At 67.1% G+C, this 57,390-nt stretch carries 46 protein-coding genes, 2 tRNA genes and 1 pseudogene (2 of these 49 running past the window's edge); 32 read left to right on the forward strand and 17 right to left on the reverse strand.

Annotation, left to right across the window (positions count from 1 at the left end):
* From cysC to HWX14_RS00235, 3 genes are all read right to left on the reverse strand, one after another.
* Positions 1-517: the 5' portion of an adenylyl-sulfate kinase gene (gene cysC, locus HWX14_RS00225; RefSeq protein ID WP_175881087.1), read on the reverse strand. Its footprint begins 23 nt before the window's first position; the window shows 517 of its 540 coding nt (coding positions 1-517); it begins with the start codon at positions 515-517; its stop codon lies off the left edge, out of view.
* Between the two features lie 352 nt (positions 518-869).
* Positions 870-944 (reverse strand) — tRNA-Val (locus tag HWX14_RS00230).
* Positions 945-1,042: 98 nt separating this feature from the next.
* Positions 1,043-1,945 carry a LysR family transcriptional regulator gene (locus HWX14_RS00235; protein WP_175881088.1) on the reverse strand — a complete coding sequence of 301 codons (903 nt, stop codon included), beginning with the start codon at positions 1,943-1,945 and terminating at the stop codon, positions 1,043-1,045.
* 173 nt (positions 1,946-2,118) lie between these two features.
* Here HWX14_RS00235 and HWX14_RS00240 point away from each other — a divergent pair, with 173 nt between their 5' ends.
* The 3 genes from HWX14_RS00240 to HWX14_RS00250 all read left to right on the forward strand — a co-directional run bounded on the left by HWX14_RS00240 (position 2,119) and on the right by HWX14_RS00250 (position 6,688).
* Positions 2,119-3,873: an acyl-CoA dehydrogenase family protein gene (locus tag HWX14_RS00240; RefSeq protein WP_175881089.1), complete on the forward strand. Its 1,755-nt coding sequence runs from the start codon at positions 2,119-2,121 to the stop codon at positions 3,871-3,873.
* Entirely contained in the window at positions 3,870-5,105 is a 1,236-nt protein-coding gene (locus tag HWX14_RS00245; protein ID WP_175881090.1) for a CoA transferase, read from the forward strand. Before HWX14_RS00240 ends, HWX14_RS00245 begins: the two co-directional genes overlap by 4 nt.
* Positions 5,106-5,275: 170 nt before the next feature.
* Positions 5,276-6,688 (forward strand): MFS transporter, encoded by a 1,413-nt coding sequence (locus tag HWX14_RS00250; RefSeq protein ID WP_175881091.1) that lies wholly within the window; start codon positions 5,276-5,278, stop codon positions 6,686-6,688.
* A 239-nt stretch (positions 6,689-6,927) separates the two neighbouring features.
* Here HWX14_RS00250 and HWX14_RS00255 read toward each other — a convergent pair whose 3' ends face one another.
* Both HWX14_RS00255 and argA read right to left on the reverse strand, forming a co-directional pair.
* Positions 6,928-7,203 carry an oxidative damage protection protein gene (locus HWX14_RS00255; protein WP_006478357.1) on the reverse strand — a complete coding sequence of 92 codons (276 nt, stop codon included), beginning with the start codon at positions 7,201-7,203 and terminating at the stop codon, positions 6,928-6,930.
* Between the two features lie 51 nt (positions 7,204-7,254).
* Positions 7,255-8,634, reverse strand: a complete 1,380-nt coding sequence (gene argA, locus HWX14_RS00260) for an amino-acid N-acetyltransferase (RefSeq protein ID WP_006497806.1) — start codon at positions 8,632-8,634, stop codon at positions 7,255-7,257.
* A gap of 23 nt (positions 8,635-8,657) precedes the next feature.
* Here argA and hrpA point away from each other — a divergent pair, with 23 nt between their 5' ends.
* The 5 genes from hrpA (at position 8,658) to HWX14_RS00285 (ending at position 16,810) form a co-directional block, all read left to right on the forward strand.
* Positions 8,658-12,866: an ATP-dependent RNA helicase HrpA gene (gene hrpA, locus HWX14_RS00265; RefSeq protein ID WP_175881092.1), complete on the forward strand. Its 4,209-nt coding sequence runs from the start codon at positions 8,658-8,660 to the stop codon at positions 12,864-12,866.
* Positions 12,867-13,057: 191 nt separating this feature from the next.
* Positions 13,058-14,047 carry a beta-propeller fold lactonase family protein gene (locus tag HWX14_RS00270; RefSeq protein ID WP_175881093.1) on the forward strand — a complete coding sequence of 330 codons (990 nt, stop codon included), beginning with the start codon at positions 13,058-13,060 and terminating at the stop codon, positions 14,045-14,047.
* Between the two features lie 16 nt (positions 14,048-14,063).
* Positions 14,064-15,038, forward strand: a complete 975-nt coding sequence (locus HWX14_RS00275) for a sterol desaturase family protein (protein ID WP_175881094.1) — start codon at positions 14,064-14,066, stop codon at positions 15,036-15,038.
* A 132-nt stretch (positions 15,039-15,170) separates the two neighbouring features.
* Positions 15,171-15,998, forward strand: a complete 828-nt coding sequence (locus HWX14_RS00280) for an EI24 domain-containing protein (RefSeq protein ID WP_175881095.1) — start codon at positions 15,171-15,173, stop codon at positions 15,996-15,998.
* A complete protein-coding gene (locus tag HWX14_RS00285; RefSeq protein ID WP_074802464.1) occupies positions 15,995-16,810 on the forward strand; it encodes a molybdopterin-binding protein in 816 nt (271 codons plus the stop codon). Before HWX14_RS00280 ends, HWX14_RS00285 begins: the two co-directional genes overlap by 4 nt.
* A 122-nt stretch (positions 16,811-16,932) precedes the next feature.
* Here HWX14_RS00285 and HWX14_RS00290 read toward each other — a convergent pair whose 3' ends face one another.
* Positions 16,933-17,397 carry a rhodanese-like domain-containing protein gene (locus HWX14_RS00290; protein WP_175881096.1) on the reverse strand — a complete coding sequence of 155 codons (465 nt, stop codon included), beginning with the start codon at positions 17,395-17,397 and terminating at the stop codon, positions 16,933-16,935.
* Positions 17,398-17,803: 406 nt separating this feature from the next.
* Here HWX14_RS00290 and glnA point away from each other — a divergent pair, with 406 nt between their 5' ends.
* The 4 genes from glnA (at position 17,804) to HWX14_RS00310 (ending at position 24,273) form a co-directional block, all read left to right on the forward strand.
* Positions 17,804-19,219, forward strand: coding sequence for a type I glutamate--ammonia ligase (gene glnA, locus HWX14_RS00295; protein ID WP_011549441.1), 1,416 nt, complete (start codon positions 17,804-17,806; stop codon positions 19,217-19,219).
* Between the two features lie 161 nt (positions 19,220-19,380).
* On the forward strand, positions 19,381-20,523 hold the full coding sequence (gene glnL / locus HWX14_RS00300) for a nitrogen regulation protein NR(II) (RefSeq protein ID WP_006478366.1): 1,143 nt from the start codon (positions 19,381-19,383) through the stop codon (positions 20,521-20,523).
* 37 nt (positions 20,524-20,560) lie between these two features.
* The gene (gene ntrC, locus HWX14_RS00305; RefSeq protein WP_175881097.1) at positions 20,561-22,072 is read left to right on the forward strand and encodes a nitrogen regulation protein NR(I); all 1,512 of its coding nucleotides are present in this window, start codon (positions 20,561-20,563) and stop codon (positions 22,070-22,072) included.
* Between the two features lie 92 nt (positions 22,073-22,164).
* A complete protein-coding gene (locus tag HWX14_RS00310; RefSeq protein ID WP_175881098.1) occupies positions 22,165-24,273 on the forward strand; it encodes a prolyl oligopeptidase family serine peptidase in 2,109 nt (702 codons plus the stop codon).
* Between the two features lie 21 nt (positions 24,274-24,294).
* Here HWX14_RS00310 and xth read toward each other — a convergent pair whose 3' ends face one another.
* The gene (xth, locus tag HWX14_RS00315; RefSeq protein WP_175881099.1) at positions 24,295-25,071 is read right to left on the reverse strand and encodes an exodeoxyribonuclease III; all 777 of its coding nucleotides are present in this window, start codon (positions 25,069-25,071) and stop codon (positions 24,295-24,297) included.
* Between the two features lie 183 nt (positions 25,072-25,254).
* Between xth and HWX14_RS00320 the strand changes: the two genes are divergently transcribed.
* A tRNA-Met gene (locus tag HWX14_RS00320) sits at positions 25,255-25,331 on the forward strand.
* Positions 25,332-25,438: 107 nt separating this feature from the next.
* On the opposite strand, the gene HWX14_RS00325 is transcribed toward HWX14_RS00320, so the two are convergent.
* Entirely contained in the window at positions 25,439-26,131 is a 693-nt protein-coding gene (locus HWX14_RS00325; protein WP_175881100.1) for an aspartate/glutamate racemase family protein, read from the reverse strand.
* A 175-nt stretch (positions 26,132-26,306) separates the two neighbouring features.
* Here HWX14_RS00325 and dinB point away from each other — a divergent pair, with 175 nt between their 5' ends.
* Positions 26,307-27,482, forward strand: a complete 1,176-nt coding sequence (gene dinB / locus HWX14_RS00330; protein WP_175881101.1) for a DNA polymerase IV — start codon at positions 26,307-26,309, stop codon at positions 27,480-27,482.
* A 67-nt stretch (positions 27,483-27,549) separates the two neighbouring features.
* Here dinB and HWX14_RS00335 read toward each other — a convergent pair whose 3' ends face one another.
* From HWX14_RS00335 to fixL, 4 genes are all read right to left on the reverse strand, one after another.
* A complete protein-coding gene (locus HWX14_RS00335) occupies positions 27,550-29,637 on the reverse strand; it encodes a M3 family metallopeptidase (RefSeq protein ID WP_175881102.1) in 2,088 nt (695 codons plus the stop codon).
* 339 nt (positions 29,638-29,976) lie between these two features.
* Positions 29,977-30,837: a bifunctional methylenetetrahydrofolate dehydrogenase/methenyltetrahydrofolate cyclohydrolase FolD gene (folD, locus tag HWX14_RS00340; RefSeq protein ID WP_175881103.1), complete on the reverse strand. Its 861-nt coding sequence runs from the start codon at positions 30,835-30,837 to the stop codon at positions 29,977-29,979.
* Positions 30,838-31,088: 251 nt separating this feature from the next.
* Positions 31,089-31,616: a LuxR C-terminal-related transcriptional regulator gene (locus HWX14_RS00345; protein WP_175881104.1), complete on the reverse strand. Its 528-nt coding sequence runs from the start codon at positions 31,614-31,616 to the stop codon at positions 31,089-31,091.
* Positions 31,613-34,129, reverse strand: a complete 2,517-nt coding sequence (gene fixL, locus HWX14_RS00350) for an oxygen sensor histidine kinase FixL (protein WP_175881105.1) — start codon at positions 34,127-34,129, stop codon at positions 31,613-31,615. The genes HWX14_RS00345 and fixL overlap by 4 nt, the downstream gene beginning before the upstream one ends.
* Between fixL and HWX14_RS36835 the strand changes: the two are divergent.
* From HWX14_RS36835 to lpdA, 4 genes and pseudogenes are all read left to right on the forward strand, one after another.
* Positions 34,049-34,266: pseudogene (locus HWX14_RS36835) on the forward strand (hypothetical protein); the annotation flags it as partial. The gene fixL and the pseudogene HWX14_RS36835 overlap by 81 nt on opposite strands.
* 136 nt (positions 34,267-34,402) lie before the next feature.
* Positions 34,403-37,099, forward strand: a complete 2,697-nt coding sequence (gene aceE / locus HWX14_RS00355; protein ID WP_175881106.1) for a pyruvate dehydrogenase (acetyl-transferring), homodimeric type — start codon at positions 34,403-34,405, stop codon at positions 37,097-37,099.
* Positions 37,100-37,167: 68 nt separating this feature from the next.
* The gene (aceF, locus tag HWX14_RS00360) at positions 37,168-38,820 is read left to right on the forward strand and encodes a dihydrolipoyllysine-residue acetyltransferase (protein ID WP_175881107.1); all 1,653 of its coding nucleotides are present in this window, start codon (positions 37,168-37,170) and stop codon (positions 38,818-38,820) included.
* A 284-nt stretch (positions 38,821-39,104) separates the two neighbouring features.
* A complete protein-coding gene (gene lpdA, locus HWX14_RS00365; protein WP_175881108.1) occupies positions 39,105-40,877 on the forward strand; it encodes a dihydrolipoyl dehydrogenase in 1,773 nt (590 codons plus the stop codon).
* A 194-nt stretch (positions 40,878-41,071) separates the two neighbouring features.
* On the opposite strand, the gene HWX14_RS00370 is transcribed toward lpdA, so the two are convergent.
* Positions 41,072-41,638 (reverse strand): phasin family protein, encoded by a 567-nt coding sequence (locus HWX14_RS00370; RefSeq protein ID WP_006478382.1) that lies wholly within the window; start codon positions 41,636-41,638, stop codon positions 41,072-41,074.
* A gap of 288 nt (positions 41,639-41,926) precedes the next feature.
* Between HWX14_RS00370 and HWX14_RS36705 the strand changes: the two genes are divergently transcribed.
* Together HWX14_RS36705 and pbpG are read left to right on the forward strand one after the other, a co-directional pair.
* Positions 41,927-42,061 carry a hypothetical protein gene (locus HWX14_RS36705; protein ID WP_279611796.1) on the forward strand — a complete coding sequence of 45 codons (135 nt, stop codon included), beginning with the start codon at positions 41,927-41,929 and terminating at the stop codon, positions 42,059-42,061.
* Between the two features lie 232 nt (positions 42,062-42,293).
* On the forward strand, positions 42,294-43,460 hold the full coding sequence (gene pbpG, locus HWX14_RS00375) for a D-alanyl-D-alanine endopeptidase (protein ID WP_175881109.1): 1,167 nt from the start codon (positions 42,294-42,296) through the stop codon (positions 43,458-43,460).
* Positions 43,461-43,582: 122 nt separating this feature from the next.
* Here the strand turns inward: pbpG and HWX14_RS00380 are convergent, their stop codons facing one another.
* Positions 43,583-44,392 (reverse strand): IclR family transcriptional regulator, encoded by an 810-nt coding sequence (locus HWX14_RS00380; protein ID WP_006478384.1) that lies wholly within the window; start codon positions 44,390-44,392, stop codon positions 43,583-43,585.
* 184 nt (positions 44,393-44,576) lie between these two features.
* On the opposite strand from HWX14_RS00380, the gene HWX14_RS00385 reads away from it, so the two are divergent.
* The 12 genes from HWX14_RS00385 (at position 44,577) to iscX (ending at position 53,695) form a co-directional block, all read left to right on the forward strand.
* Entirely contained in the window at positions 44,577-45,299 is a 723-nt protein-coding gene (locus tag HWX14_RS00385; RefSeq protein ID WP_175881110.1) for a (Fe-S)-binding protein, read from the forward strand.
* A 35-nt stretch (positions 45,300-45,334) separates the two neighbouring features.
* Positions 45,335-46,747, forward strand: a complete 1,413-nt coding sequence (locus HWX14_RS00390; protein ID WP_175881111.1) for a lactate utilization protein B — start codon at positions 45,335-45,337, stop codon at positions 46,745-46,747.
* Between the two features lie 128 nt (positions 46,748-46,875).
* On the forward strand, positions 46,876-47,103 hold the full coding sequence (locus HWX14_RS00395; protein WP_175881112.1) for a hypothetical protein: 228 nt from the start codon (positions 46,876-46,878) through the stop codon (positions 47,101-47,103).
* Between the two features lie 101 nt (positions 47,104-47,204).
* Entirely contained in the window at positions 47,205-47,687 is a 483-nt protein-coding gene (locus HWX14_RS00400; RefSeq protein WP_175881113.1) for a low molecular weight protein-tyrosine-phosphatase, read from the forward strand.
* Positions 47,688-47,801: 114 nt separating this feature from the next.
* On the forward strand, positions 47,802-48,341 hold the full coding sequence (iscR, locus tag HWX14_RS00405; protein ID WP_009691731.1) for a Fe-S cluster assembly transcriptional regulator IscR: 540 nt from the start codon (positions 47,802-47,804) through the stop codon (positions 48,339-48,341).
* Positions 48,342-48,402: 61 nt separating this feature from the next.
* Positions 48,403-49,626: an IscS subfamily cysteine desulfurase gene (locus HWX14_RS00410; protein WP_175881114.1), complete on the forward strand. Its 1,224-nt coding sequence runs from the start codon at positions 48,403-48,405 to the stop codon at positions 49,624-49,626.
* A 67-nt stretch (positions 49,627-49,693) separates the two neighbouring features.
* A complete protein-coding gene (gene iscU / locus HWX14_RS00415) occupies positions 49,694-50,101 on the forward strand; it encodes a Fe-S cluster assembly scaffold IscU (protein ID WP_006478389.1) in 408 nt (135 codons plus the stop codon).
* Between the two features lie 65 nt (positions 50,102-50,166).
* Positions 50,167-50,490, forward strand: a complete 324-nt coding sequence (gene iscA / locus HWX14_RS00420; RefSeq protein WP_011549461.1) for an iron-sulfur cluster assembly protein IscA — start codon at positions 50,167-50,169, stop codon at positions 50,488-50,490.
* A gap of 96 nt (positions 50,491-50,586) precedes the next feature.
* The gene (gene hscB / locus HWX14_RS00425) at positions 50,587-51,114 is read left to right on the forward strand and encodes a Fe-S protein assembly co-chaperone HscB (RefSeq protein WP_175881115.1); all 528 of its coding nucleotides are present in this window, start codon (positions 50,587-50,589) and stop codon (positions 51,112-51,114) included.
* Between the two features lie 54 nt (positions 51,115-51,168).
* A complete protein-coding gene (hscA, locus tag HWX14_RS00430) occupies positions 51,169-53,037 on the forward strand; it encodes a Fe-S protein assembly chaperone HscA (RefSeq protein ID WP_175881116.1) in 1,869 nt (622 codons plus the stop codon).
* An 87-nt stretch (positions 53,038-53,124) separates the two neighbouring features.
* Positions 53,125-53,466 (forward strand): ISC system 2Fe-2S type ferredoxin, encoded by a 342-nt coding sequence (gene fdx, locus HWX14_RS00435; protein ID WP_006478392.1) that lies wholly within the window; start codon positions 53,125-53,127, stop codon positions 53,464-53,466.
* Between the two features lie 19 nt (positions 53,467-53,485).
* Positions 53,486-53,695 carry a Fe-S cluster assembly protein IscX gene (gene iscX, locus HWX14_RS00440; RefSeq protein ID WP_011352557.1) on the forward strand — a complete coding sequence of 70 codons (210 nt, stop codon included), beginning with the start codon at positions 53,486-53,488 and terminating at the stop codon, positions 53,693-53,695.
* Positions 53,696-53,848: 153 nt separating this feature from the next.
* On the opposite strand, the gene HWX14_RS00445 is transcribed toward iscX, so the two are convergent.
* From HWX14_RS00445 to prfB, 3 genes are all read right to left on the reverse strand, one after another.
* On the reverse strand, positions 53,849-54,577 hold the full coding sequence (locus tag HWX14_RS00445) for a glycine zipper 2TM domain-containing protein (RefSeq protein ID WP_175881117.1): 729 nt from the start codon (positions 54,575-54,577) through the stop codon (positions 53,849-53,851).
* Between the two features lie 347 nt (positions 54,578-54,924).
* Complete coding sequence (lysS, locus tag HWX14_RS00450) at positions 54,925-56,451, reverse strand: lysine--tRNA ligase (RefSeq protein WP_175881118.1); 1,527 nt, start codon at positions 56,449-56,451, stop codon at positions 54,925-54,927.
* A 73-nt stretch (positions 56,452-56,524) separates the two neighbouring features.
* Positions 56,525-57,390, reverse strand: a protein-coding gene (prfB, locus tag HWX14_RS00455; RefSeq protein ID WP_175881119.1) for a peptide chain release factor 2 (it continues 239 nt past the right edge of the window). Within the gene, positions 56,525-57,390 belong to an annotated coding region that runs on past the window's edge; the region does not span the whole gene.

Consider the following 57,390-nt stretch of genomic DNA (forward strand, 5'->3'; position numbering starts at 1 on the left):
GGGCGAATTCGACGACACGCGCGACGCAGTCGACGACGGTCGCGGTGCCGGTCTCGATGACGAGATCGGCGGCGCTCGGCGCCTCGTATGGATCGGTGATGCCGGTAAACCGGATTGTCTGGCCGGTGATCGCTTTGGCGTACAGGCGCTTCGGATCGCGCGCGACGCAGGTTTCGAGGTCCGCTTTCACGTAGATTTCCGTGAAGCGCTTGTCGCCGATGATGTCACGTGCCAGTTGCCGGTCCGCGGCGTACGGGGAGATCAGCGCGACGATCGCCGTGATGCCCTGCGCGTTCAGGAGCTTCGCGATTTCGGCCGTGCGCCGGCAGTTCTCCGCGCGGTCTTCGCGCCTGAAGCCGAGATCGGACGAGACGCCCGATCGGAGTTCGTCGCCGTCGAGCATGCAGACGGGAATCTGGTGCTCGCGCAGGTGGGCAGCGACCTGGCGCGCGAGAGTCGACTTGCCGGCGCCGCTCAAGCCGGTGAACCACAAGGTATGTGCTGTGGACGGTGCCATGGTTTCGTCGGAACGGTACACCTGGATCGCGCGATGCCGATCCTGCTCGCGCGGTCGTGTTGACTGGAATGGGAGCCGGCATTGCGTCGGTCGGCCGTTGTTGTCGGCCGATTCTAGCCGTCCATTATCAAGCAGGTGTTGCGAATGCGTTACCGCGAATTACGAAGTTCGTCCCCGACGCTCGCCATGCGTGTTTGCGCGGTTTGGGGGGAAGAAGGGCAGCGGCAGTCGGTGCCGGGCGATCTCGCCATGGGTGCGGGACTGCGTCGAAACCGGGCGTCGTGACAAGGCGGAAGGCGGCGAGCCAAAACGAAAAGGGCCTGCGTCGTGAGACGCAGGCCCTTGAATTCTTTGGTGGGCGGTACTGGGATCGAACCAGTGACCCCTGCCGTGTGAAGGCAGTGCTCTACCGCTGAGCTAACCGCCCAAAGAAGAATCAAATTATGTCAGAGCTTTTGGGGTTCGTAAAGCCCTTTCTGCAAATTTTTTCCAGTAGCCGCAAGCGCCGGTTCGCGAGTCGCGTGCTCAGCCCGCGAGCGCGGGCAGCGCGTCGATCGACGCGCGCACGTAGCCGGCAAAGCGCAGCGCGACCGGTTCGGCGGTGCCGCTGCGTTTCAGCGCGAGCGTGTGCGATTCGAGCGACGCATCCTTCAGCGGCCGGAACGCGAGCCGGTCGCTCTTCACCTGCTGCAGCACGCGCGGCACCAGCGCGATGCCCATCCCGAACTCGATCATTGACAGGATCGTCTGCCACAGCCGCGCCTCGTGGCGAATCAGCGGGCTGAAGCCCGCGTTCACGCATTGCGCGATGATCAGGTCGTGGTAGTGCGGCGCCGCGTCGCGCGGAAACAGGATGAACGGCTCCGCGGCCAGCGCGGCGAGCGCGACCTGCCGGCGCCGCGCGAGCGGATGCGCGGCGGGCAGGCAGCAGACGAACGGTTCCGCGTAGACGGGCGTCGATTCGACCTCGGGCGGGCAGTGCCCCCAGTGCGCGTAGCCGAGATCGATCTGGCCGCGCTGGATCGCCTGCACCTGCGCCTGCGTGTTCATCTCGCTCAGCACGATCTCGACGCCCGGATAGTCGGCCTCGAAACGCCGCACCGCATCGGGCAGCCCGCGATACAGCATCGAATGCACGAAGCCGATCCGCAGCCGGCCCGCGAGGCCGGACGCCGAGCGCACCGTGAGCCGCTCGGCCTCGGCCGCCTGCAGCAGCAGCCGGCGCGCTTCGCCGAGCAGCACCGCGCCCGCGTTGGTCAGCGCGACCGTCTTGTTGGTGCGCGAGAAGAGCTGCACGCCGAGCGCTTCCTCGAACTTGCGGATGTCGAAACTCAGCGCCGGCTGCGAGATGAACAGGCGCTTCGCCGCGCGGCCGAAATGCAGTTCCTCGGCGACCGCCACGAAGTAGCGCAACTGCCTCAGTTCCATGGTGTCTCCTCCCGGCGTCGGCATCGATAAGCGATATCTATCGTACCGGATAAATCCTGTATTGGACGCTTATCGATCGCGCGCCTACGCTCTGCTGAACGCCTGGCATCGGCCGGCCACGCCGCCACGGCGCGCGGATCGGCCGGCAGCCGGGCCATCACGGAGACGCATGCATGAACGACACCGCTCGCACGCCGGACGCCGGCGTATCCAACAACATCCCCGACAGCCGGGGCATCAATTTCTTCACCGTCGATCCCGATCTCGGCGCGTTGCTGAAGCTGCATCTCGGCGACGCGCACTATGCCGAACTCGAGCCGCGGCTGCGCGCACTCGGCGCCCGCGTGTCGGGCGAACTCGACGAATGGGCGTCGCGCGCCGACAAGCATCCGCCCGTGCTCGAGCACCGCAACCGGCGCGGCGAAGCCGTGCAGCGGATCGACAAGGATCCCGCGTACGTCGCGCTCGAACGGGTCGCCTATTCGGAACTCGGGCTCGCGTCGCTGAGCCATCAGCCCGACGCGGTGGCGCCGCTCGTCAAGTACGCACTGACGTTCCTGTTCGTACAGGCCGAATTCGGACTGTGCTGCCCGGTCAGCATGACCGATTCGCTGACGCGCACGCTGCGCCGTTTCGGCGATCCCGCGCTCGTCGAGCGCTACCTGCCGATGCTCGCGTCGCGCGATTTCGACACGCTGTTCCAGGGCGCGATGTTCATGACCGAGCAGGCGGCCGGCTCCGACGTCGCGCGCATCGCGACGCGTGCGGCGCGCGAAACGGACGGGCAAGGCAACACGATCTGGCGGCTGACCGGCGACAAGTGGTTCTGTTCGAACGCGGACGCCGATCTCGCGATGGTGCTCGCGCGACCCGACGGTGCGCCGGACGGCATCAAGGGCCTCGCGCTGTTCCTGCTGCCGAAGACGCTGCCGGACGGCACGCGCAACGCGTACCGGATCGTGCGCCTGAAGGACAAGCTCGGCAGCCGTTCGATGGCCAGCGGCGAGATCGCGCTCGAAGGCGCGCAGGCCTACCTGATCGGCGAGATCGGCCGCGGCTTTCACCAGATGGCCGACATGATCAACATGTCGCGTCTGTCGAACGGCGTGCGCGCGGCGGGGCTGATGCGGCGCGCGCTGAACGAAGCGCTGCACGTGGCCGCGCATCGCGACGCGTTCGGCCGCAAGCTGATCGAGATGCCGCTGATGCAGCGTCAGCTGATGAAGATGCTGCTGCCGGCCGAGGCAGCGCGCGCGATGTTCATGCAGATCGCGTTGCTGCTGCCGCAGGCGGATGCGGGCGACGAGCAGGCCGCGCGCTGCGTGCGGATCCTGACGCCGCTGATCAAGTTCCGCGCCTGCCGCGACGCGCGCCGCGTGACGGGCGATGCGATGGAGGTGCGCGGCGGCACCGGCTATATCGAGGAATGGAGCGACGCGCGGCTCGTGCGCGACGCGCACCTCGGTTCGATCTGGGAAGGCACGAGCAACATCGTCGCGCTCGACGTCGCGCGCGCCGCGCAGCGCGAGCATGCGCTCGACGCGCTGCGCACGTTCCTCGGCGATCGTCTGGGCGCGACGCCGCTGCCCGACGCGAGCCGCACGGCGCTGCGGCGCATTCTCGCGCGGGCGTGCGATGCGCTCGTGCGGGTTGCGGAGGAAGGCGACGATGCACGCGTGCGGCAGGCCGCGTCCGCGCTGTATTACGCGAGCGCGGCCGTGCTGATGGCATGTGAAGGCGCGCAACTCGCGCCCGATTACCGGCGCCTCGCGCTCGCGCATCTGATCCTGCGCTACAAGCTGTTGCCGATCGATCCGCTTGCGTCGGCATCGCGCGACGATGAATCGGCGGCGTCCGACGCGCTGCTGCGCGGCACGCCGGTGCCGCTCGACATGGCGCTCGACCTGCTGCCGGAGGTCGAACGATGAGCTCGACGACAGCGACACAGGCAGCAACGGCGAACACGACGCGCGGCGCACTGCACGGCCTGAAGGTCGTCGATCTGAGCCGCGTGCTCGGCGGCCCGTACTGCACGCAGGCGCTCGCCGATCACGGCGCGACGGTGATCAAGATCGAGCCGCCGGACGGCGACGAGACGCGCGGCTGGGGGCCGCCGTTCCTCGGCGACACGGCCTGGTATTTCATGGGCGTGAACCGCAACAAGGAAGGGCTCGCGCTCGACCTGTCGCGCGACGAAGGCCGCGCGATCCTCTGGCGCCTGCTCGAAGACGCCGACGTGCTCGTCGAGAATTTCAAGCCGGGCACGCTCGCGCGCTGGGGAATGGACTACGCACGCGACCTGCAGCCGCGCTTCCCGCGCCTGATCCATTGCGCGGTGACGGGCTTCGGCGAAGACGGCCCGCTCGGCGGCCTGCCGGGCTACGACGCGGTGATTCAGGCGACGGCCGGGCTGATGAGCGTGAACGGCGAGCGCGACGGCGACGCGACGCGCATCGGCTTGCCGATCGTCGACATGGTCACGGGGCTGAACGCGCTCGCCGGCATCCTGCTCGCGCTCGCGGAGCGCGAGCAGAGCGGGCAGGGCCAGTCGATCGACATCGCGCTGTACGACTGCGGCGTGTCGCTGCTGCATCCGCACTTGCCGAATTTCTTCGGCTCTGCGCGCGTGCCCGAGCGCAGCGGCAACGCGCATCCGAACATCGCGCCGTACGACAGCTACCGCACGGCGACGGTGCCGATCTTCCTCGCGGTCGGCAACGACCGGCAGTTCGCGCGGCTCGTCGCGCATCTCGGCGCGCCGGCGCTCGCCGACGATCCGCGCTTCGTCGACAACCGCAGCCGCTGCGCGCACCGGCCCGAGCTGAAGGCCGAACTGGAAGCGCGGCTCGCCGCGCACGCATGCGAGCCGCTCGCTCGCGACCTGATGGCGGCCGGCGTGCCGTGCGGGCCGGTGCGCACGGTCGCCGACGTCGCGCACGATCCGCATGCGCTGCATCGCGCGCTGTTCGTCGAGATCGGCGCGTATCGCGGCACCGCGTCGCCGGTGAAGCTGTCGCGCACGCCGGCCACCTACCGGTCGGCGCCGCCCGCGCTCGGCCGCGATACGCGCGCGGTGCTCGACCGGCTCGGCGTCGATCCGGCGCTCCAGCAGCAACTGCTCGACGCCGGCGTGCTGAAGGTCGCGCCGGACGAGACGTGACGGGCCGAGTGCATCCACAGACGCGCGTCGTCCCGAACCGACCGATCGCAACATCAACGTCAACCTCGATCAACGCAGCGTAGCGCAACCCCGCCAGCCGGCGGCGCAAGGCCGGCCATCCGGCAACGCGCGCGACAGTCGCGCCGCCGATCACAAACATGGAGACATCGATGAGCCGTCCGCAATCCCCGCCCGCCGCGCAGCCGCGGCCCGGCCGCGCCGCCCTTGCGGCGTTCGTCGGCACCACGATCGAGTGGTACGACTTCTACATCTACGGCACCGCCGCCGCGCTCGTGTTCGGCAAGGTGTTCTTTTCGAGCACGATGGACCCCGGCGTCGCGACGCTGCTCGCGTTCGTCACGTTCTGGGCCGGCTTCGCCGCGCGGCCGCTCGGCGGGATCGTGTTCGGGCATCTCGGCGATCGCGTCGGCCGCAAGACCGCGCTCGTGATCACGCTGGTGATGATGGGGCTCGCGACGACCGGCATCGGCCTGCTGCCCGGCTATGCGTCGATCGGCGTATGGGCGCCGGCGGGCCTCGTCGTGCTGCGCGTGCTGCAGGGCATCGCGGTCGGCGGCGAGTGGGGCGGCGCGGTGCTGATCGCGAGCGAGAACGCGCCGAAGCATCGCAGCATCCTGTATGCGGCGTTCGCGCAGCAGGGCTCGCCCACCGGCAACCTGCTGGCCACGGCCGCGTTCTTCGCGCTGAGCGCGCTGCCGACGCCGTCGTTCCTGATGTGGGGCTGGCGCATTCCGTTCCTGCTGTCGGCCGTGCTCGTGATCATCGGGATGGTGATCCGGCTGCGGCTCGAGGAGTCGGCCGACATGCAGCGCGTGCTCGCGCGCAAGCGCACGGTGAAGCTGCCGCTGCGCGACGTCGTGCGCGACCACTGGGTCGTCGTGCTGCTCGCGGCCGGCACGCTGCCGGTGATCAACGTCACGTATTTCCGCAGCACGTTCGCGCTGTCGTGGGCGACCAAGGAGCTCGGTTACGCGCAGGGCACGTTTCTCGGCATCCTGTCGATCTCGCTCGTCGTGCAGTTCCTGATGCAGCCGGTCGGCGCGTGGTTCGTGTCGAAGGTCGACATGCGGCGCGCGATGTGCTGGATCCTGATTCCCGAGATCGTGCTGATGCCGGTGATGTTCCATGCGCTCGCGACGCGTTCGTACTGGGTCGCCGTCGCGGGGATGTGTATCTCGACGATTCCGTCGGCGATGTTCTACGGCGCGGTCGGCGGCGTGCTCGCGCGCGTGTTCCCGGCCAACATCCGCTATACGGGTCTGTCGCTCGCGTATCAGTTGAGCGCGCTCGTCGTCGGCGGCGGCACGCCCGTGCTCGCGCAGGCGATCCTCAATGCGACCGGCAGCATCGTCGGCGTCGCGATCGCGTCGGGGCTCTATGCGCTCGTGTCGCTTGCCTGCATGCTGGCGCTGCTCAATCGCACCGGGTATCGCGCCGACGAACTGTCGACGGCCGAGCGCAGCGATGCGGCCGAGTGGGGTGCCGAGAGTACGGGCGCGGGAAGCGCCGCAGGCGAAGCCGCGCAACCCGACGATCGCGGCACGTTGAAACCGGCGGGGTGAGCCGGGCGGGCTGGCGCGGCGCGGTGAGGTGGCGACGCGGTGGCGTGGCAACGTGGCGACGTGGCGATTCCGCGGCATCGGGCGCCGGGCAGATCGCGCGTCGCGTTGCGTCGGCTGTCGCCGGATCGGGCGGCCCAAAAGCAAACGGCACCGTGCGAGACACGGTGCCGTTTGCCTGGGCGTTTGCTTCACGTCGCGACGAGACCGGCACGGCCGGCCGTCGCGCGTCGCGTCGTCGCTCAGCCTTCCGTCGGCGGCACGTAGCCGGACGCCTGGTCCGCGCCGTCGCCGAAGAAGTACTTCTCCGTCTGCTTCATCAGGTACTGGCGCGCACGCGGGTCGGCCATGTTCAGGCGGTTTTCGTTGATCAGCATCGTCTGCTGCTTGAGCCAGCCTTGCCACGCTTCCTTCGACACGCTTTCATAAATGCGCTTGCCGAGTTCGCCCGGCAGCGGCGGGAAATCGAGGCCTTCGGCTTCCTTGCCGAGCTTCGCGCATTGAATCATTCGAGCCATCGTGTACTTCTCCTGTAATCGGTCTGGGGGGAAGGGCAGTCGTGCCTGCGCTCAGAGCTGCTTCATCAGCACGAGCGACTTGCGCTGCCAGTTATAGAGTTTGCGGCGGTCTTCCGGCAGGTCGTCGACGCTGACCTTGACGAAGCCGCGCTTGAGGAACCAGTGCTCGGTGCGCGTCGTGAGCACGAAGATGTGCGTGAGGCCGCGCGCACGGGCGCGCTGCTCGATGCGCTTGAGCAGGCGCTCGCCGTCGCCCGAGCCTTGCGCTTCCGGCGCGACCGTCAGGCACGCCATCTCGCCGATCTTTTCCTGCTGGTACGGGTACAGCGCCGCGCAGCCGAACAGCACGCCATCGTGCTCGATCACCGAGAAGTGGTCGATGTCGCGTTCGATCTGGTGGCGGCCGCGCCGCACCAGCGTGCCGTCGGATTCGAGCGGCTCGATCAGCGACAGGATGCCGCCGACGTCGTCCGGCGTCGCTTCGCGCAGGCTTTCGAGGTTCTCGTACGAGATCATCGTGCCGACACCGTCGTGCAGGAACAGTTCGAGCAGCATGCTGCCGTCGAGCGACTGCGGAATCAGGTGCGCACGCGTCACGCCGCCGCGGCACGCGCGGATCGAGTGCTTGAGGAAGAACGCGTCGTCGCCCTGGATGTTGCCGGAATCGAGCAGTTCGGCCGCCGCGTCGAGCGACATTTCCCGCACCAGCTCGCCTTCGTCGTCGACGATGCCGGGCCCGTCGGTCAGGAAGATGATCTTGTCGGCGCGCAGCGCGATCGCGGCCGCCGACGCCACGTCTTCCATCGACAGGTTGAACGCCTCGCCGGTCGGCGAGAAACCGAGCGGCGACAGCAGCACGAGCTTGCGGCTCGCGAGCGAATGACGGATCGATTCGGCGTCGATCTTGCGCACGATGCCCGTGTGCGCGAAATCGACCCCGTCGAGAATCCCCACCGGCCGCGCGGTCACGAAGTTGCCGGACACGACGCTGATGTGCGCGTGCGCCATCGGCGAGTTCGGCAGCCCCTGGCTGATCGCGGCCTCGATGTCGAGACGCACTTCGCCGGCCGCTTCCTTCGCCGATTCGAGCGCGCGCGCATCGGTGATGCGCAGCCCGTGCGAAAACTCGGATTCGACGCCGTGCAGGCTCAGCTGCTCCTCGACCTGCGGGCGCGAGCCGTGCACCAGCACGATCTGGATGCCCATCGCCTGCAACAGCGCGATGTCGGACACGAGCGCGTTCAGCAGCCCCTGCTGCACCACCTCGCCGCCGAACCCCACGACGAACGTGCTGTTGCGGAACTTGTGGATATAGGGCGCGACGGAGCGCATCCAGTCGACGAACTGCGCGTGGCTGGCGGCCGAATCGTCGGCGGCCGGCGGCGTCGCGGCGCCGGTCTGGGCGGGAGGGAGGTCGGTTTGGGAATTCATGGGCGGGATTATAATGCGCCCCCATGTCGAATGTTTCTAAAAGTCCCGCGCCGACGCGGGCCAATACGCCGTCGGCGAAGCACCCGGATGGTGCGGCCGATGCGCGCGAGCAGCAGGGTCAGCCGCCGCGCCAGCAGCAGGACGAGCCGGCGGGCAAGCCGGCACCCGCACCGCGCGGGCCGCGCAATGACGAACGGCGCGGCGACGCGCGCCAGCCGGCCGCGAAGGGCGCGCCGCAGGCAACGGGCGAGCGCGCCCCGCGCCGCGAGCGTGCGCCGCGCGCGGCCGTCCCGCCCAATCCCGTCCCGCCGATCACCTACCCCGAAAGCCTGCCCGTGTCGGGCAAGCGCGACGAAATCGCGCGTGCGATCGCCGCTCATCAGGTTGTCATCGTCTGCGGCGAAACCGGCTCGGGCAAGACCACGCAGCTGCCGAAGATCTGTCTCGATCTCGGCCGCGGCCTCGGCGCCGGCGGCACGGGCCTGATCGGCCATACGCAGCCGCGGCGCCTCGCCGCGTCGTCGACCGGCCGCCGGATCGCCGAGGAACTCGGCACGCCGTTCGGCGAGGTGGTCGGCTACAAGGTGCGCTTCACCGACAATCTCGCGCCGGGCGCGTCCGTCAAGCTGATGACGGACGGCATCCTGCTCGCCGAGACGCAGACCGATCCGCTGCTGAAGGCATATGACACGCTGATCATCGACGAGGCGCACGAGCGCAGCCTGAACATCGACTTCCTGCTCGGCTACCTGAAGGAAATCCTGCCGAGGCGGCCGGACCTGAAGCTGATCGTCACGTCCGCGACGATCGACGCCGACCGCTTCGCGCGCCATTTCGGCACCGACGAACATCCGGCGCCCGTGATCGAGGTGAGCGGGCGGCTGTATCCGGTCGAGATGCGTTACCGCCCGGTAGCCGAGGACCGCCCGGCGGTGAAGAACGCCGAAGGCACGGGCGGCCGCGACCGCGTGAAGACCGCGCGCGAAGCCGAGCGCGACCTGATGGACGCGATCGTCGACGCGGTCGACGAGCTGTGCCGCGAAGGCCCCGGCGACGTGCTGGTGTTCCTGCCCGGCGAGCGCGAAATCCGCGAGGCGGCCGAGGCGCTGCGCAAGCACCATCCGCCGCATACCGAGATCCTGCCGCTGTTCGCGCGGCTCTCGGCGGCCGACCAGGACAAGGTGTTCAAGGCGTCGAACGCGCGCCGGATCGTGCTCGCGACCAACGTGGCCGAAACCTCGCTGACGGTGCCGGGCATCCGCTACGTGGTCGATACCGGCCTCGCGCGCGTGAAGCGCTATTCGTACCGGAACAAGGTCGAGCAGCTGCAGGTCGAGTCGATCTCGCAGGCCGCCGCGAACCAGCGCGCGGGCCGCTGCGGCCGGGTGGCCGACGGCATCTGCATCCGCTTGTACGAGGAAAGCGACTACCAGGCGCGTGCGCGCTTCACCGATCCGGAAATCCTGCGCTCGTCGCTCGCGTCGGTGATCCTGCGGATGAAGTCGCTGCACCTGACCGCGATCGAATCGTTCCCGTTCCTCGAACCGCCGCCCGGCCGCGCGATCGCGGACGGCTACCAGTTGCTGAACGAACTCGGCGCGGTCGACGACGACAACGCGCTGACGCCGCTCGGCCGCGAACTCGCGCGGCTGCCGCTCGACCCGCGCGTCGGCCGGATGATTCTCGCCGCGCGCGACCAGCAGTCGCTGCGCGAGGTGCTGATCATCGCGAGCGCGCTGTCCGTGCAGGACCCGCGTGATCGCCCGATCGAGGCGCAGGAGCAGGCCGACCAGGCGCATCGCCGGTTCGCCGACGAGCGTTCCGAATTCCTGCAGTGGCTGAAGATCTGGGCATGGTTCGAAGAGGCCGTCGCGCACAAGAAGTCGAATCGCCAGTTGATCGACGCGTGCCGGCAGAACTTCCTGTCGCACCTGCGGCTGCGCGAGTGGCGCGACGTCCATTCGCAGTTGCTGACGGTCGTGCGCGAGCACGGCTGGCGGCTCAACGAAGTCGAGGCCACCTACGAGCAGATCCATCTGGCCCTGTTGACGGGCCTGCTCGGCAACCTCGGGATGAAGGCCGACGACGATCCGCATTACCTCGGCGCGCGCGGGATCAAGTTCTACCTGTGGCCGGGCTCCGCGCTCGCGAAGAAGGCCGGCCGCTGGGTGATGGCGGCCGAACTCGTCGAGACGAGCCGGCTGTACGCGCGCTGCCTCGCGAAGATCGAGCCCGAGTGGGTCGAGAAGATCGGCGCGCACCTGCTGAAGAAATCGCTGTCGGAGCCGCATTGGGAAAAGCGTCCGGCGCAGGTCAGCGCGTTCGAGCGCGCGACGCTGTACGGGCTGCCGATCTATCACCGGCGGCGCGTCGCGTTCGGCAAGCAGGACCCGGCGCGCGCACGCGAGCTGTTCATCCGCGGCGCGCTGGTCGAAGGCGAATTCGACACGAAGCTGCCGTTCTTCGCGCACAACCGCAAGCTGCTCGCCGACATCGAGCAGCTCGAGCACAAGTCGCGCCGCCAGGACGTGCTTGTCGACGACGAGCTGATCTACGCGTACTACGACCAGGCGATTCCGGAAGGCATCCACACGGGCGTCGCGTTCGAGCGCTGGTATCGCGACGAGGTGAAGAAGGGCGGCCAGGCGGACGACAAGCAGCGGCTGCTGTACCTGTCGCGCGACGACCTGATGCGCCACGAGGCGGCCGGCGTGACGACCGACCTGTTCCCGAAGCGCGCGACGATGGCCGGCGTCGAGATGGCGCTGACCTACCACTTCGAGCCCGGCACGCCGCGCGACGGCGTGACGCTCGCGGTGCCGCTCTACGCGCTGAACCAGGTCGACGCGCGCCGCTGCGAATGGCTCGTGCCGGGGATGCTGAAGGAGAAGGTGCAACTGCTGCTCAAGTCGCTGCCGCAGAAGCTGCGCCGGCACTGCGTGCCGCTGCCCGAGTACGCGGCCGGTTTCGTCGAGCGGATGGGCCGCGAGCGCTTCGGCGCGGGCGGGCTCGTCGAGGCGCTGATCGCCGACGTGCGCGGCGAGACGCAGGTCGCGATGAAGACGGCCGACTTCAAGCTCGAAACGCTGCCCGCGCACCTGTTCATGAATTTCAAGGTGATCGACGAGCACGGCCGCCAGCTCGCGATGGGGCGCAATCTCGCGCAGCTTCGCCAGGAGCTGGGCGCGCAGGCGCAGCAGCAGTTCCAGAAGATCGCGGCGGCGTCGACGATCGCGACCGGCGGCGCCGATGCCGGCGCGGGCGACGCAGGCGACACGCCGGCGCCGGCCGCCACGCCGGGTTCGGCGGCGAAGGGCGGCAAGCCGGGCAAGGGCGCGGCGCCGCAGACGGCGGCCCCGGCGGAAGGCGGCGCGACCGCGCTGTACGAGAACCTGACGACGTGGAATTTCGGCAAGCTGCCCGAGCTGCTGGAAATCCGCCGGCGCGGCCAGACGCTGTACGGGTATCCGGCGCTCGTCGATCGCGGCACGCACTGCGACGTCGAGGTGTTCGATTCGCCGGAGGAGGCCGCGCGCATCCACCGGGCCGGCTTGCGGCGCCTCTTCGCGCTGCAGCTGAAGGAGCCGATCAAGTTCCTGGAAAAGAACCTGCCGGGCCTGCGCGAGATGGCGATGCAGTACATGTCGCTCGGCACGCAGGACGAGCTGCGCGACCAGCTGATCGACACGGCGCTCGATCGCGCGTGCCTGCAGGACCCGCTGCCCGACGACGACGCGAGCTTCCACGCGCGCCGCGACGAGGGCCGCAGCCGCCTGAACCTGCTCGCGCAGGAAATCGCGCGGCTCGTCGGGCAGATCCTGGCCGAATACGCGGGCCTCGTGAAGAAGCTCGCGCAGGCGAAGCCGTTCGCGCAGGCGCATGCGGACCTGCAGCAGCAACTGGCCGCGCTGGTCGGCAAGCGCTTCGTGATCGACACGCCTTACGCGCAGCTTGCGCATTTCCCGCGCTACCTGAAGGGCATCGCGCTGCGGATCGACAAGCTGAAGGCCGACCCGGCGCGCGACGCGAAGCAGTCGTCCGACCTGCTGCCGCTCGCCCAGCAGTACCAGCGCGCGGTGTCGCAGCGCGGCGGCGTCGCCGATGCGCGGCTCGCGGAATTCCGCTGGCTGCTCGAGGAACTGCGGATTTCGCTGTTCGCGCAGGAACTGCGCACGCCGATGCCGGTCTCTGTCAAGCGGTTGCACAAGGTGTGGGAGTCGATGCAGCGCTAGCGCGACATCGGTTCGCCGGGCCGGCACCGGCGGCCGGCCCGGACTTGTACCGCGACGCCTGCCGCGGCGGCTTGCCCGGCCGCCGCGAGGCGCGGCGAGGTGGCGCAAAAGCGGCGCAATACCGGCGTGGGTCAACCGGAGGGGCCCGCCGAACGTTCTACAATGACTGCTGTTCCACGACGTGAGTCTTCATGCGCACTTTCCTTTCCTTCGGCCGCACGCTTGCGCTGGCCGCCGCCGTGCTGGCGCCCGCCGCACACGCGAACAACGTGATCGTCCTCAATTCGGCCGAAGCGACGCTTTCCCTGATCGACCAGCAGTCCCGCGAAGTCGTTTCCACGGTGCCGACCGGCAAGGAACCGCACCATTTGATGGCGACGCCCGACAACGCGTCGCTGATCGTCGCAAATTCGGTCTCGAACAGCCTGATGTTCCTCGATCCGAAGACGGGCAAGCTGCAACGCACCGTCGAAGGGATCGACGATCCGTACCAGCTCGGCTTCTCGCCCGACCGTAAATGGTTCGCGGCGGCTGGCCTGCGGCTCGACCGCGTCGACATCTACGGCTATGACGGCCGCGACCTGAAGCTCGTGAAGCGCGTGCCGCTCGCGGTGATGCCGAGCCACCTCGCGTTCACGAAGGACAGCAAGACGCTGCTCGTGTCGCTGCAGGTGTCGGGCGAGATCGCGGCGATCGACCTGCCGACGCAGACGGTCAAGTGGAAGATGAAGGTCGGCAAGGTGCCGGCCGGCCTATGGCTCACGCCGGACGACAAATTCCTGCTCGTCGGGATGACCGGCGCGGATTACGTCGCGGTCGTCGACTGGCGCAACCAGAAGGTCGTCAAGCAGATCTACACGGGCAAGGGCGCGCACAACTTCCGCTCGCTCGCCGACGGCAAGCACGTCGCGGTCACGAACCGCGTCGCGAACACGATCAGCATCCTCGACGAGAACACGCTCACCAACGTCGGCGATATCACCGGCCTCTTGCCGGGCCCCGACGACATGGAGCTGTCCGCCGACAAGAAGACGCTGTGGGTGACGTTCCGTTTCGCGAAGAAGGTCGGGATCATCGATCTGGCGTCGCGCAAGCTGGTGCAGACGATCGCCGTCGGCCGCTCGCCGCACGGCATCTACTTCTACGACCGCGCGCCGTGGAGAGCGGCGAACGGCGCGTGACGGGCGGAGGCGAACGATGCTGCACCTGATCGATGCGTTCGTGTCGGACATCCAGACCTGGCTGTACGTCGACGTCGTGCAGCCGCTCCTCTTCAAGTTCAACCTGATGGACTATGACGAGGACACCTACGACGCGCTGTACTGGGTGATCGTCGGCGCGCTGCAGATGGTGCTGATGTTCGCGCTGCTGCGCCCGCTCGAGGCGCTGCTGCCGGTCGAGCGCTGGAAGAACCGCCGCGCGGTGCGGGTCGACGTGATCTACACGGCGATCTCGAAGCTCGGCATCTACACGCTGTTCTTCTTCTTCGCGCTGCAGCCGGTATTCGACAACTTCCAGGCGTGGCTGCGCCTGCATGGCGTCGCGAACGTGAACCTCGACTATCTGTGGCCGGGCGTGACCTCGCAGCCGATCGTCGCGTTCGCGATCTACCTCGTCGTGCTCGACTTCGCCGGCTACTGGTATCACCGCTGGCAGCACAAGTTCGGCATCTGGTGGGAGCTGCACGCCGTGCATCACAGCCAGCGGCAGATGTCGCTGTGGTGCGACGACCGCAACCACCTGCTCGACGACGTGCTCCAGTCGTGCTTCTTCGCGGCGATCGCGCTCGTGATCGGCGTGACGCCGTCGCAGTTCGTCGTGCTCACCGCGGTCACGAACTTCCTGCAGAGCATCCAGCATACGAATGCACGGCTGTCGTACGGCCGCATCGGCGAGCGCCTGCTCGTCAGCCCGATCTTCCACCGCCGCCACCATGCGGTCGGCTACGGCCACGAAGGCACCAAGTACGGCTGCAACTTCGGCGTGCTGTTCCCGTGGTGGGACATGATGTTCGGCACCGCGTCGTGGACCCGCACGGTCGAGCCGACCGGCATCCGCGAGCAGGTCGAGGGCGTGTCCTACGGCGACGGCTTCTGGTCGCAGCACGGCCTGGCGTTCGTGCGGATCTTCCGGCGCCTGTTCCCCGCGAAGCGCGGCGCGGCGTCGGCCTGATCCCCGTCCCGATCGGGCCTTTCTCCCGGTGAACGACTTTCCCACGCGGCCCGCATGCGCTTTGGCGCACGCGGGCCGCGTGGTTTATCCTTTCCCCGTTTTTCTCCGTCAATCCAGATTCCATAGGCTCGCATGAACGACTTGCTGCGTTCCTTCGTCCGGGCGCTCGCCAGCGCGCTGCACCCGCGCATGCTGTGGCTCACCCTGATGCCGTTCGTCGTGTCGGCGCTGCTGTGGGGCGCCGTGCTGTGGTTCTCGTGGCAGACGCTGCTGGACCTCGCGCGCGGCGCGCTCGACGGCTTCGTGCTGACGGCCATGCTGTATCGCGCGTTCGACGCGATCGGCATGTCGCAGCTGCATGCGGTCGTCGCGCCGTTCGTGGTCGTGTCGCTCGCGATCCCGCTGATCGTGCTGACCGTGCTGCTGCTGATCGCGACGATCTCGATGCCGGTCGTGATCAAGCACCTGTCGAATCGGCAGTTCGCGGCGCTCGAGCCGAAGCGGGGCGGCACCTTCTTCGGCAGCGTCTTCAATTCGCTCGGCGCGGCGCTCGTCGGCGTCGTGCTGCTCGTCGTCACGATCCCGCTGTGGCTGATTCCGCCGTTCTTCGCGCTGCTGCCGCCGGTGATCTGGGGCTGGCTCACGTACCGCGTGATGACCTACGACGCGCTCGCGCTGCACGCGAGCCGCGACGAGCGCCGCGCGCTCGTGCGCCGGCACCGCTGGCCGCTGATCGGCATCGGCGTCGCGACCGGGCTGCTCGGCACCGTGCCGACCTTCGTGTGGGTCTCGTCGGTCTGGATGATGGTGCTGTTCCCGTTCGTCGCGGCCGCCATGATCTGGGTTTACGCTTTCATCCTCGTCTTCTCGGCGCTGTGGTTCGGGCATTACTGCCTGCGCGCGCTGGAAGACCTGCGCGCCAGTGCGCGCGCCACCGCAATCGACATGGGGCAGGCATGAGCATCGGCATCATCATCATCGGCGACGAAATCCTTTCGGGCCGCCGGCAGGACAAGCATCTGGCGAAGGTCATCGAGCTGCTCGGCGCGCGCGGCCTCGCGCTCGACTGGGCCGAATACGTCGGCGACGATCCGGCGCGCATCACCGCGACGCTCGCGCGCGCGATCGCGTCGGGCGACATCGTGTTCTCGACGGGCGGGATCGGCGCGACGCCGGACGACCACACGCGCCAGTGCGCGGCCGCCGCGCTCGGCGTGCCGCTCGAGCTGCATCCGGAGGCGAAGGCGTTGATTTCGGAACGGATCCGCGAAACGCACACCGATCCGGCCACGCCGGTCGACTTCGAGTCGCCGGAGAACCAGCACCGCTTCAACATGGGCGTGTTCCCGGCCGGCGCGACGATCATCCCGAACGGCTACAACCGGATTCCCGGCTTCTCGGTCGGCGATCTGCACTTCGTGCCGGGCTTCCCGGTGATGGCGTGGCCGATGATCGAATGGGTGCTCGATACGAAGTACGCGCATCTGCATCACGCGACGCCGCATGCCGAGCGCTCGCTGTACGTGTTCGAGCTGCCGGAATCGACGCTCACGCCGCTGATGGAGAAGATCGAGCGCGATTTCCCGGGCGTGCGGGTGTTCAGCCTGCCGAGTGTCGGCGATGCGGAGCGCGGCGGCATCTACGCGCGCCGTCACATCGATCTCGGCGTGAAGGGCGAGCCGGAAGCGGTCGCGGCCGCGTTCGTGAAGCTGCGCGAAGGCGTGCACCTGCTCGGCGGCGACGTCGTCGAGCCCGATACGCCGCGCGCCTGAGCGGCGGCCTGCAACGACACGGCCGTACCAAAAGCAACGGGCCGCGCAATGCGGCCCGTCATCGGCATGTCATCGCCCGGCTCGACGATGAGGTTGTCGCAGCCGGGAAGCGCGGCCCGCCGTCAGGCGCCGATCCACGGCAGTTTGCGGAAGCACCAGCCGTCGACCGTCTTGCGGTGGCCTTCGGCGTCCTTCGCGCCCTCGAAGCCTTCGAGCAGGTCGAACGCCTTCGTGTAGCCGGCCTGCGCGGACGCGACCGCCGCGAGCTTCGAGCGCGCGGCGCTGCGGCACAGGAACAGGATCGGCGTATCGGCCGGGAGGGCCGCCTTCAGTTCGTTGACGAATTCGGCGTTCGGCACGCCGCCCGGGTAGCGCGTCCATTCGAGGTGCAGGTACTGGCCGTCGCCGACGAGCGGGCGGCCGATCCAGTCGAGCTCGGCGCGCGTGCGTACGTCGACGAGACGCGCGGACGGGTCGAGCTGCAGCAGTTCGAATGCCTCGACCGGCAGCAGCGCGCCGGCGTAGTTGAGCGCGCCTTGTGTGCGGCGTTCGTCGGCCTTCGCGTAAAGCTGGTCCAGCGTACTCATGGCAGGGAGTCTCCGTATCGGTCAAACGATCATTCTAGCGCGACGTCGCGGCCCGAATGTCCGCATGCGGTACGGTGCACGCGTCGTACACGCGTTCACCAAAAGAGTGCAGAATGGTCGGCATGCACCAGAATGGCCGCGTTGCGCGGGTGGGCCCGGCCGATTGCACCATCGCGGTGCGATGCCGCCATCGCCGGTGCGGCGCCCGGCCCCGGAATCGCGCAGCGAAGCCCCGCTGCGGCGCGGGCCGGCGTGATTCGCGTCGGTTTTGCGATGGTTGGCACGGAAGCTGCTATATAGAATTCGGTCGAATCGGGGCGCGCTGCGCCAAAGCAAGACCCCGATCAGCTCGATAAACGAGGCGGTTTCCCAGTCCGCCGGAATTGTTCAATCAGGAGAAGAGGTTATGAGTAAAACCGTCGCCGACGTCATGCAGCTCGTGAAGGACGAGGACGTCAAGTTTGTCGATTTCCGCTTCACGGATACGCGCGGCAAGGAACAGCACGTGTCGGTGCCGGTTTCGGCGTTTGACGAAGACAAGTTCGAAAGCGGTCATGCATTCGACGGTTCGTCGATCGCGGGCTGGAAGGGCATCGAGGCGTCGGACATGCTGCTCATGCCGGACCCGACCGCTGCGTTCGTCGACCCGTTCTACGAAGAGTCGACCCTCGTGCTGACCTGCGACGTGGTCGAGCCGGCCGACGGCAAGGGCTACGAGCGCGACCCGCGTTCGCTCGCGAAGCGCGCGGAAGCGTACCTGAAGAGCACGGGCATCGGCGACACCGCCTACTTCGGTCCGGAACCGGAATTCTTCATTTTCGACTCGGTCCAGTGGAACACGGACATGTCGGGCTGCTTCGTGAAGATCAACTCGGAAGAAGCACCGTGGTCGGCAGGCAAGGAATTCGAAGGCGGCAACACCGGCCACCGTCCGGGCACGAAGGGTGGCTACTTCCCGGTCGCGCCGGTCGACACGTTCCAGGACATGCGTTCGGAAATGTGCCTGCTGCTCGAACAGCTCGGCATCCCGGTCGAAGTGCATCACCACGAAGTGGCGGGCCAGGGCCAGAACGAAATCGGCACGAAGTTCTCGACGCTGGTGCAGCGCGCCGACTGGACGCAATGGTCGAAGTACATCATCCATAACGTCGCGCACTCGTACGGCAAGACGGCGACGTTCATGCCGAAGCCGGTCGTCGGCGACAACGGTTCGGGCATGCACGTTCACCAGTCGATCTGGAAGGACGGCCAGAACCTGTTCGCGGGCAACGGCTACGCCGGCCTGTCGGAACTGGCGCTGTTCTACATCGGCGGCATCATCAAGCACGCTCGCGCGCTGAACGCGATCACGAATCCGACGACGAACTCGTACAAGCGTCTGGTCCCGCACTTCGAAGCACCGGTCAAGCTCGCTTACTCGGCACGCAACCGTTCGGCATCGATCCGCATTCCGCACGTGTCGAACCCGAAGGGCCGCCGTATCGAAACGCGCTTCCCGGATCCGATGGCGAACCCGTACCTGTTGTTCTCGGCGCTGATGATGGCTGGCCTCGACGGGATCCAGAACAAGATCCATCCGGGCGAAGCCGCCGACAAGAACCTGTACGACCTGCCGCCGGAAGAGGATGCAAAGATCCCGACCGTGTGCGCAGGCCTCGACCAGGCACTGGAAGCGCTCGACAAGGATCGCGAGTTCCTGACCCGTGGCGGCGTGTTCACGGACAGCATGCTCGACGCATACCTCGCGCTGAAGGAGCAGGAGCTGGCGAAGTTCCGCATGACGACGCACCCGATCGAGTTCGAGATGTACTACTCGCTCTAATCGGCGATGGCGCTTCGATTCAGCGCCGTCATGCCGGTTCGTTCCCGTCGCGCGGCTGGCGGCGGGAACGGCGGAGTCTGAAAGGGGACGGCGTCCGGCCGTCCCTTTTTTGTTCCGACGATTTTCATTTTCTGGCCCGGTGAGGCGCGACAAGCACGCAGATGGTTCTGAAGAATCTGATCAAGGCGAAAACGGGGCAGCCCGAACGACTGACGGACGACGAGCGGCTCGCGCGCTCGGGTCTGCTGGCGGGGCTCGAAGCGCTGCCGACGGTCGTGATCGTGCTCGACCGCAAGACGCTGCGGGTCGCGTTCGCGAACCCGTCCGCGGAGGCGATGCTCGACATCTCGCGGCGGCAGCTCGCGCAGCGGCCGTGGGGCGAGATTTTCCCGAACGCGAACGAACTCGCGTCGACGATCACCGCGATCGGCCAGGAACGCTTTCACGCGACGCACCTCGATACCGTGCTCGACCGGCCCGGCCGCGAACCGCTGCACGTGCATGCGATCGTCGGCTTCCTCGAGAGCGCGCCCGATTTCGTGCTCGTCGAGCTGTTCGAGAACGAACGGCAGTCGCGCACCGATCGGGAAGAGCGCATCCACGACCTGACCGCGGTCAACAAGCAACTGATCCGCAACCTCGCGCACGAGATCAAGAACCCGCTCGGCGGCATTCGCGGCGCGGCCCAGCTGCTCGAATTCGAACTGGGCGAGCGCGAGCGCGGCGAGTTGCGCGAATACACGCAGGTGATCATCAAGGAGTCCGACCGCCTGCAGACGCTCGTCGACCGGTTGCTGGAGCCGCACCGGCATCCGCACATCGTCGGCGACGTGAACATTCATGAAGTGTGCGAACGCGTGCGCGCGGTGATGCTCGCGGAATTCCCGCGCGGGCTCACGATCGAGCGCGATTACGACGTGAGCGTGCCGGACCTGCGCGGCGACAAGGAGCAGTTGATCCAGGCGCTGCTGAACATCGTGCGCAACGCCGCGCAGGCGCTGCGCGAACGGATCGCGCAGGGCGACGCGAAGATCGAGCTGCGCACGCGCATCGCGCGCAAGATCACGATTGCGAAACGCCTGTACAAGCTGGCACTGGACTTGCACGTGGTCGACAACGGTCCCGGCATTCCGGAAGAGATCCGCGACCGGATCTTCTACCCGCTCGTGTCCGGACGCGACGACGGCAGCGGCCTCGGCCTCACGCTCGCGCAGACCTTCGTGCAGCAGCACGACGGGATGATCGAGGTCGAAAGCCGGCCCGGACGTACCGAATTTCAGATTCTGCTGCCGCTCGACCATTGAGCGGCGACAGTGCGATTCACCCATACCTGACCGACCTATGAAGCCGATCTGGATAGTAGACGACGACCAATCGATCCGCTGGGTGCTTGAAAAGGCACTCGCCCGGGACAGCTTCGCGACGAAGAGCTTCGCGAACGTGCGCGACGCGCTGGCCGCGCTCGACCACGAGACGCCGCAGGTGCTCGTGTCCGACATCCGGATGCCGGGCGGCTCGGGCCTCGAGTTGCTGCAGGCGATGCACGAGCGGCTGCCGGGCCTGCCCGTCATCATCATGACGGCGTTCTCCGATCTCGACAGCGCCGTCGCGGCGTTCCAGGGCGGCGCGTTCGAATATCTCGCGAAGCCGTTCGACGTCGACAAGGCGGTCGAGCTGATCCGTCGCGCGGTGGAGGAAAGCCTGCGCGGCGGCGCGCCGCAGGACGAGCGCGTGGCCGAGGCGCCCGAGATGCTCGGCCAGGCGCCCGCGATGCAGGACATGTTCCGCGCGATCGGCCGGCTGTCGCATTCGGCCGCGACCGTGCTGATCACCGGCGAGTCGGGCACCGGCAAGGAACTCGTCGCACGCGCGCTGCACCGTCACAGCCCGCGCGCGAACGGGCCGTTCATCGCGCTGAACACCGCGGCGATTCCGAAGGACCTGCTCGAATCCGAACTGTTCGGCCATGAGCGCGGCGCGTTCACCGGCGCGCAGACGACGCGGCAGGGCCGCTTCGAGCAGGCCGAGAACGGCACGCTGTTCCTCGACGAAATCGGCGACATGCCGTTCGACCTGCAGACGCGCCTGTTGCGCGTGCTGTCGGACGGGCAGTTCTATCGGGTCGGCGGGCACAACCCGCTGCGCGCGAACGTGCGCGTGATCGCCGCGACGCACCAGAATCTCGAGTCGCGCGTGCGGCAGGGGCTGTTCCGCGAGGACCTTTACCACCGGCTCAACGTGATCCGGCTGCGCCTGCCGCCGCTGCGCGAACGCAGCGAGGACATCGCGCTGCTCACGCGCCACTTCCTGCAGAAGAGCGCGCGCGATCTCGGCGTCGAGCCCAAGCGCGTGTCCGACGACGCGCTCGCGTATCTGACGTCGCTGCCGTTTCCGGGCAACGTGCGGCAGCTCGAGAATCTCGCGAACTGGCTGACCGTGATGGCGCCCGCGCAGACGGTCGAGATCAAGGACCTGCCGCCCGACCTCGTGCCGGCCGGTGCGCCGGTTGTCGCGACGGGCGACGGCGCGGACGTGCACGGCGGCGGCCACTCGACGGCGGCGCCTGCAGCGCTCGGTGCAGCGCCGACGGCCGCGCCCGTCGCGAGCGCGGCGAACGGCAGCGCGCCGGCCGGCTACCCGCTGTGGGAGCACGGGTTGCGCACCGAAGTCGCGCGGTTGTTGCGCGAGAACTCGGCCGACGTGATGGACGAGCTCGCGCGCCGCTTCGAGGCAGCCGTGATCCGCGAGGCGCTCGACTTCACGCGCGGCCGCAAGGTCGAGGCCGCGGAGCGGCTCGGCATCGGCCGCAACACGATCACGCGCAAGATCCAGGAACTCCATCTGGAGCCCTGACCGAGCACGATTCGCGGCATGCGCGGGCCCGCGCATGCCGCGATCGGACATAATCGCGGTTTGCACGCAGCTCGCCATTCCGCCGATCCTCCATGTCCGATTCCTTCCGCTGGCCCGCCGGGGCCGACCCGTTCCGTTTCCTCGAAGCGCTCGACAGCAAGCGCGCCCGCACGTGGGTCGACGAGCAGAATGCGCGCACCCGCGCCGCGCTGCGCGACGACGATCAATATCGCGCGCTGACCGCGCGTCTCGCGAAAGCCTATCTGCCGCGCGAACGCCCGGTGATTCCGACCCGCTGGCGCGACTGGGCGTACGACCTGTGGCAGGACGATCTCCATCCGAAGGGACTGTGGCGCCGCACGCGCTGGGCCGACTGGCGGGCCGGCCAGCCGGCCTGGGAAACGCTGCTCGACGTCGACGCGCTCGGCGCGCAAGAGGGCGAGTCGTGGGTGTTCGAGCAGGACGCGATCCTGTATCCGGACGGCGATCGCGCGCTGCTGTCGCTGTCGCCGGGCGGCGCCGACGCGGTCGTCGTGCGCGAATTCGATCTCGTCGAGCGCCGGTTCGTCGACGGCGGCTTCACGATCGACGCGCCGGGCCATCACACGGTCGGCTGGATCGATCGCGACACCGTGTACGTGAGCTGGGATCGCGGCGAAGCGCATGCGACCGCCGCCGGTTATCCGTATGAAGCGCGGCGCTGGGTGCGCGGCACCGCGCTCGCCGATGCGCCCGTCGTGTTCAGCGGCGAACCGGACGACATCAGCGCGGGCGCATGGTACGACCCGATCGACCGCCGCCACGTCGCGTGGCGCAGCGTCGACTTCTTCGATGCACACGCGTACCGGCTCACCGACGCGGGCGAGTGGGCGCGCTACGACGTGCCGACGCATGTCGAGGTCGGGTTCTGGGAAGGCTGGCTCGTGCTGGAGCCGCGCCTCGACTGGGCGTGCGACGGCGTGCGCCACGCCGGCGGCTCGCTGCTCGCGATTCGCGAAGAGGCGTTCCTCGCCGGCGCGCGCGAATTCACGACGCTGTTCGCGCCGCGGCCGACGACGTCCGCCTGTACGTGGACGCATACGCGCACGACGCTGATCGCAAGCTGGCTCGACGACGTGCACAACCGCACGATGCTGTGGCAGCCGAAGCAGGCCGACGATGGGTCGTGGACGTGGGACGCGCGGCCGTTCGACTGGCCGGGCGACGCGCAGATCGACGTCGAGCCCGTCGAATCGACGCTGAACGACGAGGTTTACGTCGACGTCGACACGTATCTCGATCCACCCGAATGCTGGCTGGCCGATCTTGCCGATCGCGCGGACGACGCGCCGTCGCGCCGCGTGCTGCTCGACCGGCCGCCGGTGCAGTTCGACGCGGCCGGGCTGGTCGTCCGCCGCGCGAGTGCGCGTTCGCGCGACGGCACGGTGGTGCCGTACACGCTGATCGGGCCGCGCGACGCGCTCGACGCACCGGAAGGCGGGGCGCGCGTCGCGCGGCCGTGCCTGCTGTCGGGCTATGGCGGCTTTGCGATTCCGAACCTGCCGGGCTACAGCGATGCGTTCGGCATCGGCTGGCTCGAACGCGGCGGCGTGATGGCGTTCGCGCACATCCGCGGCGGCGGCGAGTTCGGGCCGCGCTGGCACGTCGACGCGCAGCGCGAACACCGGCAGCGTTCGTTCGACGATTTCATCGCGGTCGCCGAGGATCTGGCCGCGACCGGCGTGACGAGCGCCGCGCAGCTCGGGATCGAGGGCGGCAGCAACGGCGGGCTGCTGGTCGCCGCGTGCATGATGCAGCGGCCGGAGCTGTTCGGCGCGGTGCTGTGCCGCGTGCCGCTGCTCGACATGCAGCGCTATCCGAAGCTGCACGCGGGCGCCGCGTGGCTCGACGAATACGGCGACCCGGACGATCCGCGCGAAGGTGCGGCGCTGGCCGCGTATTCGCCGTATCACCGCGTGCGCGAAGGCATCGTGTATCCGCCGTTGCTGCTGACGACGTCGACGCGCGACGACCGCGTGCATCCCGCGCATGCGCGCAAGATGGCCGCGCGCATGCAGGCGCTCGGTCACGAACGGGTGTGGTACTGGGAGAACACCGACGGCGGCCACGGCAGCGCCGACGATCTCGAACGCGCGGAAGCCGATGCGGCCGAATTCGGCTTTCTGTGGGCCCATCTCGGGCCGGCGCCCGCGCGGCGCTGATCGCGCGCGGGCCCTGGACGATCAGCCGACGATCGCGACGACGGGCGTGTGGTCGGACGGCTGTTCCCACGTGCGCGGCACGCGATCGACTTCGCACGATGCGCAGGTCGCCGCGAGCGCCGGCGACAGCAGGATGTGGTCGATGCGCAGCCCCGCGTTGCGGCGGAACGCCATCATCCGGTAGTCCCACCACGTGAAGGTTTTCTCGGGCTGCTCGAAGCGGCGGAACGCATCGACGAAGCCGAGTTCGATCAGTTGCGTGAAGTGCGCGCGCTCCTGCGGCGACACGAGGTTCTGGCCTTCCCATTTCGCGGGGTCGTGCACGTCGCGGTCTTCCGGCGCGATGTTGTAGTCGCCGAGCAGCGCGAGCTTCGGATAGCGCTGCAGCTCGGTGCGCAGCCACGCCTGCAGCGCGTCGAGCCACTGCATCTTGTAGACGAACTTGTCGGAGTCGAGCGCCTGGCCGTTCGGGAAGTACGCGGACACGATGCGCACGCCGTCGACCGTCGCGGCGATCACGCGCTGCTGCGGATCGTCGAAGCCGGGGATGTTGCGCACGACGTCCGATTCGTCGACGGCGAGCGTGTCGCGCACGAGGATCGCGACGCCGTTGTAGGTCTTCTGGCCGGTGAACCAGCTGCGGTAGCCGACCGCCTCGAGATCGGCGCGCGGGAATTTCTCGTCCGGCAGCTTCAGTTCCTGCAGGCACAGTACGTCGGCTCCGCTTTGCGCGAGCCAGTCGAGCACGTGCTGTTTGCGGACGTTGAGCGAGTTGACGTTCCAGGTGGCGATTTTCATGAACGGGAGGGTGCGTGCGGCGTGAATGCGAAGGCCGCCATCTTACCGCGAGCATGGGGTGCGAACGCACGCGTGATGCGGGGTCGCGCACGTGTCACGCATCGTCGCGTGGGGAGCGGAAGCAGAAATTGTGACAAAAGTATTGACGTGAGTACTTCCTCACCCTATAATTTATTTCTCTGACGCGGGGTGGAGCAGTCTGGCAGCTCGTCGGGCTCATAACCCGAAGGTCACAGGTTCAAATCCTGTCCCCGCAACCAAGCACACCAGACGATGTGCCGCGCAATTGACCGATGCGCACTTCGTCTACGAAAAACCCGGCTCCGTGCCGGGTTTTTTGTTTTCCGCACGCGGATCGTTGTCGCCGTTACCGCGCCGCCCACTCGACGGCCGCCTTCGCATGCAGCGCGGTCGTATCGAATACCGGTAGCGGCGAGTCGTCCGCGCCGATCAGCAGCGTGATTTCCGTGCAGCCGAGGATCACGGCCTGCGCGCCGCGCGTCGCCAGTTCGTCGATGATCGACACGTACGTCGCGCGCGATTCCGCCGAGATCACGCCGTGGCACAGCTCGTCGTAGATGATCCGGTGCACGTCGTCGCGCCCGCGTTCGTCCGGCACCAGCACGTCGAGCCCGAACTTCTCGCGCAGCCGCTGCGCATAGAACGGCAACTCCATCGTGTAGCGCGTGCCGAGGAGGGCGACGCGCTCGACGCCCGCGTCGCGCAGCGCGTTGCCGGTCGGGTCGGCGATGTGCAGGAACGGCAATGACACCGCGGCCTCGATCGCGTCGTGCACGCGATGCATCGTATTGGTCGTCAGCACGACGAGGTCGGCGCCGGCCGCTTCGAGCTGGCGTGCGGCGTCGGCCATCCGTTCGCCGAGCGCGGTCCAGTCGTGCGTGCGCTGCAGCGCTTCGATCTCGGCGAAGTCGACGGTGACCAGCACGCTCTTCGCGTTGTGATGGCCGCCGTGCAGCGCCTTCGAGTGCCGGTTGATCATCCGGTAGTACTCGGCCGACGATTCCCAGCTCATGCCGCCGATCAGTCCGATCGTCTTCATCCTTCACCTTCGCGTGTCGTGTATCGCGGCAGACGAGTATAGGCGTCGCCGCCCGTGCCCGGCCGGTACGATCCGCGCAAAGCGGGCCAGTACGGCGCAGCCGGCGGCAGGTGGCCGGCGCCGGGCGGCCGGCTGAGACCGCCCGCAGACATACGCGGCAGTTGAAACCGGCACTGTGTTTTTGTACAGTATCGGCACCGTGAGCCCGACCACCATCCCGCCTGCCGATCTGCCCGCGCCGCCGCCCGGCGACGCGCCGCCGCGCATGCGCAAGATCATTCACTGCGACTGCGACTGCTTCTACGCGTCGGTCGAGATGCGCGACGACCCGTCGCTGCGCAACCGGCCGCTCGCGGTCGGCGGCCGGCCCGACCAGCGCGGCGTGATCGCGACCTGCAACTACGAGGCGCGGCGCTACGGCGTGCATTCGGCGATGTCGTCGGCGCTGGCGATGCGCAAGTGTCCGGACCTGCTGATCCTGCCGTCCGCGATGGACAAGTATCGCGCGGCGTCGCGGCAGATCATGGCGATCTATCGCGACTACACGCCCGACGTCGAGCCGCTGTCGCTCGACGAGGCGTACCTCGACGTCACCGGGTCGGAACGTTGCCAGGGCAGTGCGACGCTGATTGCGCGCGAGATCCGCGAGCGCGTGCGCGACACGGTCGGCGTGACCGTGTCGGCGGGCGTCGCGCCGAACAAGTTCATCGCGAAGATCGCGTCCGACTGGAACAAGCCCGACGGGCTGTTCGTCGTGCGGCCGCACGAGATCGACGCATTCGTCGCGGCGCTGCCGGTGCGCAAGCTGCACGGCGTCGGCAAGGTGACGGCCACGCGGCTCGACCGGCTCGGCATCCAGACCTGCGCGCAGTTGCGCGACTGGGCGCTGATCGACCTGCACCGCGAGTTCGGCGCGTTCGGGCGGCGGCTGTACGAACTGTCGCGCGGGATCGACGAGCGGCCCGTGCAGGCCGACCAGGAGCGCAAGTCGGTCAGCGTCGAGACGACCTACGTGACCGACCTGACGACGCTCGAGCAATGCGCGGACGAAATCCGCCGCCTCGTCGCGCAACTCGACGCGCGAATCGAGCGTGCGGGCGCCGCGCGGTCGATCCGCAAGCTGTACGTGAAGATCCGCTTCGCCGATTTCCAGCGTACGACGGTCGAGTGCGTGGCCGACGCGACGAATGCCGAGACGGCCGTCACGCTGCTCGCGAAGGGGTTGTTGCGGCGCGCGCAGCCGGTGCGGCTGCTCGGCGTCGGCGTGCGCATCGACGAGGATACGGCCGAGCGCCACGGGCAATTCCTGCTGTTCGACGACGAAGTGGGCGACGACACGCCCGCCCCATGAAAAAAGGCACCGCCGAAGCGGTGCCTGTCGATGCTGCCTGAACAGCCGGAAGGGCCGGGTGGCGCGCTCAGTGCGCGGACGTGGCCATCCCGTTGTGGCGCAGCAGTGCGTCGATCTGCGGCTCGCGGCCGCGGAACGCCTTGAACGACTCCATCGCCGGACGGCTGCCGCCGACCTCGAGGATTTCGCGGCGATAGCGCGTGCCGGTTGCCGCGTCGAGCACGCTGCCGCTGGCGGCGGCCGCTTCCTCGAACGCCGCGTACGCGTCGGCCGACAGCACCTCGGCCCACTTGTAGCTGTAGTAGCCCGCCGCGTAGCCGCCCGCGAAGATATGGCTGAACGTGTTCGGCCAGCGCGAGAACGGCGCCTGCGGGATCACGTGATAGCGCTCGTTGATCTCGCGTGCGAACGCGGTCACGCCGGTGGCGCCGGCCGGGTCGAAGTCGACGTGCAGCAGCATGTCGAACATCGAGAACACGATCTGGCGCAGCGTGCCGAGCCCGCTCTGGAAATTCTTCGCGGCGATCATCTTGTCGAACAGCTCGCGCGGCAGCGCGGCGCCCGTATCGACGTGCGACGACATCGACGACAGCACGTCCCATTCCCAGCAGAAATTCTCCATGAACTGCGACGGCAACTCGACCGCGTCCCATTCGACGCCGTTGATGCCCGACACGCCGAGCTCGTCGACGCGCGTGAGCATGTGATGCAGCCCGTGGCCGAATTCATGGAACAGCGTGATGACCTCGTCGTGCGTGAAGCACGCGGGCTTGCCGCCGACCGGCGCGGAGAAGTTGCAGGTCAGGTACGCGACGGGCGTCTGCACGTCGCTGCCGCGCTTCGCGCGCGAACGCGCGTCGTCCATCCATGCGCCGCCGCGCTTGCCTTCGCGTGCGTACAGGTCGAGATAGAACTGCGCGACGAGCGAGCCGTCGCGGTTCTCGACGCGGAAGAAGCGCACGTCCTTGTGCCACACCGGCGCGTCGTCCGGCTTGATCTTCACGCCGAACAGCGTTTCGGTGACGGTGAACAGGCCCTTCAGCGCGGCCGGTTCCGGGAAGTACTGCTTGACCTCGTTTTCCGAGAACGCATAGCGCTGCTGGCGCAGCTTCTCGGCCGCGTACGCGACGTCCCACGGCGCGAGTTCGGCGAGGCCGAGCTCCTTCGCGGCGAACGTGCGCAGCTCGTCCCAGTCCTTGTCCGCATGCGGGCGGGCGCGCGTCGCGAGATCCTCGAGGAACGCGATCACCTGCTGCGGCGATTCGGCCATCTTCGGCGCGAGCGATACTTCGGCGAAGTTGCGGTAGCCGAGCATCTGCGCCTCTTCGCGGCGCAGCTTCAGCGCGTCGACGACGATCGCCGTGTTGTCCCATTCGGCCTTGCCGTCGCCGTACTGCGGCCCGAGTTCCGACGCGCGCGTCGCATAGGCGCGGTAGAGCGTCTCGCGCAGCGCGCGGTTGTCCGCGTACTGCAGCACCGGGAAGTACGACGGGAAATGCAGCGTGAATTTCCAGCCTGCCTTGTCGTCCTTCTGCGCGGCTTCGCGGGCGGCCTCGATCGCGTCGCCGGGCAGGCCGGCCAGCTCGGCTTCGTCGGTGACGAAGTACGCGTACGCGTTGGTCGCGTCGAGCACGTGATCGGAGAACGCCTTCGACAGCGCGGCTTGCTGTTCCTGCAGTTCGGCGAAGCGCGGCTTCTGGTCCTCGGGCAACTCGGCGCCCGACAGGCGGAAGTCGCGCAGCGCGTTGTCGAGGATCTTCTTGCGCTCGGCGGACAGCGTCGCGTATTCGGCGCTCGCGGCGATCGCCTTGTACTTTTCGTACAGCGCGAGATTCTGGCCGACACTCGACCAGAACTCGGTCACGCGCGGCAGGTTTTCACCGTAGGCGGCGCGCAGTTCGGGCGTGTCGGCGACCGCATTCAGGTGGCCGACGATGCCCCAGGCGCGGCCGAGCGGCTCCGTGGCCTGCTCGACCGTCTCGACGACGGCGGCCCAGGTCGACGGCGTGTCGCTCGCGCTCGCCGCTTCGACTGCGCGGCTGGCGGCATCGAGCAGCGTGTCGAGCGCGGGCGTCACGTGTTCCGGGCGGATCTCGCCGAAACGGGGCAGGCCGGAGAAGTCGAGGAGCGGGTTGGTGTTGGCGCTGGCGGACATTGAGACTCCCTGTCTGTTGCCGGATGAACCGGGGTGAAAAGGGTGAGGCGCGATGAAGCGGCGCCCGATACCGACATTATTGGGGCGCATCGTGCGCTTTCCAATCGTTAGTTTCTAATGACGCGATTGACGCGGGGTCGGATGGGGGCGGCCGGCGAGGCGCGACGGGCATCCGGCGGCCGGCGAGGCGCGACGGGCATCCGGCGACCGGCGCGGGCGACCGGCATGCGGGTGACCGGCGACGCGCGTCGGGCGTGCCGGCCGGCGCGATGCAGCCGTGCGATGCGGCTGGCGAGGCGCCGGCGCACGGCACCGCGCGCCGGCTGAGCGGATGGCGCGTCAGGCTGCGGCGGCAGCCGCGCGCTCGGCGGATTCGATCGTGTTGATCAGCAGCATCGTGATCGTCATCGGGCCGACGCCGCCCGGCACCGGCGTGATGTAGCCGGCGACTTCCTTCACGCCCGCGAAATCGACGTCGCCGCACAGCTTGCCCGCGTCGTCGCGGTTCATGCCGACGTCGATCACCGTCGCGCCCGGCTTCACCATGTCGGCGGTCAGGATGTTGCGCTTGCCGACCGCGGCGACCACGATGTCGGCCTCGCGCGTATGTGCGGCGAGGTCGCGCGTCTTGCTGTGGCAGATCGTCACGGTCGCGCCGGCGTCGAGCAGCATCATCGCCATCGGCTTGCCGACGATGTTCGAGCGGCCGATCACGACCGCGTTCGCGCCCTGCAGCGCGATGCCGTGCGCTTCGAACATCTTCATCACGCCGTACGGCGTGCACGGGCGGAACAGCGGCTTGCCGGTCATCAGCGCGCCCGCGTTCGCGACGTGAAAGCCGTCGACGTCCTTCTCCGGCGCGATCGCCTCGATCACCTTGTGGCTGTCGATATGCGCGGGCAGCGGCAGCTGGACGAGGATCCCGTGGATCTTCGGGTCACGGTTCAGCGCGTCGATGCGTGCGAGCAGGTCGGCTTCCGACAGCGTGGCCGGGTACGCCTCCTTCAGCGAGAAGAAACCGTTGTCCTCGCACGCCTTGATCTTGTTGCGCACGTAGACTTCGCTCGCCGGGTTCGCGCCGACGAGGATCACCGCGAGACCAGGCTGGTGGCCGCGTGCGGTCAGCGCGGCGGCGCGTTCGGCGGCCTGGGCGCGCAAGGTCTTCGAAAGGGCGTTGCCGTCGATGAGGAGGGCTGTCATGGTGGTGGGTCCTGCCGGGAAGTTGGAATGCGGGCGTACGACACGCGAAGCGCCGTAGCAAAGCACGTAATTATACCGGTCGCCTGCTGTCGTCCGACAGCGAATCAACGGAAAGCGTCATGGCCGCGGCGTGCGTGCGCCGGGAGGAACGGCCGCCGCCGCGCGAGTGGGCCGCATCGCGCGGGGCGGCAAATACCGGTGGCGGGCCGGACGGCCGGGGCGGGCCGCGCCGCCGCGGCCGGAGAACCCGCTCAGGCCTGCTTCTTCGACAGCGCGAGGCGCAGCAGGTCGGCCACCGTGTTGACGTTGAGCTTTTCCATGATGTTCGCGCGGTGCGCCTCGACCGTCTTGATGCTGATGCCGAGGTCGTCGGCGATCTGCTTGTTCAGGCGGCCCGCGATGATCCGCTCGAGCACCTGCTGCTCGCGCGCGGTCAGCTTCGACAGGCGTTCGCTCGCGGCGCGCTGCTCCTGGACGCTCTTGCTCTCGCTTCGGGCCTTGTCGAGCATCCGCTCGACGAGCTTGCGCAGCTCGGCTTCGTCGAACGGTTTCTCGATAAAGTCCATCGCTCCCTTTTTCATCGTCGACACGGCCATCGGCACGTCGCCGTGGCCGGTCTGCTGCGCCGGCTGGTACGCATCGAGGAACTGCTCGGCGCTCGAGAAGCATTGCACGCGATAGCCGTTCGCCTCCAGCAGCCAGCGCAGCGAGTCCCGTACGGCCTCGTCGTCGTCGACGACAAAGACGGTTTCCTGAGTGGTGGTGACAGGGCTATTCATAGTTCTCCCGTAACGGTATGTGATGCCGATGCCTCGCGCCCCCCTTGGCCGAGATCAGCGGGTTCCCCAATGGGCAGGCTGCAGTGGAACGTCGCGCCGGAAATGCGGCCATCCGGCTCGACGTTGTTGACCACCCACAGACGCCCCCGATGCGATTCGATGATCGAACGGCAGATGTTCAGCCCCATGCCCATGCCGTCGGACTTGGTGCTGTAAAACGGTTCGAACAGGCGCTCGGCGGTCGCTTCGTCGACGCCCGGGCCCTGGTCGATCACACGGATGTCGACGAAGCCCGCATCGAGGTCGGCGACGACGCGGATCACGCCGTCCACCGACGCCGGCTTCACGTCGGCCATCGCCTCGGCTGCGTTCTTCATCAGGTTCACGAGCACCTGCTCGATCAGCACGGGGTCGACATAAATAATAGGCATTCTTGCGAGGATTTCCGTGACGATCCGGATCCTGCGCTTCCTGGCCTCGATTTCGGCGAGCCCGACCGCGTCGGCGACGATGTCCGCGACCCGCGCCGGTTGGCGTTTCGGCTCGCTGCGCTTCACGAATTCGCGGATCCGCTTGACGATCATCCCCGCGCGCAGCGCCTGCTGCGCGGTCTTCTCCAGCGCCGGCTGCAGCGTCTCCGGCGTGCCGCGGCCGCTCTTCACGAGCGCGAGCGTGCCCGAGCAGTAGTTGTTGATCGCGGCGAGCGGCTGATTCAATTCGTGAGCAATCGACGACGCCATTTCACCCATCGTCATCAATCGGCTCGTGAACTGCAGCTTTTCTTCCTGCTGGTGCGCGAGTTCCTGCGCCTTCTTGCGGGTCGTGATGTCGGTCGCGATCTGCATCTGCGCGAGGTGGCCGTCCACCCACTGGATGTACTGGCGGCGCACCTCGAACCACTTCTGGATGCTCTCGACGTACACCTCCTGCGCGTCGGCCGTGCTGCTCGTCAGCGCCGCGGCCGGCAGGCCCGCGAACGCGTCGACCATGTCGATCGAGTCGGACGACGCCTGTGCGCGGTCGAAGCCGCCGCCCGACAGCTCCAGGTGGCCGTCCGGGCGAATGCCGAACAGGTGGCGGTAGTAGCGGTTCGCGAACAGCAGCTCGGCTTCGTCGGCGGCGAGCACCGACACCGCGGCGTCGAGGCTTTCGAGCACCGTCGTGAAGCGTTCGTGCGCGGCCGCGAGCTCTTCCCGCGCGCGCTTCGGCTCGGTGATGTCGGTCATCGACGACATCCAGCCGGTCTGGCGGCCCGAACTGTCGATCAGCGGCGACACGTACAGGCGTGCATGGAACAACGTGCCGTTCTTGCGCCGCACGCGCAGCTCGAAGCCCGAACTCGGCGCCTTGCCGCGCAGCGTCATGTCGAGCTGGCGCTGCATTTCCGGGTACGCGTCGCGCGGCCAGTACGGGAACGGCGCGACCTTGCCGACGAGGTCGGTCTCGTCCCAGCCGGTCATCCGGCAGAACGCGGGGTTCACGTGCGTGATGCGGCCGTGCATGTCGAGCACGCGCATGCCGATCAGCACCGAGTTCTCCATCGCGCGGCGGAAGAACGCTTCCGCGTACAGCGCCTGCTGCGCCTCGAAGCGCTGGCGCGTGTGCTTCCACAGGCTCCAGAGGCTCCACAGCACGAAGCACGACAGCCCGGCGACGAGCCACACGAGCGTGTTGTTGGTCAGGTTCGTGAGCTGCGGGAACGCATACACGCGCACCGTCAGCCCCTGGCCGGGCGGGTCGAGCGGCAGGTCGTAGTGGGAATCGCGCGGCAGGCGCGGGCGCGTCGACGTGGACGACAGTTCGCGATTGTTCGAGTCGGTGATCGAGATCTTGTACTTCGACGACAGTTCCTGCGGGATGTCGTGCTTCAGGATCCCTTCGACGGAGAACACCGCGGCGATCGAGCCGAGATATTCGCGGTCGCCGCGCATCACGGGCGTCTGCAGCGTGATGAAGCCGTTGCCGAAGTCGTCGTAGATCAGCGGAGAATAGGCCTGGCGGCGCGTGCTGCGCGCCTCGTCGTACGCGCCGCGCACGGCGTCCTGCAGCTGCGCGTCGCCGGGCTTCGCGAGCCGCTGGCCGAGCAGCGGCGGATGCACGGCCGGCCAGCGCTGCACGCCCGGCGCCGTGTACCAGTTCAGGTAGAGGATTTCCGGATGCGTCTGCATCACGTCCGCGACGGCCATCTGGAACGCGTTCTGGTCGAGGCGGCCGGACGCGAGGTCGCGCGACAGCGCCTGCAACTGTTCCTGCGCGCCCGTCATCGACAGGCGGATCTGCTGCTGGGCCCACGCGACGTTGCGAAAGAGGGTGTCTTCCTGCTGCTGCTGTTCGCGCCGGTTCAGGCTCCACAGGATCAGGCTCATCACCACGAGGAACACCAGGATCGACAGCAGCGGCGTCAGCAAATAGGAGTTGGACCACCACGGTCCGTGGTGCCAACGGGACGGCTGCGACTCCGCCGGCGGGCCCGGCGGTCGCGCCGAGCGTGCGAAAAGCCGATCGGTCAACATGGCAGGATTGTAGCGCAGCGCAATACATGGAAAACCGGTACCGGATATGTTGAACGGAAACGGTTTTGTTCCGACGAGACGGGCCGCGGAGCCCCGAAATATGGGTGCAGCGCAGCAATATTCCGCATTACGAGAAAAGATCTCACAATTCGAAAATTGTGTTGCGCGGGGCCGTCCACGCTCATTACAATCCGTCGGAGCTTGCCCGCAGCCGGTCGCGTCGCGTCGTCTGCATGAGAGCGATCCTCACATTCCAGGACCCAGGAGACGAGAATGTCCGCTGTACCGAACGAAGTGATGAAATATGTCGCCGCCGAACGTGACGACGACCCGCAAGAAACCGTCGAGTGGCTGGAGTCGCTCGATGGCGTGATCTCCTCCGTGGGCACCGGCCGTGCGCATTACCTGATCGAAAAGCAGATCGAATTCGCGCGCATGCACGGCGAGCACCTGCCGTTCTCCGCCAATACCCCGTACATCAACACGATTCCGCTCGAAGCCCAGGCGAAGATTCCGGGCGACCAGGACATCGAGCACCGCATCCGTTCGTACACGCGCTGGAACGCGCTGGCGATGGTGCTGCGCGCAGGCAAGGACACGAACGTCGGCGGCCACATCGCGTCGTTCGCATCGGCCGCGACGCTCTATGACGTCGGCTACAACCACTTCTGGCACGCCGCGTCCGACCAGCACGGCGGCGATCTCGTGTTCGTGCAGGGCCACTCGTCGCCGGGCGTGTACTCGCGCGCGTTCCTGCTCGGTCGCCTGAAGGAAGAGCAGCTCGACAACTTCCGCCAGGAAGTCGACGGCAAGGGCATCTCGTCGTACCCGCACCCGTGGCTGATGCCGGACTTCTGGCAGTTCCCGACCGTGTCGATGGGCCTCGGCCCGATCATGGCGATCTACCAGGCGCGCTTCATGAAGTACCTGGAGTCGCGCGGCATCGCGAAGACGGAAGGCCGCAAGGTGTGGGCGTTCCTCGGCGACGGCGAGACGGACGAGCCGGAATCGCTCGGCGCGATCGGCATGGCGAGCCGCGAGAAGCTCGACAACCTGGTATTCGTGATCAACTGCAACCTGCAGCGTCTGGACGGCCCGGTGCGCGGCAACGGCAAGATCATCCAGGAACTCGAATCGGAATTCCGCGGCGCCGGCTGGAACGTGATCAAGGTCATCTGGGGCAGCCGCTGGGATGCGCTGTTCGCGCGCGACAAGTCGGGCGCGCTGATGCGCCGCATGATGGAATGCGTCGACGGCGAATACCAGACGTACAAGTCGGAGTCGGGCGCGTACGTTCGCGAACACTTCTTCAACTCGCCTGAACTGAAGGCGCTCGTCGCCGACTGGTCGGACGACGACATCTGGGCGCTGAACCGCGGCGGTCACGATCCGCACAAGATCTACGCGGCGTTCCACGAAGCCACGAACACGAAGGGCGCGCCGACCGTCATCCTCGCGAAGACCATCAAGGGCTACGGGATGGGCGAGTCGGGCCAGGCGATGAACATCACGCACCAGCAGAAGAAGCTGCCGGTCGAGCAACTGAAGAAGTTCCGTGACCAGTTCCGCCTGCCGATCACCGACGAGCAGATCGCCGACGTGCCGTACCTGAAGTTCGAGGAAGGCTCGAAGGAACTCGAATACATGCGCCAGAAGCGCATGGACCTCGGCGGCTACCTGCCGCACCGCCGCGAGAAGGCGACGTCGCTGCCGGTGCCGGCGCTCGACGCGTTCGAGCCGCTCTTGAAGGGCACGGGCGAAGGCCGCGAGATCTCGACGACGATGGCGTTCGTGCGGATCCTGAACATCCTGCTGAAGGACAAGGCGCTCGGCAAGCGCGTCGTGCCGATCGTCCCGGACGAATCGCGTACGTTCGGCATGGAAGGCCTGTTCCGCCAGATCGGTATCTGGAACCAGGAAGGCCAGAAGTACGTGCCGGAAGATTCCGACCAGCTGATGTTCTACAAGGAATCGCAGACCGGCCAGATCCTGCAGGAAGGCATCAACGAAGCAGGCGGCATGTGCGACTGGATCGCGGCGGCGACGTCGTATTCGACGCACGGCGAGATCATGGTGCCGTTCTACATCTTCTATTCGATGTTCGGCTTCCAGCGGATCGGCGATCTCGCCTGGGCCGCGGGCGACATGCGTTCGCGCGGCTTCCTGCTGGGCGGCACCGCGGGCCGTACGACGCTGAACGGCGAGGGCCTGCAGCACGAAGACGGTCACTCGCTGCTGTGGGCGGCATCGGTGCCGAACTGCGTGAGCTACGACCCGACGTTCGGCTATGAACTCGCGGTGATCATCCAGGACGGCCTGCGCCGCATGGTGCAGGACCAGGAAGACGTGTACTACTACATCACGGTGATGAACGAGAACTACGAGCACCCGGCGATTCCGCAGGGCGAGCACGTGGCGGCCGACATCATCAAGGGCATGTATGCGTTCAAGAAGGCCGACGCCGACAAGAAGGCGCCGCGCGTGCAGTTGCTCGGCGCGGGCACGATCTTCAACGAAGTGATCGCCGCCGCCGAGCTGCTGAAGAACGACTGGGGCGTCGCCGCCGACCTGTGGAGCGTGCCGAGCTTCACCGAACTCGCGCGCGAAGGTCACCAAGTCGAGCGCTGGAACCTGCTCCATCCGACCGAGGAGCGTCGCCTGTCGCACGTGCAGAAGTGCCTGAAGGACACGCAGGGCCCGGTCATCGCGTCGACCGACTACGTCCGTGCGCTGGTCGACCAGATCCGCGGCCAGATCGATCGCCGCTTCGTCGTGCTGGGTACCGACGGCTTCGGTCGTTCGGACACCCGCGAGAAGCTGCGTCACTTCTTCGAAGTCGACCGTCACTGGGTCACCGTCGCCGCGCTCAACGCGCTGGCCGACGAAGGCACGATCGAGCGCAAGGTGGTCGCGGACGCGATCGCCAAGTACAACCTCGATCCGTCCAAGCCCAACCCGATGACCGTTTAACGCACACGCCGTGTGATGCCGCGCGTCGCTCCCGCGAGGAGCGCGCGCGGCCATGGAGACAGAAACAGATGAGTCAAGCGATCGAAGTGAAGGTGCCGGATATCGGCGATTACAAGGACGTGCCGGTCATCGAGATCGGCGTGAAGGTGGGCGATACGGTCGAGCCCGAGCAGTCGCTCGTCACGCTCGAGTCGGACAAGGCGACGATGGACGTCCCGAGCCCGGTCGGCGGTGTCGTGAAGGAAATCAAGGTCAAGGTCGGCGATTCCGTGTCGGAAGGCTCGCTGATCATCCTGCTCGAAGGCGGCGCAGGCGCGCAGGCGAACGGCGCGGCCGCGCCGGCCGCGGCACCGGCTTCGGCCCCGGCAGCAGCGCCGGCACCGGCCGCCGCAGCGCCCGCTGCCGCGCCGGCCGCCTCCGGCGGCACGCTCGAAGTGAAGGTGCCCGACATCGGCGACTACAAGGACGTGCCGGTGATCGAGATCGGCGTGAAGGTCGGCGACACGGTCGAGAAGGAACAGTCGCTCGTCACGCTCGAATCGGACAAGGCGACGATGGACGTGCCGAGCCCGGCCGCCGGCGTCGTGAAGGACATCAAGGTCAAGGTGGGCGATTCGGTGTCGGAAGGCACGCTGATCGTGCTGCTCGAAGCCGCAGGCGCACCGGCTGCCGCCGCACCGCAGGCGAGCGCACCGGCGCCGGCCGCGGCTGCCCCGGCGCCCGCCGCTGCACCGGCGCCCGCGAAGGCTGCGCCGGCACCGGCTGCCGCCGCGCCGGCTGCCGCACCGTCGGGTGAATACCGCGCGAGCCACGCATCGCCGTCGGTCCGCAAGTTTGCGCGCGAACTCGGCGTCGATGTCGCACGCGTGCAGGGTTCGGGTCCGAAGGGCCGCATCACGAAGGAAGACGTCACCGGTTTCGTGAAGGGCGTGATGACGGGCCAGCGCGCGGCGCCGGCCGCGGCAGCCGCGCCGGCAGGCGGCGGCGAGCTGAACCTGCTGCCCTGGCCGAAGGTCGACTTCTCGAAGTTCGGCCCGTTCGAGGCGAAGCCGCTGTCGCGCATCAAGAAGATTTCGGGCGCGAACCTGCATCGCAACTGGGTGATGATCCCGCACGTCACGAACAACGACGAAGCGGACATCACCGAGCTCGAAGCGCTGCGCGTGCAACTGAACAAGGAACACGAAAAGGCGGGCGTGAAGTTCACGATGCTCGCGTTCGTGATCAAGGCGGTCGTCGCCGCGCTGAAGAAATTCCCGACCTTCAACGCGAGCCTCGACGGCGACAACCTCGTGTTCAAGCAGTACTTCCACGTCGGTTTCGCGGCCGATACGCCGAACGGCCTCGTCGTGCCGGTGATCCGCGATGCGGACAAGAAGGGCCTCGTCGACATCGCGAAGGAAATGAGCGACCTGTCGAAGGCCGCGCGCGAAGGCAAGCTGAAGCCGGACCAGATGCAGGGCGGCTGCTTCTCGATCTCGTCGCTCGGCGGGATCGGCGGGACGAACTTCACGCCGATCATCAACGCGCCGGAAGTGGCGATCCTCGGGTTGTCGCGCGGCCAGATGAAGCCGGTGTGGGACGGCAAGCAGTTCGTGCCGCGGCTCATGCTGCCGCTGTCGCTGTCGTATGACCATCGTGTCATCGATGGCGCGGAAGCCGCGCGGTTCAATGCGTATCTCGGAGCGTTGCTCGGGGATTTCCGTCGCATCATTCTTTGATGAGCGTGGGAGTGGCTCGCGGGGGCGTGGGTTTGTTTTTGGTTATCCACGTCTTTTCGTTGAACCTGTTTCGCTAACGGTCTATTAGCGTCGCCCCTGCGCGGGGCGGCGGTCACTTTTCTTTGTCTTCCAAAGAAAAGTAACCAAAAGAAAGGCGCGTCCTTGGGCGGACGGCAAAGGTGGTCCTGCCCAGGCTCGCGTGCTTTTGTCAGGCCGTAGCCGTTGTTGGGTTCTCTCGCGGGGTCCTCCCCCTCTGTCTGCAGTCAATCAAGAAGGGGACAGTCATGAGTCTCATCGAAGTCAAGGTTCCGGATATCGGCGATTTCAGCGGCGTCGATGTCATCGAAGTCAACGTCAAACCCGGCGACGTGATCGAAAAAGAGCAAACGCTCATCACGCTCGAATCCGATAAAGCCTCCATGGAAGTGCCCAGCGACATCGCCGGCACCGTCAAGGAAGTCAAGGTCAAAGCCGGCGAGAAAGTCTCGCAAGGCACCGTCATCGCCATCGTCGAAGCCTCGGCAGGCGCAGCCGCACCCGCGCCCGCGAAAGCCCCCGAAGCGCCGAAGCCCGCAGCAGCCGCACCCGCTCCGGCCGCAGCCGCGCCGGCGCCCGCGCCGCAAGCCGGCAGCTACAGCGGCGCCGCCGACATCGAATGCGACATGCTCGTGCTCGGCGCCGGCCCCGGCGGCTACTCGGCCGCGTTCCGCGCCGCCGACCTCGGCATGAAGACCGTACTCGTCGAACGCTATTCGACGCTCGGCGGCGTCTGCCTGAACGTCGGTTGCATCCCGTCGAAGGCGTTGCTGCATACGTCGCTCGTCGTCGAGGAAGCCGCGGCGCTCGCGTCGCACGGCATCACGTTCGGCAAGCCGGAAGTCGATCTCGACAAGCTGCGCGACTTCAAGGGCGGCGTCGTCAAGAAACTGACGACGGGCCTCGCCGGCATGGCGAAGGCGCGCAAGGTCGAAGTGGTCACCGGCGTCGGCGCGTTCGTCGATCCGTTCCACATGGAAGTGCAGGGCGAAAACGGCAAGAAGGTCGTCAAGTTCAAGCAGGCGATCATCGCCGCGGGCTCGCAGGCCGTGAAGCTGCCGTTCATGCCGGAAGACCCGCGCGTCGTCGATTCGACGGGCGCGCTCGAACTGCGCCAGTTGCCCAAGCGCATGCTCGTGATCGGCGGCGGCATCATCGGCCTCGAAATGGCGACGGTCTACTCGACGCTCGGCGCCGAGATCGACGTCGTCGAAATGATGGACGGCCTGATGATGGGCGCCGACCGCGATCTCGTGAAGGTCTGGGAAAAGTACAACGCGAAGCGCTTCGGCAACGTGATGCTGAAGACCAAGACGGTCGGCGCGGAAGCGAAGGAAGACGGCATCTACGTGAAGTTCGAGGGCGAAAAGGCGCCGGCGGAAGCGCAGCGCTACGACCTCGTGCTCGTCGCGGTGGGCCGCAGCCCGAACGGCAAGAAGATCGGTGCCGACAAGGCCGGCGTCGCGGTCACGGATCGCGGCTTCATCGACGTCGACAAGCAGATGCGCACGAACGTGCCGCACATCTTCGCGATCGGCGACGTCGTCGGCCAGCCGATGCTCGCGCACAAGGCCGTGCACGAAGGCCACGTCGCCGCGGAAGCCGCGCACGGCGAGAAGGCGTACTTCGACGCGCTGCAGATCCCGTCGGTGGCGTACACCGATCCGGAAGTGGCGTGGGCCGGCAAGACCGAAGACCAGTGCAAGGCCGAAGGCATCAAGTACGGCAAGGCCGTGTTCCCGTGGGCCGCTTCGGGCCGCGCGATCGCGAACGGCCGCGACGAAGGCTTCACGAAGCTGATCTTCGACGAGGAAACCCATCGCGTGATCGGCGGTGCGATCGTCGGCCTGAACGCGGGCGACCTGATCAGCGAAGTGTGTCTCGCGGTCGAGATGGGCGCGGACGCGGAAGACATCGGCAAGACGATCCATCCGCACCCGACGCTCGGCGAATCGGTCGGCATGGCCGCCGAGCTGTACGAAGGCGTCTGTACGGACCTGCCGCCGCAACGCAAGAAGTAACGCGATCGGCACGGCCGGCCACGCGCCGGCCACGAAAAAACGCCGCCGCTCGGGTAAACCGGGCGGCGGCGTTTTCTTTTGTATAGTGCGCGACGGGCTCGATCGTGGCGGATCGTTGCCGCCCGCACGCATTCTTCCGGCGCCAGAAACGAAAAAGCCGCGCTGGGCGCGGCTCTTTCAGGAGCAGGGGACGCTTACGCGGCCGGCTTGCTCGAACGACGTGCGGCAGCGGCGGTGGCAGCCTTCGTTGCGACGGCAGCAGCGGCGTTGAAGTTCGTTTCAGCGATTTCCACCGCTTGCTTCGTGGCCTTCTGAACCGTTTCGTACGTGGTGTTCGCAGCGTTCAGTGCCGACTTCAGGGCGGCGACAGCCGTTTCCGAACCGGCCGGGGCGTTCTTCGCGACGTTGTCGACGAGTGCCTGGACCTTCTTGTTCTGCTCTTCGAATTGCGCTTCGGCGACCTTCGCGAACTCGGCTTGCGTCGACGATGCGATTTCGTACAGGTGACGGCCGTACGACAGCACCTTTTCCGCGACCGGCTGCGACAGGCTCGCCTGCAGCGCGATCAGTTCCTGCGCGTCCTTCACCGACAGCAGGCGCTGTGCGTTTTCCTGGCTCTCGGTCAGCGTCGACTTCACGACTTGCAGGTTGAGTTCGATCAGCTTTTCGACGCCTTCGAATGCCTTGGTCGTCAGACCGAACAGGCTTTCGAGGTTGGCTTTCTGGGCGGCGGCGATTTGCTCGGGGGTCAGCAAGGACATGTCAGGCTCCTGAAAAGCGATCGCGTCGATCGCAGGATAAAGGGCACTACGCTGGGGAACTTCGGCGCCGCGGTGCTTTGTGCAACGCAGCAATGAGGCCTATTTTAGGGCAGCGCGCACGGATGTCAAGCACTTTTTGTGCGTTGCACAATCGCGACAAATTATCGATAAAACAACGAGTTATCGCGGTCGTTCGGAATCGGTTTCAGGCGTGTTCCCACATGGTGCGCACGACGGCGGGGCAAGCGCGCCGCACCATGATCATGCGCAGGTAAACCTGACAGGCCCATGGAACGTTATCCTTCTGTTCCTGTCGAAAAACGCGCCGTTTCGATGCGCGTGCCGTGGCGACGTGCCGCCGCCACGGTCGAGACCGGCGCCTTTGGCACGCCGAGCACCGGATACGTACTTTCCCCGCTTTAAATCGCCTCCGAAGTGACGTTATCTCAATTAACCGTGCGGTAATCGGGAGACGGGCGCTGTCGGGCAGTGCCTTCCATCGATTTTTTCGATGGGAGCGGAAGGGTCGATTGGCCTGAGGTTGGCCGACTCTTACATTCCGGTTTAAAGACGATCGGTAAGTGCCTAATATTGCTCTTTTTTTCAGCTTTAACTACACTTGCGGAAACCTCCCGCCCGCTTTGTCCAGACCCCAATGAAAGCCGAATCGTTTTCACCGCGCAGATTGTTGCAGAGCATGACGCTCGGCACCGCTGTGTCGGTCGCAGTCGCGTTGCTGGCGACCACCGCGACCATCACGCCTGCTGACGCCTTCGCCGCCACTGCGAAGACCCAAGCCGCCAAGAAAAAGGCCGTCGCTCCTGCTTCGTCAGCGAAGAAGAAGTCGGCCAGGGCGACGTCCGACAAATCCGCCAAGGTCGCCGAGGCCGATGCGCCGCGCGCGAAAGCGTCGCGCAAGCGCGTGACGCTCGCGGCGAACAACCTGCATGGCGGCCATCGCGGCGCGGTGCGCAAGGTCGCGTTCCAGCCGCGCCGTCCGACGGTCGGCCAGGCGTTCGGCCTGCACGACACGCCCGACGCGCTCGCGCTGCGCTCGAGCGTCGCGTACGTCGTCGACCAGAATTCCGGCGAGCCGCTGTTCGACAAGAATTCGCACGCGGTCGTGCCGATCGCGTCGATCTCGAAGCTGATGACGGCAATGGTCGTGCTCGACTCGAAGTCGCCGATGACCGATTCGCTCGAAGTCACCGACGAAGACCGCGACTACGAGAAGGGCACGGGCTCGCGCCTGTCGGTCGGCTCGGTGCTGTCACGCGAGGACATGCTGCACATCGCGCTGATGGCGTCGGAAAACCGCGCGGCGGCAGCGCTGTCGCGCTACTACCCGGGCGGCCGTCCGGCGTTCATCGCGGCGATGAACGCGAAGGCGAAGGCGCTCGGGATGACCGACACGCACTTCGAGAATTCGACCGGGCTGTCGAGCTCGAACGTGTCGAGCGCGCGCGACCTCGTGAAGATGGTCAATGCGGCGTACCAGTACCCGATGATCCGCCAGTTCTCGACCGATCGCACCTACGAGGTGTACACGGGCAAGCGCAACCTGGTCTACAACAGCACCAACGCGCTGATCCGCGGCAACGGCTCGTGGGACATCGGCCTGCAGAAGACGGGCTTCATCAACGAAGCGGGCGAATGCCTGGTGATGCAGGCGACGATCCACGGCCGGCCGATGGTGATGGTGCTGCTCGATTCGTTCGGCAAGTACTCGCGCTTCGCCGACGCATCGCGTCTGCGCAACTGGCTCGATGCCGGCGGCGGCGAACGCCTGACGGCGGCCAACACGCCGGCTGGCGGCACCTGATCGTGTGCGGCGGTTCGCCGCCGTACCGCGCCGGTCGCTGCAACGAAAAAGCCCCGCAATCGCGGGGCTTTTTTTGTCCGGCGAAACCGAAACCGGGCGCGGAACCGGAACGACGGCGCGGCTTACGCTTGCCGCTGCAGCCCGTCCACGTCCTTCTCCGGCGCCGGCCGGTAGCCGAGCGATTCCGAGATGGTGAGCGCCGTCCGGCTCAACTGGCCGAGCCACGCGTCCTGCAGCCGGTCGGCCGGCGCCGACAGCGACAGCCCCGCGACGAGCTTGCCCGAATCGTCGTAGATGCCGGCCGCGATACAGCGCACGCCAAGCTCGAGTTCCTCGTTGTCGCGCGCGCACGATTGCTGGCGGACGATCGTCAGCTCGCGCTCGAGTTTTGCGATATCGGTGATGCTGTTCTGCGTATGGCCGGACAGCCCCGTGCGCGTCGCATACGCACGCACGCGCGACGTTTCGTCGGCCGCGAGGAACAGCTTGCCGACCGACGTGAGGTGCAGCGGCGCGCGGCCGCCGATCGCGCGGACGACCTGCATCCCCGAGCGCTCGGAATACGCGCGCTCGATGTAGACGATCTCGTCGCCCTGGCGCACCGACAGGTTCACGGTCTGCCCGGTGAGGCGGTGCAGCTCGCGCATCGGCATCAGCGCCGCGTCGCGCACCGACAGGCGCGCCTTCACGAGATTGCCGAGCTCGAGCAGCCGCATGCCGAGGCGGTAGGTGCCGGGATCGGAGCGGTCGACGAGGCGGCAGGTCACCATGTCGTTGAGGATGCGGTGCGCGGTCGACGGGTGCAGTTCCGTGCGCTGCGCAAGTTCCTTCAGGCTGACGGGGTCGCTGTGCGCGGCGAGCGCGTCCAGCAACCGCATCATGCGTTCGATCACCTGGATCGACGTTTTTGAATCCGGGGTGGGTTGGCTCATGTCGGGGGGAGGAATCGGTTGACGCGTCAAGCGGTGTTGGATCGATTGTATCTCGTATCGTGAAAAAAGCGAACGCCGTTCGAGGAAGTCCTCGTTTCGCGCACCGCGGGCTTGCGTGCGGGCCGGCGTTGGTCTTGCCAGCCAAACGTCGGATAATGAGAGCCGTTTTCTCGAAGGAGCACGTATGCGAGTCGGTTTGTTCGTGACCTGCCTGGTCGACCTGATGCGCCCCGAAATCGGCTTTTCGGCGCTCAAGCTGATTCGCGACGCCGGCTACGAGGTGATCGTGCCGCCCGCGCAGACCTGTTGCGGCCAGCCGGCCTACAACTCGGGCGACCGCGCGCTCGCGCGCGACCTCGCGGAGAAGACGCTGCGCGAGTTCGAGTCATTCGATTACGTCGTCGCGCCATCGGGTTCGTGCGGCGGGATGATCCGCGCGCACTACGGCGACCTGTTCCGCGACGATCCCGAACTGATGGGGCGCTACACGCGGTTCCAGCAGAAAGTCCACGAACTGACCGATTTCCTCGCGAACGTCGCGAAGGTGTCGCTCGCGCCGGGCGAATTCGCCGGGCCGGTCACCTATCACGATTCGTGCTCGGGCCTGCGCGAGCTCGGCGTGAAGGCGCAGCCGCGCGCGCTGCTCGCGCAGCGGGGCGTCGCGGTGACCGAGATGAAGGACTGCGAGCACTGCTGCGGCTTCGGCGGCACGTTCTCGGTCAAGTACGGCGACATCTCGGCGGCCATCGCTGACGAAAAGTGCGCGAACGTACGCGCATCGGGCGCGGGCACCGTCGTGCTCGGCGATCTCGGCTGCATGCTGAACATCGAAGGGCGGTTGCGCCGCACCGGCGACCGCGACACGCGCGTGCTGCACGTCGCGCAGGTGCTGGCGGGCGACGTCTGACGCCCGGTTCCGCTCACTTTTCCCCCGATACCGCGATGCAAGTCCAATCGATGCATTTCAAGGCGCGTGCCGGCCAGAAGCTGGCCGACCAGCGCCTGCAGCAGAACCTGAAGAAGCTGTCGACGAAGTTCGTGTCCGCGCGCGCCGACGCGATGACCACGATCGACTTCCCGGCCACGCGCGCCGCGCTCAAGGCGCGCCGCAACCGCGCGCTGGAGAATCTCGACGTGTGGCTCGAGGCGTTCGAGCGCGAGGCGACGCGGCGCGGCACGACGGTGCTGTTCGCCGAAACGACCGCGGACGCCGCGCGGCTCGTGGCCGACATCGCGCGCCGGCACGACGTGAAGAAGGTCATCAAGACCAAGTCGATGGTGTCGGAGGAAATGCGCCTGAACGCGGTGCTCGCCGAGATGGGCGTGCAGTCGATCGAGACGGACCTCGGCGAATACATCCTGCAGATCAACGACAACGAGCCGCCGAGCCACATCATTGCGCCTGTCGTGCACAAGGACAAGGACGAGATCGCCGACCTGTTCGCGCGCACGCATCAGCGCGCGCGGCTCACCGAGATCCCGGACATGACGCGCGAGGCGCGCGAGGTGCTGCGCCCGCATTTCATGTCGGCCGACATGGGCGTGACGGGCGGCAACTTCGTGATCGCGGAAACGGGCTCGGTCGCGATCGTGACGAACGAAGGGAACGAGGGCATGTGCACGGTCATGCCGCGCGTGCATGTCGCGGTGACGGGCATCGAGAAGGTGCTGCCGACCCTCGAGGATCTCGCGACCGCGATGCGGCTGCTGCCGCGTTCCGCGACCGGGCAGAAGACGTCGAACTATTTCTCGCTGCTGACCGGGCCGCGCGGGCCGGGAGACGAAGACGGTCCCGAGCACAACTACGTGGTGCTCGTCGACGGCGGCCGCACGGGCCTGATCGGCGGCGAATTCCAGGAGATGCTGCGTTGCATCCGCTGCGGCGCGTGCATGAACCATTGCCCGGTGTACCAGAAGGTCGGCGGTCATGCGTACGGCTGGGTCTATCCGGGGCCGATGGGATCGGTGCTGACGCCGAGCTACGTCGGGCTCGACCGCACGCTCGACCTGCCGCAGGCGGCGACGCTGTGCGGCGAATGCGACAGCGTGTGCCCGGCCGGGATTCCGTTGTCGCACCTGTTGCGCACGCTGCGCGAGAAGCAGGTCGAGCGCCACCTGCGGCCGTGGCGCGAGCGCGCGGCGCTCGCCGCGTGGGGCTTCTTCGCCCGGCGGCCGATGCTGTATGCGCTGACGACGAAGCTCGCGGTGCGCGTCCTCGAACGGCTGGGCGGCGACGGCGGCATGCTGCGACGCCTGCCGATGATGGGCGGCTGGATGGATACGCGCGACATGCCGACACCGACTGGACGCACGTTCCGCGAGCTGTACGCGGCGTCGCAAAGTCATCTCGGCTGACACTGTTCAGCGGGCGGCAACAGTGCGTTCGCTATTTGCATATTTATCTCGATAGATGCGGTCTATAGAATGTCGTCTGTAGTCCCCGGAATTGGGTTTCGGGGTACGAGGTCAACGAGGTCCGCATCATGAAAAAGACAATATCGATGTACTGGCCGCTGGCAATCGTGGTTCCGCTGGCAGCGGTTGCCTATCTGCATGCGATGGCCGGTGCGCCGTCGCGCGGCCCGCTCGCGGTTCACCAGGCGTCCGCCGAACTGGCGCGCGCGGTGTCGTTCGGGCTGGTCGGCGACGCGGCGCAGCCGCTGCCGGCGGCGTCCGGCGACATGGCGCTCGCGGTGCCGAAGGCGCTGTAAGGCAGGGCGCCGTCGCTTTGCGCGGCGGCGCGATTTCGGTCGCCTTTGTATAATGGCGTGTTCTTCTCCCACGCGGTCCGCCGCGGCTTTTCGATAGTGCGATGACCCGCGTTGCGATCTGTTTCGTCTGTCTCGGCAATATCTGCCGTTCGCCCACCGCGGAGGGTGTGATGCGCCACCAGGTCGACGCGGCCGCGCTGGCCGACCGGATCGCGATCGATTCGGCCGGCACCGGCGACTGGCACGTGGGCGAGCCGCCCGACGCGCGTGCGCAGGCGGCGGCCAGCAGCCGCGGCTACGATCTGTCGGCGCTGCGCGCGCGACAGGTGAGCGCGGCGGATTTCGAGCAGTTCGATCTGCTGCTCGCGATGGACGAAGCGAATCTCGCCGAGCTGCGCCGCCGCTGCCCGCCGCAGTATCGCGACAAGGTGTGCCTGCTGATGGAATTCGCGCCGGGCGCGACCGAAACCGAAGTGGCCGATCCGTATTTCGGCGGCGCGCAGGGCTTCGAGCAGGTGCTCGACCAGGTCGAGCGCGCCTGCGCGGGCCTGCTCGAGACGCTTCGGGCCCGCACGGAGCACTGATCACGCGGTATTCAGCGGTCTGCGAATACCCTTTCAAAGACATGGATACTTGACTAAAAACGTCAAATATTTATACTTGACCAAAATCGTCAAGATTGCAGTCCCCTAGACACCATGAGACTCACCACCAAAGGCCGTTTCGCCGTCACGGCGATGATTGACTTGGCACTGCGCCAGGAGCAGGGCCCGGTGACGCTTGCAGGCATCAGCCAGCGCCAGCGGATTTCGCTCTCGTATCTCGAACAGCTGTTCGGCAAGCTGCGCAGGCATGAAATCGTCGAATCCGTGCGCGGCCCGGGCGGCGGCTACAACCTCGCGCGTCGCGCGCAGGACGTCACCGTCGCCGACATCATCATCGCGGTCGATGAACCGCTCGACGCCACGCAGTGCGGCGGCAAAGGCACGTGCGACGGCTCGAAGCAGCCCGACGGCCATTGCATGACGCACGAGCTGTGGTCGACGCTGAACCAGAAGATGGTCGAATACCTCGATTCGGTGTCGCTGCAGGATCTCGTCGATCAGCAGCGCGCACGCGAGGGCGCGCCTGCGGTGCTGCGCGACCGTCGCACGCCGGAGCCCGTCGCCGCACCGGCCGAGCCCGTGCGCACGATGCCGCTCGGTCCCAATTCGGTGTTCAACATCGCGAGTTCGTGAGCGCGAAGGCGCCATACCCCATAACGCACATAGTCCCTGCACAGAATACCCGGAGCGACAGATGACCCAAGAGACTCTCCACCTGCCCATCTATATGGATTACAGCGCGACGACGCCCGTCGATCCGCGCGTGGTCGACAAGATGGTGCCGTACCTGCGCGAGCAGTTCGGCAACCCGGCGTCGCGCAGCCACGCTTACGGCTGGGACGCGGAGCGTGCGGTCGAGGAAGCGCGCGAACAGGTGGCCGCACTCGTGAACGCCGATCCGCGCGAGATCATCTGGACGTCGGGCGCCACCGAGTCGGACAACCTCGCGATCAAGGGCGCCGCGAACTTCTACAAGGGCAAGGGCAAGCACATCATCACGGTGAAGACCGAGCACAAGGCCGTGCTCGACACCTGCCGCGAGCTCGAGCGCGACGGTTTCGAAGTCACCTACCTCGACGTGAAGGACGACGGCCTGATCGACCTCGACGTGTTCAAGGCCGCGCTGCGCCCGGACACGATCCTCGTGTCGGTGATGCACGTGAACAACGAGATCGGCGTGATCCAGGACATCGAGACGATCGGTGAAATCTGCCGCGAGAAGGGCATCGTGTTCCACGTCGATGCCGCGCAGTCGACCGGCAAGGTCGGGATCGACCTTGCGAAGCTGAAGGTCGACCTGATGTCGTTCTCGGCACACAAGACCTACGGCCCGAAGGGCATCGGCGCGCTGTATGTGCGTCGCAAGCCGCGCGTGCGTATCGAAGCGCAGATGCACGGCGGCGGTCACGAGCGCGGCATGCGTTCGGGCACGCTGCCGACGCACCAGATCGTCGGCATGGGCGAGGCGTTCCGCATCGCGCGCGAGGAAATGGCGACCGAGAACGAGCGCATCCGCATGCTGCGCGACAAGCTGCTGCGCGGCCTGTCGCAGATCGAGGAAACCTACGTGAACGGCGACATGGATCAGCGTGTCCCGCACAACCTGAACATCAGCTTCAACTTCGTCGAAGGCGAGTCGCTGATCATGGCGATCAAGGACGTCGCGGTGTCGTCGGGTTCCGCGTGCACGTCGGCGTCGCTGGAGCCGTCGTACGTGCTGCGCGCGCTCGGCCGCAACGACGAGCTCGCGCACAGCTCGATCCGCTTCACGGTCGGCCGTTTCACGACGGAGCAGGAAGTCGACTTCGTGATCAACCTGCTGAACAGCAAGATCGCGAAGCTGCGCGAACTGTCGCCGCTCTGGGAAATGCACCAGGAAGGCATCGATCTGTCGACGATCGAATGGGCTGCACACTGATACCGCATTGAATACAACCGCGGGCGGATTGACGCACGCAGACGTAACGAGTCAAGGAGTCTGAGTCATGTCTTACAGCAACAAGGTTCTGGATCACTACGAAAACCCGCGCAACGTCGGTTCGTTCGCGAAGGACGACGACACGGTCGGCACGGGCATGGTCGGCGCGCCGGCATGCGGCGACGTGATGAAGCTGCAGATCCGCGTCGGCGCGGACGGCGTGATCGAAGACGCGAAGTTCAAGACCTACGGTTGCGGTTCGGCGATCGCATCGAGCTCGCTCGTCACCGAATGGGTGAAGGGCAAGACGCTCGACGAGGCACTGTCGATCAAGAACACGCAGATCGCCGAGGAACTCGCGCTGCCGCCGGTGAAGATTCACTGCTCGATCCTCGCGGAAGACGCGATCAAGGCAGCCGTGGCCGACTACAAGAAGCGCCACGACACCAAGGAAAGCGATCAGGCAGCAGCCTGAGCGGCATCGAGCGGCTAGGGAAGGAAACGCGGCGGGCCCCGGTGGCGCGCCGCGGCAAGGACATCATGGCAATTACACTGACCGAAAAAGCAGCACAGCACGTCCAGAAATACCTCGTCCGTCGCGGCAAGGGTGTGGGCCTGCGGCTTGGCGTTCGTACGACCGGGTGCTCGGGGCTCGCGTACAAGCTCGAGTATGTCGACGATCTGGCTCCGGAGGATCAGGTGTTCGAGAGCCATGGCGTGAAGGTCGTCGTCGATCCGAAGAGCCTCGCCTATATCGACGGCACCGAGCTCGACTTCGCCCGCGAAGGCCTGAACGAAGGGTTCAAGTTCAACAACCCGAACGTGAAGGACGAGTGCGGGTGCGGGGAATCGTTCCGCGTGTGACGCGGCTCCCTCCGCGCGATGCGGGCAACAGGCGGCACGGGCCGCCTTTTTAATGTGCGGCGTTTGCCGCGCGACGAACCGGAATTGAACGCGACGATGGTTTCGCTGAAAGACAGCCATTTCGACCTGTTTCACCTGCCGGCGCAGTTCGCGCTGGACGAGACGGCGCTCGATGCCGCCTACCGGACGGTGCAGACGCAGGTGCACCCCGACCGTTTCGCGGCGGCCGGCGATGCGCAAAAGCGCATCGCGATGCAATGGGCGACCCGCGCGAACGAGGCGTACCGCACGCTGCGCGATCCGCTGAAGCGCGCGTCCTATCTGCTGTCGCTGCGCGGCGTCGACATCGGCGCGGAAAACAACACGGCGATGGAGCCTGCGTTTCTGATGCAGCAGATGGAGTGGCGCGAGGGCATCGAGGATGCCGCGGCCGCCCGCAACGTCGACGCGCTCGATGCATTGCTCGCCGAGCTGCGCGACGAGAAGCGCGTGCGCGTCGAGCGCCTCGGCACGCTGCTCGACAGCGGGGTCGACCAGGCCGCCGCGGAAGCCGTGCGTCAGCTGATGTTCATCGAACGGGTCGCGTCGGAAGTGGGCGCGCAGATCGAGCGCCTCGAAACTTAACCGCGTGCCTTGCGGCACGCGCAGCAAACGGGCCGAGCGCCCGAACGAACCAAGATGGCTTTACTGCAAATTTCCGAACCGGGCATGGCGCCGGCGCCGCACCAGCGGCGACTCGCCGTCGGGATCGATCTCGGCACGACGAACTCGCTTGTCGCCGCCGTGCGCAACAGCGTGCCCGAAGTCCTGCCGGACGAAGCGGGCCGCGTGCTGCTGCCGTCGGTGGTCCGTTACCTCGAGAAGGGCGGCCGCCGCATCGGCCACGAAGCGAAGGAGCAGGCCGCGACCGATCCGCGCAACACGATCGTGTCGGTCAAGCGCTTCATGGGCCGCGGCAAGGCCGAGGTCGAAGGCGCGGCGAATGCGCCGTACGAATTCGTCGATGCGCCGGGCATGGTGCAGATCCGCACGATCGACGGCGTGAAGAGCCCGGTCGAAGTGTCGGCCGAGATTCTCGCGACGCTGCGTTATCGCGCCGAGGATTCGCTCGGCGACGATCTGGTCGGCGCGGTGATCACGGTGCCCGCGTATTTCGACGATGCGCAGCGTCAGGCGACCAAGGACGCCGCGCGTCTCGCGGGCCTCAACGTGCTGCGCCTGCTGAACGAACCGACCGCCGCGGCGATCGCCTATGGTCTCGACAACGCGGCCGAAGGCCTTTATGCGGTGTACGACCTCGGCGGCGGCACGTTCGACCTGTCGATCCTGAAGCTGACGAAGGGCGTGTTCGAAGTGCTGGCCGCGGGCGGCGATTCCGCGCTCGGCGGCGACGATTTCGACCACGCGCTGTTCGGTCACGTGCTCGCGCAGGCCGGTATCGACGCGAAGACGCTCGCGCCCGAGGACGTGCGCCTGCTGCTCGATCGCGTGCGCGTGCTGAAGGAAGCGCTGTCGTCGGCGCCGGAAGCGGCGCTCGACGTGACGCTGTCGAGCGGCGCGCACCTCGTGCAGATGATTTCGCACGACACCTTCGCATCGCTCGTCGAGCCGCTCGTGCAGCGCACGCTCACGCCGACCCGCAAGGCGTTGCGCGATGCGCAGGTCACGCCGGCCGACATCAAGGGTGTCGTGCTCGTCGGCGGCGCGACGCGCATGCCGGTGATCCGCGACGCGGTCGCCAAGTATTTCGGCCAGCCGCCGCTCGTGAACCTCGATCCGGACCAGGTCGTCGCGCTCGGCGCGGCGATCCAGGCCGACCTGCTCGCGGGCAATCGCGGCACCGGCGACGACTGGCTGCTGCTCGACGTGATCCCGCTGTCGCTCGGTGTCGAGACGATGGGCGGCCTCGTCGAGAAGATCATTCCGCGCAACTCGACGATTCCGATCGCGCGTGCGCAGGAATTCACGACCTTCAAGGACGGCCAGACCGCGATGGCGATCCACGTCGTGCAGGGCGAGCGCGAGCTCGTCGCCGACTGCCGGTCGCTCGCGCGCTTCGAGCTGCGCGGCATTCCGCCGATGACCGCGGGCGCCGCACGCATTCGCGTGACCTATCAGGTCGACGCGGACGGCCTGCTGTCGGTGTTCGCGCGCGAGCAGCTGTCGGGCGTCGAGGCATCGGTCGTCGTGAAGCCGTCGTACGGCCTCGCCGACGACGACATCGCGAAGATGCTGGAAGACAGCTTCAAGACCGCCGAAATCGACATGCGCGCCCGCGCGCTGCGCGAAGCGCAGGTCGAGGCCGAGCGGATGCTCGAGGCGACGCAGGCCGCGCTGGCGGCCGACGGCGAACTGCTCGAGGCCGGCGAGCGCGCGCAGGTCGATACGCTCGCCGCGGCGTTGCGTGCGGTCGCGCAGGGCGACGATACGCATGCGATCGAAGCGGCGACCAAGGCGCTGGCCGACGGTACCGACGAATTCGCGGCGCGCCGGATGGACAAGAGCATCAAGCGCGCGCTGTCGGGCCGCCGGCTCGACGAGATCTGAACCCACGAACCGCGCATCGGCCGGCAACGGCCCGCGCGATGATGAACGTGCGGCGCGTGGCGCCGCACCCTGACTGACGGAACGAACATGCCTCAACTGGTGGTGCTGCCTCACGTCGAACTGTGCCCGGACGGCGCGGTGATCGACGCGACGCCCGGCAAGAGTATCTGCGACAACCTGCTCGATCACGGGATCGAGATCGAGCATGCATGCGAGAAGTCGTGCGCATGCACGACGTGCCACGTGGTGATCCGCGAAGGCTTCAACGATCTGACGCCGTCCGAGGAGGACGAGGACGATCTGCTGGACAAGGCGTGGGGCCTCGAGCCGACGTCGCGCCTGTCGTGCCAGGCGATCGTGAAGGAAGATTCGGACCTGGTGGTCGAGATCCCGAAGTACTCGATCAACCACGCGAAGGAAAATCACTGACAGGAACCGGAGGCAGGCGATGAAATGGACCGATTCGCGTGAAATAGCCATTGCGCTGGCGGACAAGCACCCGGACATCGACCCGCAGCGGATCAACTTCGTCGACCTGCGCCAGTGGGTGCTCGAACTCGACGGCTTCAACGACGATCCGACGCACTCCGGCGAGAAGATCCTCGAGGCGATCCAGGCGCACTGGATCGACGAATCGGATTTCGACGACGAGGACTGACCAACCCGACCGGTCACGGCGTGCGCTGCAACGGCGCACGCCGCGCCCATGAAAAACGGCTCGTGAGCGTTTGCTCGCGAGCCGTTTTCGTTTTTGGTCGGGCCCCACACGACGTGCGGGCAGGGGGACGCCGGCGACTACACGATCAGGTGCTTACGCGCCGACCAGCGTGCCGTTCTCGATCCGTACGCGCTGGCCCTGGCCGAACGGCGGCGGGTTGTGGTACGTGAACGTACGCGTTGCGCCGCTTTCCATCTGCACTTGCACCTGATAGTCGGTTTCCGCGCGAACCTGCTTCTCGACCTGGTTGCCGGCGAGGCCGCCGCCCAGCGCGCCGATGATCGTCATCGCGGTGCGGCCGTTGCCGTTGCCGAACTGGTTGCCGAGCAGGCCGCCGGCCGCTGCGCCGCCCACGGCGCCGATCCCCGAGCTCTGGCCCGGCGTGCGCGTCTGCGTGATCGCGACGACCGTGCCGCAGCTCTGGCAGTAGGTTTGTGCAGGCGCCGACGGCTGCTGCGCGTATTGCGGCGGTTGCGGGGCGGTCGTGTGACGGCGGTGCGGCGCAGCCGGGCGCGGCGCGGGCTTCGGCTCGGCCTGCGCGACGGCGGCCTTCTGCTGCGCGGCAGCCTGTTCCGCTGCCTGCCGCTGCGCTTGCGCGGCGAGCGCGGCGCTGGCGGCCGCGGCCGTATCGACGGCTGGCTGCGACGCGATCAGCGCGGCCTGGGTCTGGCCGTTCTGTTCGTTGCTGCTGGTGGCTTTCGGGAAGACGCCCGTGATCGCTGCCGTCGCCGCGAGGCTGGCGACGATGACGGCGCCCGCCGCGGTGGCGATCAGCGGGTGGAGGCGTTGCTTTTGCGGCGTGGTCTGATTCTGGTTGTCCATTTTGTTCTCCAAGGTCGATCCGGATCGGCGCGCTGCGCCGCAGCAGGATCCCACGCTCGGGAGCGAGCAGACTCGGCGTTCCGGCGCCTCGTTCTGGTCCCGTGGTCATGCGTGGTGACGCAACAGGAGTGTCGTCCACGGCCAGGCGGTGCGCCGTATCAAGGTGTAACGAATTGCAGCGCGGGATCGGCGCTTGCTACCGGGAAAACCCGGGGAAGGCCGTCGCGACGAGGGAATAAAACGGGGGAGGATCGAAGGCCGGCGGACGCCGGCTGGCGGGATTTACGCGTCGTTACAAAGCCGACGCGTGCGCGCCACGGGGCGCGGCGCACACGCGGGGCAGTCCGTCAGTCTTCGCGGCGCAGATGCGGGAACAGCAGCACGTCGCGGATCGTCGGGCTGTCGGTCAGCAGCATCACGAGACGGTCGATGCCGATCCCGCAACCGCCGGTCGGCGGCATCCCGTATTCGAGCGCGCGGATGTAGTCGGCGTCGAAGAACATCGCTTCCTCGTCGCCCGCGTCCTTCTGCTCGACCTGCTTCTTGAAGCGCGCGGCCTGGTCTTCCGGATCGTTCAGCTCCGAGAAGCCGTTCGCGATCTCGCGGCCGGTCATGAACAGCTCGAAACGCTCGGTGATGCCCGGCACCGTATCCGATGCGCGTGCGAGCGGCGACACCTCGACCGGGTAGTCGATGATGTAGGTCGGTTCCCACAGCTGCGCCTCGGCCGTTTCCTCGAACAGCGCGAGCTGCAGCGCGCCGGTGCCTGCGTTGAGGAACGCCGGCTGCGACACGTCGACGCCGAAGCGCTTCAGTTCGGTGCGCAGGAACGCGTCGTCCGACAGCTGGCCGTCGGTGTAGTCCGGCGCGTACTTCTGGATCGCCTGCGTGATCGTCAGGCGATGGAACGGCTTCGCGAGGTCGAGCTCACGGCCCTGGTACTGGATCGTCGCGGTGCCGAGCGCATCGATCGCCGCCTGGCGGATCAGCTGCTCGGTGAAGTCCATCAGCCAGCGGTAGTCGGTGTACGCGGCGTAGAACTCCATCATCGTGAATTCCGGGTTGTGACGCGGCGACACGCCTTCATTCCGGAAATTGCGGTTGATCTCGAACACGCGCTCGAAGCCGCCGACGATCAGGCGCTTCAGGTACAGCTCCGGTGCGATGCGCAGGAACATCTGCATGTCGAGCGCGTTGTGATGCGTGACGAACGGCTTCGCGGCCGCGCCGCCCGGGATCGGGTGCAGCATCGGCGTCTCGACTTCCATGAACTCGGCGTTGTCCATGAACTTGCGGATCGACGCGATCGTCTTCGTGCGGGCGCGGAACGTGTCGCGCGTTTCCGGCGTGACGATCAGGTCGACGTAGCGCTGGCGGTAGCGCATTTCCTGGTCGGACAGGCCGTGGAACTTGTCCGGCAGCGGACGCAGCGCCTTCGACAGCAGGCGCAACTCCTTGCACTGGACCGACAGCTCGCCCTTGTTGGTGCGGAACAGCACGCCGCGCGCGGCGACGATGTCGCCGAGGTCCCACTTCTTGAACGCGTCGTAGGTGTCGGCGCCGACGTCGTTCGGCGTCACGAAGAACTGGATCTGGCCCGACCCGTCCTGCACCGTTGCGAAGCTCGCCTTGCCCATCACGCGCTTGAGCATCATGCGGCCGGCCACCGACACCTCGACCGGGTTCGCTTCGAGCGCGGCCTTGTCCGATTCGGCGAATTTGGCCTGCAGGTCGGCTGCGTGGTGCTCGGGCCGGAAATCGTTCGGGTAGGCGACGCCTTGCTCGCGCAACGCGCGCAGCTTCTCGCGGCGCTCGGCGATGATCTGGTTGTCGTCCGCCGTGACGGCGGGTTGCGTTTGGGTCGGTTCGGTCATGATGGTCGGAATTCGGAGTGGGGTGCGGCAACGCAAACGGGAAGGGCGGCGCGGGCCGGCCGCGCCGCGGCGCTTACACGCCCTGTTTGAGGCTCGCGCTGATGAAGTCGTCGAGGTCGCCGTCGAGCACCGCCCGCGTGTTGCTCATTTCGACGTTCGTGCGCAGGTCCTTCACGCGGCTCTGGTCGAGCACGTACGAGCGGATCTGGTGGCCCCAGCCCACATCGGTCTTGCTCGATTCGAGCTTGTCCTGCTCGGCCTGGCGCTTGCGCATTTCGACTTCGTACAGGCGCGACTTCAGCATCGCCATCGCTTCGGCGCGGTTGCGGTGCTGCGAGCGGTCGTTCTGGCACTGCACGACGATGCCCGTCGGCATGTGCGTGATCCGCACCGCGGAGTCGGTCTTGTTGATGTGCTGACCGCCCGCGCCCGACGCGCGGTACGTATCGATGCGCAGGTCGGCCGGGTTGATCTCGACTTCGATCGAGTCGTCGATTTCCGGATAGACGAACACCGACGAGAACGACGTATGGCGGCCGCCCGACGAGTCGAACGGCGACTTGCGCACGAGGCGGTGGATGCCCGTTTCGGTGCGCAGGAAGCCGTACGCGTATTCGCCCGTGACCTTGACCGTCGCGTTCTTGATGCCGGCGACGTCGCCGTCGGACTCTTCGAGCACCTCGGCCTTGAAGCCCTTGCGCTCGCAGTAGCGCAGGTACTGGCGCAGCAGCATCGACGCCCAGTCGCAGGCCTCGGTGCCGCCGGCGCCGGCCTGGATGTCGATGAAGCAGTTGTTCGGATCGGCCGGGTTCGAGAACATCCGGCGGAACTCGATGTCGCCGACGCGCGCTGCGAGCTTCGCGGCGTCGTCTTCCGACGCGAGAAGGGTGTCCTCGTCGCCTTCCTCGCGTGCCAGCTCGAACAGGTCGAGCGCATCGC

It is taken from the genome of Burkholderia sp. BCC0044, assembly GCF_902832955.1.
Lineage (GTDB): Bacteria > Pseudomonadota > Gammaproteobacteria > Burkholderiales > Burkholderiaceae > Burkholderia.

Excerpts from the sequence above, each read along its gene's own strand:
- HWX14_RS00235 (WP_175881088.1), bottom strand. The coding sequence starts at position 1,945 with ATGGAACTGAGGCAGTTGCGCTACTTCGTGGCGGTCGCCGAGGAACTG.
- HWX14_RS00240 (WP_175881089.1), top strand. The coding sequence starts at position 2,119 with ATGAACGACACCGCTCGCACGCCGGACGCCGGCGTATCCAACAACATC.
- HWX14_RS00245 (WP_175881090.1), top strand. The coding sequence starts at position 3,870 with ATGAGCTCGACGACAGCGACACAGGCAGCAACGGCGAACACGACGCGC.
- HWX14_RS00250 (WP_175881091.1), top strand. The coding sequence starts at position 5,276 with ATGAGCCGTCCGCAATCCCCGCCCGCCGCGCAGCCGCGGCCCGGCCGC.
- HWX14_RS00255 (WP_006478357.1), bottom strand. The coding sequence starts at position 7,203 with ATGGCTCGAATGATTCAATGCGCGAAGCTCGGCAAGGAAGCCGAAGGC.
- argA (WP_006497806.1), bottom strand. The coding sequence starts at position 8,634 with ATGAATTCCCAAACCGACCTCCCTCCCGCCCAGACCGGCGCCGCGACG.
- hrpA (WP_175881092.1), top strand. The coding sequence starts at position 8,658 with ATGTCGAATGTTTCTAAAAGTCCCGCGCCGACGCGGGCCAATACGCCG.
- HWX14_RS00270 (WP_175881093.1), top strand. The coding sequence starts at position 13,058 with ATGCGCACTTTCCTTTCCTTCGGCCGCACGCTTGCGCTGGCCGCCGCC.
- HWX14_RS00275 (WP_175881094.1), top strand. The coding sequence starts at position 14,064 with ATGCTGCACCTGATCGATGCGTTCGTGTCGGACATCCAGACCTGGCTG.
- HWX14_RS00280 (WP_175881095.1), top strand. The coding sequence starts at position 15,171 with ATGAACGACTTGCTGCGTTCCTTCGTCCGGGCGCTCGCCAGCGCGCTG.
- HWX14_RS00285 (WP_074802464.1), top strand. The coding sequence starts at position 15,995 with ATGAGCATCGGCATCATCATCATCGGCGACGAAATCCTTTCGGGCCGC.
- HWX14_RS00290 (WP_175881096.1), bottom strand. The coding sequence starts at position 17,397 with ATGAGTACGCTGGACCAGCTTTACGCGAAGGCCGACGAACGCCGCACA.
- glnA (WP_011549441.1), top strand. The coding sequence starts at position 17,804 with ATGAGTAAAACCGTCGCCGACGTCATGCAGCTCGTGAAGGACGAGGAC.
- glnL (WP_006478366.1), top strand. The coding sequence starts at position 19,381 with ATGGTTCTGAAGAATCTGATCAAGGCGAAAACGGGGCAGCCCGAACGA.
- ntrC (WP_175881097.1), top strand. The coding sequence starts at position 20,561 with ATGAAGCCGATCTGGATAGTAGACGACGACCAATCGATCCGCTGGGTG.
- HWX14_RS00310 (WP_175881098.1), top strand. The coding sequence starts at position 22,165 with ATGTCCGATTCCTTCCGCTGGCCCGCCGGGGCCGACCCGTTCCGTTTC.
- xth (WP_175881099.1), bottom strand. The coding sequence starts at position 25,071 with ATGAAAATCGCCACCTGGAACGTCAACTCGCTCAACGTCCGCAAACAG.
- HWX14_RS00325 (WP_175881100.1), bottom strand. The coding sequence starts at position 26,131 with ATGAAGACGATCGGACTGATCGGCGGCATGAGCTGGGAATCGTCGGCC.
- HWX14_RS00335 (WP_175881102.1), bottom strand. The coding sequence starts at position 29,637 with ATGTCCGCCAGCGCCAACACCAACCCGCTCCTCGACTTCTCCGGCCTG.
- folD (WP_175881103.1), bottom strand. The coding sequence starts at position 30,837 with ATGACAGCCCTCCTCATCGACGGCAACGCCCTTTCGAAGACCTTGCGC.
- HWX14_RS00345 (WP_175881104.1), bottom strand. The coding sequence starts at position 31,616 with ATGAATAGCCCTGTCACCACCACTCAGGAAACCGTCTTTGTCGTCGAC.
- fixL (WP_175881105.1), bottom strand. The coding sequence starts at position 34,129 with ATGTTGACCGATCGGCTTTTCGCACGCTCGGCGCGACCGCCGGGCCCG.
- aceE (WP_175881106.1), top strand. The coding sequence starts at position 34,403 with ATGTCCGCTGTACCGAACGAAGTGATGAAATATGTCGCCGCCGAACGT.
- aceF (WP_175881107.1), top strand. The coding sequence starts at position 37,168 with ATGAGTCAAGCGATCGAAGTGAAGGTGCCGGATATCGGCGATTACAAG.
- lpdA (WP_175881108.1), top strand. The coding sequence starts at position 39,105 with ATGAGTCTCATCGAAGTCAAGGTTCCGGATATCGGCGATTTCAGCGGC.
- HWX14_RS00370 (WP_006478382.1), bottom strand. The coding sequence starts at position 41,638 with ATGTCCTTGCTGACCCCCGAGCAAATCGCCGCCGCCCAGAAAGCCAAC.
- HWX14_RS36705 (WP_279611796.1), top strand. The coding sequence starts at position 41,927 with ATGGAACGTTATCCTTCTGTTCCTGTCGAAAAACGCGCCGTTTCGATG.
- pbpG (WP_175881109.1), top strand. The coding sequence starts at position 42,294 with ATGAAAGCCGAATCGTTTTCACCGCGCAGATTGTTGCAGAGCATGACG.
- HWX14_RS00380 (WP_006478384.1), bottom strand. The coding sequence starts at position 44,392 with ATGAGCCAACCCACCCCGGATTCAAAAACGTCGATCCAGGTGATCGAA.
- HWX14_RS00385 (WP_175881110.1), top strand. The coding sequence starts at position 44,577 with ATGCGAGTCGGTTTGTTCGTGACCTGCCTGGTCGACCTGATGCGCCCC.
- HWX14_RS00390 (WP_175881111.1), top strand. The coding sequence starts at position 45,335 with ATGCAAGTCCAATCGATGCATTTCAAGGCGCGTGCCGGCCAGAAGCTG.
- HWX14_RS00395 (WP_175881112.1), top strand. The coding sequence starts at position 46,876 with ATGAAAAAGACAATATCGATGTACTGGCCGCTGGCAATCGTGGTTCCG.
- HWX14_RS00400 (WP_175881113.1), top strand. The coding sequence starts at position 47,205 with ATGACCCGCGTTGCGATCTGTTTCGTCTGTCTCGGCAATATCTGCCGT.
- iscR (WP_009691731.1), top strand. The coding sequence starts at position 47,802 with ATGAGACTCACCACCAAAGGCCGTTTCGCCGTCACGGCGATGATTGAC.
- HWX14_RS00410 (WP_175881114.1), top strand. The coding sequence starts at position 48,403 with ATGACCCAAGAGACTCTCCACCTGCCCATCTATATGGATTACAGCGCG.
- iscU (WP_006478389.1), top strand. The coding sequence starts at position 49,694 with ATGTCTTACAGCAACAAGGTTCTGGATCACTACGAAAACCCGCGCAAC.
- iscA (WP_011549461.1), top strand. The coding sequence starts at position 50,167 with ATGGCAATTACACTGACCGAAAAAGCAGCACAGCACGTCCAGAAATAC.
- hscB (WP_175881115.1), top strand. The coding sequence starts at position 50,587 with ATGGTTTCGCTGAAAGACAGCCATTTCGACCTGTTTCACCTGCCGGCG.
- hscA (WP_175881116.1), top strand. The coding sequence starts at position 51,169 with ATGGCTTTACTGCAAATTTCCGAACCGGGCATGGCGCCGGCGCCGCAC.
- fdx (WP_006478392.1), top strand. The coding sequence starts at position 53,125 with ATGCCTCAACTGGTGGTGCTGCCTCACGTCGAACTGTGCCCGGACGGC.
- iscX (WP_011352557.1), top strand. The coding sequence starts at position 53,486 with ATGAAATGGACCGATTCGCGTGAAATAGCCATTGCGCTGGCGGACAAG.
- HWX14_RS00445 (WP_175881117.1), bottom strand. The coding sequence starts at position 54,577 with ATGGACAACCAGAATCAGACCACGCCGCAAAAGCAACGCCTCCACCCG.
- lysS (WP_175881118.1), bottom strand. The coding sequence starts at position 56,451 with ATGACCGAACCGACCCAAACGCAACCCGCCGTCACGGCGGACGACAAC.